The 57671-nt window shown below is 72.6% G+C and carries 43 protein-coding genes and 2 pseudogenes (2 of these 45 cut by a window edge); 16 read left to right on the top strand and 29 right to left on the bottom strand.

Going from position 1 to position 57671, the window contains the following annotated elements; all coding sequences use genetic code 11:
- Window positions 1-411, bottom strand: the start of a protein-coding gene (locus ACYF6T_RS12375; protein WP_461695905.1) for a helix-turn-helix domain-containing protein. The gene continues 1095 nt to the left of window position 1, outside the view; the window shows 411 of its 1506 coding nt (coding positions 1-411); its start codon is at window positions 409-411; the stop codon falls past the left edge of the window.
- A gap of 384 nt (window positions 412-795) precedes the next feature.
- Between ACYF6T_RS12375 and ACYF6T_RS12370 the strand changes: the two genes are divergently transcribed.
- Window positions 796-1287: an RICIN domain-containing protein gene (locus ACYF6T_RS12370; protein WP_461695903.1), complete on the top strand. Its 492-nt coding sequence runs from the start codon at window positions 796-798 to the stop codon at window positions 1285-1287.
- A gap of 3 nt (window positions 1288-1290) precedes the next feature.
- On the opposite strand, the gene ACYF6T_RS12365 is transcribed toward ACYF6T_RS12370, so the two are convergent.
- From ACYF6T_RS12365 to ACYF6T_RS12350, 4 genes are all read right to left on the bottom strand, one after another.
- Window positions 1291-2853, bottom strand: coding sequence for a LuxR C-terminal-related transcriptional regulator (locus ACYF6T_RS12365; protein WP_461695901.1), 1563 nt, complete (start codon window positions 2851-2853; stop codon window positions 1291-1293).
- Window positions 2854-3028: 175 nt separating this feature from the next.
- Complete coding sequence (locus tag ACYF6T_RS12360) at window positions 3029-4255, bottom strand: MFS transporter (protein WP_461695900.1); 1227 nt, start codon at window positions 4253-4255, stop codon at window positions 3029-3031.
- A gap of 22 nt (window positions 4256-4277) precedes the next feature.
- Window positions 4278-5612 carry a preATP grasp domain-containing protein gene (locus tag ACYF6T_RS12355; protein WP_461695898.1) on the bottom strand — a complete coding sequence of 445 codons (1335 nt, stop codon included), beginning with the start codon at window positions 5610-5612 and terminating at the stop codon, window positions 4278-4280.
- Between the two features lie 17 nt (window positions 5613-5629).
- Entirely contained in the window at window positions 5630-7591 is a 1962-nt protein-coding gene (locus ACYF6T_RS12350; protein WP_461695897.1) for an anthranilate synthase family protein, read from the bottom strand.
- A gap of 297 nt (window positions 7592-7888) precedes the next feature.
- Here ACYF6T_RS12350 and ACYF6T_RS12345 point away from each other — a divergent pair, with 297 nt between their 5' ends.
- From ACYF6T_RS12345 to ACYF6T_RS12335, 3 genes are read left to right on the top strand one after another with little or no spacing between them, the layout of a single operon-like run.
- Window positions 7889-9169 (top strand): NAD(P)-dependent malic enzyme, encoded by a 1281-nt coding sequence (locus ACYF6T_RS12345; protein WP_461695896.1) that lies wholly within the window; start codon window positions 7889-7891, stop codon window positions 9167-9169.
- The gene (locus tag ACYF6T_RS12340; RefSeq protein WP_461696024.1) at window positions 9169-10398 is read left to right on the top strand and encodes a 3-deoxy-7-phosphoheptulonate synthase; all 1230 of its coding nucleotides are present in this window, start codon (window positions 9169-9171) and stop codon (window positions 10396-10398) included. Before ACYF6T_RS12345 ends, ACYF6T_RS12340 begins: the two co-directional genes overlap by 1 nt.
- A 48-nt stretch (window positions 10399-10446) precedes the next feature.
- Complete coding sequence (locus ACYF6T_RS12335; RefSeq protein ID WP_461695895.1) at window positions 10447-11133, top strand: isochorismatase family protein; 687 nt, start codon at window positions 10447-10449, stop codon at window positions 11131-11133.
- Window positions 11134-11294: 161 nt separating this feature from the next.
- Here the strand turns inward: ACYF6T_RS12335 and ACYF6T_RS12330 are convergent, their stop codons facing one another.
- From ACYF6T_RS12330 to ACYF6T_RS12315, 4 genes and pseudogenes are all read right to left on the bottom strand, one after another.
- On the bottom strand, window positions 11295-11450 hold the full coding sequence (locus ACYF6T_RS12330) for a DUF6131 family protein (RefSeq protein ID WP_461695893.1): 156 nt from the start codon (window positions 11448-11450) through the stop codon (window positions 11295-11297).
- 152 nt (window positions 11451-11602) lie between these two features.
- A complete protein-coding gene (locus tag ACYF6T_RS12325) occupies window positions 11603-13036 on the bottom strand; it encodes a sensor histidine kinase (protein WP_461695892.1) in 1434 nt (477 codons plus the stop codon).
- Window positions 13033-13766: pseudogene (locus tag ACYF6T_RS12320) on the bottom strand (response regulator transcription factor). Before ACYF6T_RS12320 ends, ACYF6T_RS12325 begins: the two are co-directional and overlap by 4 nt.
- A 418-nt stretch (window positions 13767-14184) precedes the next feature.
- On the bottom strand, window positions 14185-14565 hold the full coding sequence (locus tag ACYF6T_RS12315) for a PepSY domain-containing protein (RefSeq protein WP_461695890.1): 381 nt from the start codon (window positions 14563-14565) through the stop codon (window positions 14185-14187).
- Between the two features lie 281 nt (window positions 14566-14846).
- Between ACYF6T_RS12315 and ACYF6T_RS12310 the strand changes: the two genes are divergently transcribed.
- From ACYF6T_RS12310 to ACYF6T_RS12295, 4 genes are all read left to right on the top strand, one after another.
- The gene (locus ACYF6T_RS12310; protein ID WP_461695888.1) at window positions 14847-15512 is read left to right on the top strand and encodes a DedA family protein; all 666 of its coding nucleotides are present in this window, start codon (window positions 14847-14849) and stop codon (window positions 15510-15512) included.
- A 74-nt stretch (window positions 15513-15586) separates the two neighbouring features.
- Window positions 15587-16318 (top strand): phosphatase PAP2 family protein, encoded by a 732-nt coding sequence (locus ACYF6T_RS12305; protein WP_461696023.1) that lies wholly within the window; start codon window positions 15587-15589, stop codon window positions 16316-16318.
- Entirely contained in the window at window positions 16272-16934 is a 663-nt protein-coding gene (locus ACYF6T_RS12300) for a response regulator transcription factor (protein ID WP_461695886.1), read from the top strand. The genes ACYF6T_RS12305 and ACYF6T_RS12300 overlap by 47 nt, the downstream gene beginning before the upstream one ends.
- A complete protein-coding gene (locus tag ACYF6T_RS12295; protein ID WP_461695885.1) occupies window positions 16931-18301 on the top strand; it encodes a sensor histidine kinase in 1371 nt (456 codons plus the stop codon). The genes ACYF6T_RS12300 and ACYF6T_RS12295 overlap by 4 nt, the downstream gene beginning before the upstream one ends.
- Window positions 18302-18310: 9 nt before the next feature.
- Here ACYF6T_RS12295 and ACYF6T_RS12290 read toward each other — a convergent pair whose 3' ends face one another.
- From ACYF6T_RS12290 to ACYF6T_RS12260, 7 genes are all read right to left on the bottom strand, one after another.
- Complete coding sequence (locus ACYF6T_RS12290; RefSeq protein WP_461695884.1) at window positions 18311-19201, bottom strand: COG4705 family protein; 891 nt, start codon at window positions 19199-19201, stop codon at window positions 18311-18313.
- A 161-nt stretch (window positions 19202-19362) separates the two neighbouring features.
- Window positions 19363-20313, bottom strand: coding sequence for a lysylphosphatidylglycerol synthase transmembrane domain-containing protein (locus ACYF6T_RS12285; protein ID WP_461695882.1), 951 nt, complete (start codon window positions 20311-20313; stop codon window positions 19363-19365).
- Complete coding sequence (locus tag ACYF6T_RS12280; RefSeq protein ID WP_461696021.1) at window positions 20307-21791, bottom strand: hypothetical protein; 1485 nt, start codon at window positions 21789-21791, stop codon at window positions 20307-20309. The genes ACYF6T_RS12285 and ACYF6T_RS12280 overlap by 7 nt, the downstream gene beginning before the upstream one ends.
- Before the next feature lie 206 nt (window positions 21792-21997).
- A complete protein-coding gene (locus ACYF6T_RS12275) occupies window positions 21998-22663 on the bottom strand; it encodes a response regulator (RefSeq protein WP_461695880.1) in 666 nt (221 codons plus the stop codon).
- Window positions 22660-23946, bottom strand: a complete 1287-nt coding sequence (locus ACYF6T_RS12270) for a sensor histidine kinase (protein ID WP_461696019.1) — start codon at window positions 23944-23946, stop codon at window positions 22660-22662. The genes ACYF6T_RS12275 and ACYF6T_RS12270 overlap by 4 nt, the downstream gene beginning before the upstream one ends.
- Window positions 23947-23980: 34 nt before the next feature.
- Window positions 23981-24826: an ABC transporter permease gene (locus ACYF6T_RS12265; protein ID WP_461695879.1), complete on the bottom strand. Its 846-nt coding sequence runs from the start codon at window positions 24824-24826 to the stop codon at window positions 23981-23983.
- On the bottom strand, window positions 24823-25767 hold the full coding sequence (locus tag ACYF6T_RS12260) for an ABC transporter ATP-binding protein (protein WP_461695877.1): 945 nt from the start codon (window positions 25765-25767) through the stop codon (window positions 24823-24825). Before ACYF6T_RS12260 ends, ACYF6T_RS12265 begins: the two co-directional genes overlap by 4 nt.
- Before the next feature lie 200 nt (window positions 25768-25967).
- Between ACYF6T_RS12260 and ACYF6T_RS12255 the strand changes: the two genes are divergently transcribed.
- Window positions 25968-26792, top strand: a complete 825-nt coding sequence (locus ACYF6T_RS12255) for a COG4705 family protein (RefSeq protein WP_461695876.1) — start codon at window positions 25968-25970, stop codon at window positions 26790-26792.
- A gap of 322 nt (window positions 26793-27114) precedes the next feature.
- Here ACYF6T_RS12255 and ACYF6T_RS12250 read toward each other — a convergent pair whose 3' ends face one another.
- The 4 genes from ACYF6T_RS12250 to ACYF6T_RS12235 form a co-directional block, all read right to left on the bottom strand.
- Window positions 27115-27921: a class I SAM-dependent methyltransferase gene (locus ACYF6T_RS12250; RefSeq protein ID WP_461695875.1), complete on the bottom strand. Its 807-nt coding sequence runs from the start codon at window positions 27919-27921 to the stop codon at window positions 27115-27117.
- A 44-nt stretch (window positions 27922-27965) separates the two neighbouring features.
- Window positions 27966-29222, bottom strand: a complete 1257-nt coding sequence (locus ACYF6T_RS12245; RefSeq protein ID WP_461695874.1) for a family 1 glycosylhydrolase — start codon at window positions 29220-29222, stop codon at window positions 27966-27968.
- Between the two features lie 45 nt (window positions 29223-29267).
- Window positions 29268-31559, bottom strand: a complete 2292-nt coding sequence (locus ACYF6T_RS12240; protein ID WP_461695872.1) for a family 78 glycoside hydrolase catalytic domain — start codon at window positions 31557-31559, stop codon at window positions 29268-29270.
- Between the two features lie 182 nt (window positions 31560-31741).
- Entirely contained in the window at window positions 31742-32365 is a 624-nt protein-coding gene (locus tag ACYF6T_RS12235) for a TetR/AcrR family transcriptional regulator (RefSeq protein WP_461695871.1), read from the bottom strand.
- Window positions 32366-32610: 245 nt separating this feature from the next.
- Between ACYF6T_RS12235 and ACYF6T_RS12230 the strand changes: the two genes are divergently transcribed.
- Window positions 32611-34080: an MFS transporter gene (locus tag ACYF6T_RS12230; protein WP_461695869.1), complete on the top strand. Its 1470-nt coding sequence runs from the start codon at window positions 32611-32613 to the stop codon at window positions 34078-34080.
- A gap of 661 nt (window positions 34081-34741) precedes the next feature.
- Here ACYF6T_RS12230 and ACYF6T_RS12225 read toward each other — a convergent pair.
- Both ACYF6T_RS12225 and ACYF6T_RS12220 read right to left on the bottom strand, forming a co-directional pair.
- Window positions 34742-35713, bottom strand: a complete 972-nt coding sequence (locus tag ACYF6T_RS12225; protein WP_461695867.1) for an L-threonylcarbamoyladenylate synthase — start codon at window positions 35711-35713, stop codon at window positions 34742-34744.
- A 131-nt stretch (window positions 35714-35844) separates the two neighbouring features.
- Window positions 35845-36270 (bottom strand): MarR family winged helix-turn-helix transcriptional regulator, encoded by a 426-nt coding sequence (locus tag ACYF6T_RS12220; protein WP_461695865.1) that lies wholly within the window; start codon window positions 36268-36270, stop codon window positions 35845-35847.
- Between the two features lie 94 nt (window positions 36271-36364).
- Between ACYF6T_RS12220 and ACYF6T_RS12215 the strand changes: the two genes are divergently transcribed.
- Together ACYF6T_RS12215 and ACYF6T_RS12210 are read left to right on the top strand one after the other, a co-directional pair.
- Window positions 36365-37009, top strand: coding sequence for an MBL fold metallo-hydrolase (locus ACYF6T_RS12215; protein WP_461695863.1), 645 nt, complete (start codon window positions 36365-36367; stop codon window positions 37007-37009).
- A gap of 23 nt (window positions 37010-37032) precedes the next feature.
- Window positions 37033-38010 carry a fumarylacetoacetate hydrolase family protein gene (locus ACYF6T_RS12210; RefSeq protein ID WP_461695861.1) on the top strand — a complete coding sequence of 326 codons (978 nt, stop codon included), beginning with the start codon at window positions 37033-37035 and terminating at the stop codon, window positions 38008-38010.
- Between the two features lie 30 nt (window positions 38011-38040).
- On the opposite strand, the gene ACYF6T_RS12205 is transcribed toward ACYF6T_RS12210, so the two are convergent.
- From ACYF6T_RS12205 to ACYF6T_RS12185, 5 genes and pseudogenes are all read right to left on the bottom strand, one after another.
- Window positions 38041-44985, bottom strand: a complete 6945-nt coding sequence (locus tag ACYF6T_RS12205) for a glycoside hydrolase domain-containing protein (protein ID WP_461695860.1) — start codon at window positions 44983-44985, stop codon at window positions 38041-38043.
- Between the two features lie 318 nt (window positions 44986-45303).
- Window positions 45304-47256: a LamG-like jellyroll fold domain-containing protein gene (locus tag ACYF6T_RS12200; RefSeq protein ID WP_461695859.1), complete on the bottom strand. Its 1953-nt coding sequence runs from the start codon at window positions 47254-47256 to the stop codon at window positions 45304-45306.
- 202 nt (window positions 47257-47458) lie between these two features.
- Window positions 47459-48474, bottom strand: a pseudogene (locus tag ACYF6T_RS12195) (NAD-dependent epimerase/dehydratase family protein).
- Window positions 48475-48484: 10 nt separating this feature from the next.
- Window positions 48485-49099, bottom strand: a complete 615-nt coding sequence (locus tag ACYF6T_RS12190; protein WP_461695857.1) for a DUF998 domain-containing protein — start codon at window positions 49097-49099, stop codon at window positions 48485-48487.
- A gap of 100 nt (window positions 49100-49199) precedes the next feature.
- A complete protein-coding gene (locus tag ACYF6T_RS12185) occupies window positions 49200-50249 on the bottom strand; it encodes an aldo/keto reductase (protein WP_461695856.1) in 1050 nt (349 codons plus the stop codon).
- Window positions 50250-50325: 76 nt separating this feature from the next.
- On the opposite strand from ACYF6T_RS12185, the gene ACYF6T_RS12180 reads away from it, so the two are divergent.
- Window positions 50326-50859 (top strand): TetR/AcrR family transcriptional regulator, encoded by a 534-nt coding sequence (locus tag ACYF6T_RS12180; protein WP_461695854.1) that lies wholly within the window; start codon window positions 50326-50328, stop codon window positions 50857-50859.
- 215 nt (window positions 50860-51074) lie between these two features.
- Here ACYF6T_RS12180 and ACYF6T_RS12175 read toward each other — a convergent pair whose 3' ends face one another.
- A complete protein-coding gene (locus tag ACYF6T_RS12175; protein WP_461695852.1) occupies window positions 51075-51884 on the bottom strand; it encodes an SAM-dependent methyltransferase in 810 nt (269 codons plus the stop codon).
- A 258-nt stretch (window positions 51885-52142) separates the two neighbouring features.
- Between ACYF6T_RS12175 and ACYF6T_RS12170 the strand changes: the two genes are divergently transcribed.
- Window positions 52143-53087, top strand: a complete 945-nt coding sequence (locus tag ACYF6T_RS12170; RefSeq protein ID WP_461695850.1) for a hypothetical protein — start codon at window positions 52143-52145, stop codon at window positions 53085-53087.
- A gap of 171 nt (window positions 53088-53258) precedes the next feature.
- Window positions 53259-56156, top strand: coding sequence for an AfsR/SARP family transcriptional regulator (locus ACYF6T_RS12165; RefSeq protein WP_461695849.1), 2898 nt, complete (start codon window positions 53259-53261; stop codon window positions 56154-56156).
- A 19-nt stretch (window positions 56157-56175) separates the two neighbouring features.
- Here the strand turns inward: ACYF6T_RS12165 and ACYF6T_RS12160 are convergent, their stop codons facing one another.
- A complete protein-coding gene (locus ACYF6T_RS12160; protein WP_461695847.1) occupies window positions 56176-57102 on the bottom strand; it encodes a LysR family transcriptional regulator in 927 nt (308 codons plus the stop codon).
- A gap of 210 nt (window positions 57103-57312) precedes the next feature.
- Between ACYF6T_RS12160 and ACYF6T_RS12155 the strand changes: the two genes are divergently transcribed.
- Window positions 57313-57671: the start of an SDR family oxidoreductase gene (locus tag ACYF6T_RS12155; protein WP_461695845.1), read on the top strand. 385 nt of this gene lie beyond the right edge of the window; the window shows 359 of its 744 coding nt (coding positions 1-359); it begins with the start codon at window positions 57313-57315; its stop codon lies off the right edge, out of view.

The raw sequence follows: 57671 nt of genomic DNA, 5'->3' as shown, positions 1-57671 counted from the left end.
GATGGGCCGTCTTCGCGTCTGCGGCTGGTCGGCCCGTTCGGGCGGGGTCGATGAGACCGGCGCTGTGGCCTCGGGGATGCCGGTCTTCGCGCCCCGCGGTGCGGCGGAGAGGTTCGCTGCCGTTCCGGTCCGGCTCTTGAGGGCCGCCAACTCCGCTGTGGTCGCGGCCCACTTGGCTGCCCACTCCTCGACGTCCCCACCGCAGGCGGCCACGAAGGCCAGCGTCACCTCACGCGTCGGCAGGGCCTTTCCGCTCGCGGCGGTGGACAGCGCGGAGGCCGAGTAGTGGGCGCGTGCGGCCAGTTGGCGGTATCCCGGCGCACCGGCGGCGGCCCGCAGCTGCCGCAACTCCCAGGCGAAGCGTTCCACCGGCCCGGCCGTCGGATCGATCGCGATCTCGCGTCGGCTCACCTTCGCTCCCTCCCGCGACCATGACCGGTCGACTCGGTGCCGGGGTCTATCTCATCGCCCATGGCATACGGATTGTCCAGACACCTTTACGCCGTCCGCACCGCCGGTCGGCTCGGACAGCCGCATGGGGGCGGGGCCGCGCGGCCGGCGCAGCGCACGGCTCGCCGCAGCCGAGACGTATCCGCAGGTGACAGGCGGGTGGGCGAGGGCCCGGCAGGGTGTTCGCATGTGCCGGTCGTTGGTCGGGAGTTGATTGATTGATGAGGTCCGCCCGTCCGGCATTGCCCCGTCTCCCGGCACCGCCACAGGCTGCTCGGCATCCGGCCGGCCCGCCGCACGCACCATGCCGCGGGCCGCTCACCTCAACGCGATGGGAAGCACCCGATGCAGCTGAAGTTCTGCAAGTCCCTGCTCGCCTGCCTGTCCTTGGCAGGAGCACTCTTCGCCGCCACCACCGCCCCGGCGTCCGCGGACATCCTCTCCCCCACCGGTGCCAACCTGCACAACTACAACTCGGGCCGGTGCATAGGGATCTCCGGCGGTTACGCCGGTGACTGGACCTGCACCGGCAACCCCGACCAGCTGTGGCACGTCGGTTCGGCCAACTCGGCCGGCTGGCACCAGGTGATCAACGGGAACGGCGAGTGCCTGGCCGTCAGCGGCGGAAGCACGTCCCAGGGCGCGCTGGTGCGCACCTGGGCGTGCAACGGCGGGGCCGACCAGTACTGGGCGTCATCCCAGTACAGCGGGGACTTGTACTACCTGGTCAACTACAAGTCGGGGCTCATCGTCGGCGTCCAGGGCGGCTCGACGGCCAACGGCGCCCGCCTGGTCCTGTGGGAGGCGCAGGCACACGCCGACCAGCTCTGGTACTGAACCTCACGGCACCGATTCCCACAGGTGGGCGTGGCGGGCCAGTTCCACCCGGGAGCCGATGCCGAGTTTCCGGAAGATGTTGCGCAGGTGGTAGTTGACGGTGTGCGGGGAGCGGCGCAGCCGCAGGGCGACCTGCTGGTTGGTCAGACCCTCGCCGACCAGACGGGCCACCGTGCGTTCCACCTCGCTCAGCGCGTCGGACTGCGCCTCGGCGGAGGCCGGCTCCGCCGAGGCGGGGGCCGGCAGCGGGCGGCGGGAACGGGCATCCAGCAGCGTGGTCAGGTCTTCGGCGGCGGTGGTCCTGGCCCAGTGGTGACCGTGTTCCGTCGCCGCCCGCACCAGACCGTCCGGATCGCCCTCCAGCAGACTCCTCGCGTGCAGCGCGGCGGTCGCGAGCGTGGGCACGCCGGGATTGCGTTCGGCCAGCCGTCGGGCGGTGTCGGCCGCGACCGCGGGCCAGTGCGCGTCGCCGGCCGCCAGCGCGGTCCGTACGAACCAGGCGGCGGCGCCCGGCTGGCGTATGAACAGCGCGGTGCGCCGGTCGGTGGCGGTGTAGTGGTAGTTCATCCGCTCCAGCGCGACCCGCGGTCCGGAGCGGGCGGCGGTGACCTGAAGGTCGACCCAGTCGTAGGCGGTCGAGGGGAAGCGTCCGCCCGTCTCGGCGAGGGCCTCCCGGCAGCCGCGGACGTAGTCGGCGGCACCGTCGACGTCGCCGAACCGCAGGGCGAGCTGGCCGAGCGCGGCCAGCAGCGGCGGGACATAGAGCCGGGCACCGCGGCCCACGGCGGCCGCCAGGGCCTGCTGGGCCTCGTCACGGGCCTCGGCCAGCCGGCCCTGGTAGCCGAGCAGCCGGGTGCGCAGCCGGGCGAAGACGATGTCCATGCCGCCGGTCGTCTCGCCGATGCCCGTCCGGGCGGCTCCGATCACGCGTTCGGCTTCCTCGCAGGCGCCCGCGTCGACGAGCCGCTCGGCGAGCACCAGGCGGAGGTAGGCCCGCCAGACCGGGGAGGGCATCGCGGAGGCCGAGGCCACGGCCTCCCGGGCCAGCCGCACTGCTTCCACCAGGCGTCCCTCGGACAGGACGGCGTCCGACATCACCGCCGACGCGGCCAGCACCTCGGCCTCGCCGACGACTCGTCCGCCGTGGGCGCGCAGGACGGTCTCGGCCTCCCGCCTGCCCTGGGCGGGGTCCTGGAAGTAGCGGGCGAACATGCGGCTGGCGGCCACGGCGTCGCGCACCGAGGCGGGTGTCTCGCCGCCGTCCCGGAGGATGCCGTCGGCCAGGGCGAGCGCGTCCGGCACCTCGCCGCCGGCCATCCGTAACTCGGCCAGCAGACACCGTAGTCGAGCGCTCAACTCCGCGGACAGCCCGAGGGTGAGAGCCGCCTCGACGAGTCCCACCGCCCGGTCGACGGAGCCGACCGAGGCCAGCGTCCGGGCCAACCCCAAGGGCTCGTTCACCATGGCACGCAGCAAGGCGGCGATCTGGTCGACGCTGCCTTGCGAGGCGAGCAGAGACGCGGAACTCAGGAGTGTCGAGTCCTCGTTCTTCACTGCAATGGACAATGGGTTCACACCGCTTTCTCGCGCTGGTTCACCATGTCGTCCGGAGCGGATTCGGGCCCCGGCCACGCCGGGATCTTAACCGGGTTCACCCATTGCATTGTGAACGAGGCATGAAACGGCGGCACTCGGCCTTTTCGGCCGAATGCCGTGGGTGCGATTTGCTTTCGGCGCCGGGTTATGCGATATGGGGCCTCCTGCGTTCGGCCAGTGCGCTGACGACGGTGAGCAGCAGCGTGAGTGCGGCGCCGCTGAGGACGGCCACCGCGGGTTCCGCGTGCGCGAGGACCACCGCGGCCAGGGAGGCGGTGAGGCTGTAACCGACGCCCTGGACGGCGTACATGAGGGAGTAGCCCGCCGCGAGCATGTCCGCCGGGACGCGTTCGCGCAGCGACAGGTTGCGGGTGACCATGACCCCAGACTTGAAGACGCCGGCGAGCAGCAGCGCCACGGCGATGCCCGCGAGTCCGGGCAGTACGGCGGTCAGCGCCACGAACGCCGCCATCAAAACCAGCAGGACCAGGCTCTGCGCCCGCGCCCCGCCCGGCCAGCTCCGCGCCCCGTACAGCAGCCCGCCCAGAACGCTGGCCAGGGAGAACACGGTCAGCAGCGGTCCCGACCACTCGACGGGCAGCGCGCGGTATTCCAGCAGCGCCGGCAGCACCAGTTCGGCCGTGGCCAGCAGGGCCATCGCCGCGGCGCTGGTGAGGTAGACCGGCCAGCCCGCGATCAGGGCCCGGGCGCGTGAGGGCTTGCGCCCCCCGGTGTCCACCGCTGCCGCGGCGGCGTTCGGCCCGGTCTGCGGCAGGGTGCGGACGCCGACCGCCGCCAGGGCCGCGCAGCAGCCGGCGAGGAACAGCGGGGCGCCGGGGGCCGCGCCCAGGGCGAGGAACGCCACGATGGCCGGGGCGGCGGCCCAAATGCCCTGGGTCAGCGTGGTCTCGACGCTCAGCGCCCGGGGCACGGTCTCCTCCGGCACGGCGTCGACCAGCAGGGCGCGCAGCCCGCCCGCGTGCGCGGCCGGCGCGGCACCGGCGAGGAAGGCCAGCGCGAGCGCCAGCGGACGCGGCGCGGTGTGGCAGAAGCCGAGCCCCGTGAAGGCGGCCGCGCCCGTCGCCAGCCCGAGGGCGAGTTCCCGGCGCAGCCGGGCGCCCGTCAGCCGGGCGCCCAGCAGCGGGGCGCCGACGACCTCGCCGACGACGTACGCCCCGCCGAGCACCGCTCCCAGCGTGTAGCCGCCCGGTGCCTGCCGCACCAGGAAGACCAGGGCCAACGGCGCCATCGCCACGGGCAGTTTCGCCGCGAGGGTGACCAGCAGCCAGGGCCGCACCCCCGGGCGGGCGAGCAGGGCCCGGTAGCTCAGCGCGGCCTGCGTCCGCTCCGGTTGCTTCGTGTGTTCGCTCACCGCCGCTCCCGCACACTCGTCGTCACTCACTGGCCCCTCCGAACAGGGCGTCCACTTCCTCTTCCCATGCCCGGGCCGCGGCCTCGTCTTCCGCGATGAGGCAGCTTCCGCCGAATCCGCCGGTACGGCCGTTGTCGTGGACGGTGACCACCACGCCGGTACGGCGTTCGGGGTCGTAGGCGAGGCCGGCGGCCGTGAGCTTGTCCAGGGTCGTGCGGAAGTCGGGGAAGGCGACCCGGCGCTTTTCGATCAGGACCCGCTCGGATGGGTAGTGCGCGCCCACGAGTTCCTCACCGATGCGGTGGATGTGCGCCGAGCCGACCACGCGTCCGTTGATCTCGTTGACGAGGACGCGCTCGTCGGGAGTGACGATCGCGTCGACGCTCAGGCTGCCCCGGTAGCCGATCCTGCGCAGCGTCTCCGACAGCCGCCGCGAGTCGTCGAGGAACCCGGCGAAGGCCGCCAGCCGCTGCGAAGGGGCGGGCACGATCAGCCCGTTGATCACCGGCTTCATCCGCATCTCGCCGTGGCCGACGAGCCGTACGCCGTCGTCCGTGACGAGCAACTCCGCGTAGATGGCCGGGGATTCGGGGGTGTAGTGCTCCAGCACCACCCGGCCCCGGTGCGGGCCGGTGTAGTGCGCCCAGCGCCGGTCGAGGTGGGCGGCGAGCGCGGAGCGTTCCGTGATCACCTCGGCGCCCGTGGCGCCGATCGGGCGGATGCCCGGCACCGGGGTGATGATCTCGTTGCCGATGCCTCCGACGTGGAAGTCCTGCTTGACGATGACCGGCTGTCCCTGACCGAGCGCCGCCCACAGGAACTCCTCGGCCTCCGACCGGTCGTCGGTCACCGTGCCGTACGGCACCGGTATGCCGTGGCCGACGGCGAACGCCCTGAAGACCGCCTTGCTGTTGAGCAGGGCGGTACCGCTCTGGGCGGCGAAGGGGAAGCCCGGCGTGTGCGCGTCGAGGCCGAGGGCGCGGGCCAGCCGGACGCTGACCCGGTCGAAGTGGAAGGGCAGGATGGTGGAGACGCCGTGCGCGCGTACGGCCGCGCGCAGCCGGGAGACGAACTCCGGGTGCTCCAGCCGGTCCCGGGAGAGCACGTCCTCGCCCAGGCGGCCCACCGGCGGGACGACGACGGTCCAGGAGTCGCGGTCGATGCCCTTGAGCGCGGCGACGTAGGCGAGGAACTCCTCGTCCAGTGCGACGGGGAGGACGAACACGTCACCGGGGCCGGCGAGCCAGATCATGCGCTGCGCCTGGCCGGCGACGTACCGCCGGTACTCGGGGGGCAGGGTGCCCAGGTCACCGATCATCTCGTCGGTGCGCTGGTTGCTGACGATGAGTTTCGGCATGGGAGCCTCCGGTCGGATCAGGCGCTGTGCGCGACGGCGGGCACGGTGAGCAGTGCGGTCACCGACTCGCGCAGGACGTCGAAGCCGTGGGTGCTGAGCACGGACTCGGGGTGGAACTGCAGGGAGTGGAAGTACGGGCCGCGCAGCGCGTGCACCTCGTGCGTGACGGCATCCCGGCTGACCTCGACGATCCCCGCCCCCGGTACCGGCGCGCCGAAGCGGTCCCGGCGGGCGAGGGCGGCGAAGCTGTTGTAGAAGCCGACGCGCCGGCGCCGGCCGAACACGTCGATCACGCGCTGGCGGCCCTGATGGGGCACGGGTTTGCGGATCAGTTCCAGGCCGAGCTCGGCGGCCAGGACCTGGTGGCCGAGGCAGACGGAGAGGAAGGGTCGGCCCGCGGCGAGGAGGTCGCGGGTGAGCGCGCGCAGGGCGGCGATCTTCGCGTCGGCCGCATCTCGCGGGTCGCCCGGACCTGGGCCGACGACCACGAGGTCGTGGCCGTCCGCCCGGTCGTCCCGCGTCAGCTGGTCCCAGCGGCGGATGCGCGGGGTCAGGCCGAGCGCGGTCAGCTGGTGGCCGAGCATCGCGGTGAACGTGTCCTCCGCGTCGACGAGCAGCACACGGCCGCGCACGGCCGGCGGCCGGTCGTCGCGCCGCCGCAGCCAGAACGGGGCGAGGGAGGTGTTGCGGTCCGCCAGCGCGGCACGCACCCCGCGGTCGGCGGTCCAGTCGGCGGCTGCGGGCGTCGCCGTGCCGTGCGCGCCCGGATCGCCGTCGCTGCCGTGCGGGTCCGCACCGCCCTGGATCGCGGCCATCAGACCGGCCACCTTGGCGTGGGTCTCGGCGACCTCGGCTTGCGGATCGGAGTGGCGTACGAGGGTGGCGCCGACGCCGATGCGCACCGCGCCCGACGCGTCGATACGCGCGGTGCGGATGAGGATCGCCGAGTCGAGCCGTCGCTCGCCCGCCGCGTCCCGCCCCACCAGGGCGAGGACGCCGCTGTAGTAGCCGCGGCCGGCCGGTTCGTAGCGGCTGATCACCTCGCAGGCGCTCTCCAGGGGGCTGCCGGTGACGGTTGGGGCGAAGAGGGTCTCGCGCAGGATGTCCGGCACCGGACGGGTGCTGCGCCCCTTGATCAGGTACTCGGTGTGGGCCAGCCGTGCCATCGGCTTCAGGTACGGGCCGACGACGCGTCCGCCCCGCTCGCAGATCCGGCCCATCATCTTCAGTTCCTCGTCCACCACCATGAGCAGTTCGTCGGCCTCCTTGCGGTCGGCGAGGAAGGACAGCAGTCCGGACACGGACGGCCCGCCGGGCGGATAGCGGTAGGTGCCGCTGATGGGGTTCATCACGACCTCCCCGCCCACCGCGCTGACGTGCCGTTCCGGAGAGGCGCCGACGAACGTGCTCTCCCCGGCCCGGACCAGGAACGTCCAGTACGTGCCGCGTTCCTGCAGCAGCAGCCGGCGGAAGACGGACAGCGCCGCCCGCGGCCCGTAGTCCTCGATGCGGGCCAGGAACGGGCGCTCGATGACGAAGTTGGCGCCGCGGCCCCGGCCGATCTCCTCGCTCAGCACGGTGCGCACCAGCTCGGCGTAGGCCGCGTCGTCCACGGCGAAGCCCGCCTCGGCGACGGTGAGCCGGTCGTCCGGCAGCAGCCGCAGCGCCTCGTCCAGCGGCACCGAGTCCTGGGCGCTCACGCGCAACGCCAGCAGCGGGGCGCCGTCGTCCGGTGCGGCGAACCCGCGCTCGGCGAGCTGGCGGAACGGCACGACCGTCAGCAGTTCGTGCCGGGCGGGACCGGGCCGGGCCGGACCCGGTTCGTCGTCGAGCGGCAGGTCGGCCAGGGATGCCGGCTCGGTCATCTCGCCCACGAGTACCTCGATGCGGTCGGGCGCTTCGCTTTCCGGCCGGTGCAACAGCGCGTAGGCGGGGGGTTCACCGCCTGGTGAGAGCAGCGTGCCGAGCAGGCCGGTCATGGCACCTCCTGGAAATGCGCGGGGAAATCCCCGGCGGCGGACGGAACGGGAAAAGCAAAGGGCGTGCCGACGGCACGCGAGCGGAAGAGGGGAAAGCGCCGGAAGGAAGACACCGACAAGCCTTCCGCGCGGCCCGTGCCCTCTACAACTACTCGATCGCGTGGGCCTGTCGCGTCGCCGCGGCAGGACGGTACGGAGAGATCGTCACAGGGGTCTGGACCCACTCGGTCGAGTAGTTCCGCGGGGCTTGCGACGGCGGCTAGCGTCGAACGCGATCACCCGCTCCCCGACGAAGGGATGCCCGTGTCGGTCGTACATCAGGCCCGCGCCGAACGGATCGGCGAGGCCGAGATATTCCAGGCCCATCTGGGCGGCAAACTGAGCACGCACGTCCCCCTGACGCCCCTGGACACCCGCACGCTGTCCGCCATCTCCACACCCGGGGTCGCGCGGGTCAGCCGCGCCATCGCCGAGGACGGCCGGCTGGCCGCCCGCTACACCTGGGCGCACCGGCTGGTGGCCGTCGTCAGCGACGGCACCGCCGTGCTGGGGCTGGGCGACGTCGGTCCGGCGGCCGCCCTGCCGGTGATGGAAGGAAAGGCCGCGCTGTTCAAGGCGCTGGGCGGTCTGGACTCCATTCCGCTGGTGCTGCGCACTCAGGACGTCGACGAGATCGTGGAGACCCTGACCCGGCTGCGCCCGTCCTTCGGCGCGGTCAATCTGGAGGACGTCTCCGCGCCCCGCTGCTTCACGCTGGAACAGCGGCTGGTGGAGGCGCTGGACTGCCCGGTGATGCACAACGACCAGCACGGCACCGCCGTCGTGGTGCTGGCGGCGCTGCGCAGCGCCGCCGACCTCCTGGGCAGGCGGCTGGAGTCGATGCGGATCGTGGTCTCCGGCGCCGGGGCGGCCGGCACCGCCTGCGCCCGCATGCTGGTGACCGCGGGAGCCGGCCAGGTGACGGTGCTGGACTCGCAGGGCGTCGTGCACCGGGACCGGCCGGGGCTGACCCCGGCGAAGGCACGGCTGGCGGAGCTGACCGACCGGGGCACGGCGCGCGGCGGACTGGCCGACGTACTGCCGGGCGCCGACGTGTTCATCGGGGTGTCGTCGGCGACCGTACCGGAGGAGCTGATCGCCTCGATGGCACCCGGCGCGGTGGTCTTCGCCCTGTCCAACCCCACCCCGGAGATCGATCCCGAACGAGCGGCCCGGCACGCGGCGGTCGTCGCCACCGGACGCAGCGACCACCCCAACCAGATCAGCAACCTGCTGGCCTGCCCCGGCATCTTCCGTGGCGCGCTGGACGCGGGCGCGTCCCGCATCACCGACACCATGATGCTGGCCGCCGCCGACGCCATCGCCGCCCTGGCCGCGGAGGAGCTGGCCCCGGACCGGGTCGTCCCGCACGTTCTCGACCCCCGGGTGGCCCCGGCGGTGGCGACCGCCGTGGCGGCGGCCGCCGCGCCGGACGCCGCCACTCCGGCGCCCGCATCCGGCAGCGCCGGCGGACAGCGCCCAGGCCCCGGCAGCGAACCCGGAATCGCCCCGCTCGCTCCCTCGGAGGTTCCGCAGTGATCAGCCCTACCGGTAGCCTCACCGCACCCGACCTGTTCCGCTCACCGCCCACCGAAGAGCAGGTGGCCCGCTACCGCAGTCTGAGCGCCGGGCAGCAGCCGGACTGGGGAGACCCCTGGCTCGTCGCGGAGGTACGCGCGGACCTGGCCGCCCTGCCCCCACTCGTCGCCTGGGAGGAGGTACGGCAGTTACACGCGCTGCTCGCCGAGGCGGCGGCCGGACGACTGCTGGTCGTTCAGGCCGGTGACTGCGCGGAGGACCCCGCCGACTGCACCCCCGAGGTCATCGACCGCAAGGTGGGCCTGCTGGACGCGCTCGCCGGAGCCCTGCGCCTGCGCACGGGGCTGCCGGTGCTGCGCGTGGGCCGGATCGCCGGCCAGTTCGCCAAGCCGCGCTCCCGCCCCACCGAACTGGTCGACGGCGTGGAACTGCCCGTCTTCCGCGGCCTGGTGGTCAACGGCGTCGAACCGGATCCGATGGCCCGCCGCCCCGACCCGCTGCGGCTGGTCACCGGCTACCGTGCCGCCGCGGCGGCGATGCAGCGCTTGCGCCGGCAGGCCGGAACCTGGACCCCGCTGCCCGATCCGGCGGTCTGGACGAGCCACGAGGCACTGCTGCTGGACTACGAACTGCCCCTGCTGCGCCGCTCGGACGACGACCGGCTGCTGCTGGCCTCGACCCACTGGCCCTGGATCGGCGAGCGCACCCGCGATCCGGCCGGCGCCCATGTGCGGCTGCTGGCGGACGTGGCCAACCCGGTCGCCTGCAAGGTCGGCCCCGACTGCACCCCCGCCCAGCTGCTCGAGCTGTGCGACACGCTCGACCCGGACCGCGAACCGGGCCGGCTCACCCTGATCGCCCGCTTCGGCGCGGGCCGGCCCACCGACCGACTGGCCGGCCTGGTGGCGGCCGTACGCGAGGCGGGGCATCCGGTGATCTGGCTGTGCGATCCCATGCACGGCAACACCGTGACCGCGCCCGACGGCCTCAAGACGCGGCTGGTGACGGCGATCACACAGGAGGTCGAGGAGTTCCTGACGGCGGTGCGCCGCGGCGGCGGAGTCGCCGGCGGTCTCCACCTGGAGGCCACGCACGAACCGGTCGCCGAATGCGTCGCCGACGCACACTCCCTGGCCGGCATCGGCCGCGGCCGCCCCTACACCAGCCTGTGCGACCCCCGGCTCGATCCGGGCCAGGCCCTGGCGGTCGCGATGGCCTGGCACTCCTGACGCCGCCCGCACCCCATCCCCCGCCCGCCCTCTGCCTGCGAGGTTCCCGTGAGCATCACCCCCATCTCCCCCTACCCCATGCCCACCGCACGCGACCTGCCGGAGAACCGGGTCACGTGGCTGCCGGACCCCGGCCGTGCCGTCCTGCTCGTCCACGACATGCAGGAGTACTTCCTACGACCCTTCGCGCCCGGCCACTCCCCGGCCACCGAACTCCTGCACAACTGCCGCCTGCTGCGCGCCCGTTGCGCCGACCTGGGCGTACCCGTCGTCTACACGGCCCAGCCGGGCGACATGAGCGACGCACAGCGCGGCCTGCTCAAGGACTTCTGGGGTCCGGGCATGCGCGCCGCGCCCGAGGACCGGCGCATCGTCGAGGCCCTGGCCCCGCGCGCCGACGACCGGGTCTTCACCAAGTGGCGCTACAGCGCCCTGTTCCGCTCCGGTCTGCTGGAGCTGCTGCGCGAGCGCGGCAGGGACCAGCTGATCCTGTGCGGGGTGTACGCCCACGTGGGCGTGCTGATGACGGCGGTGGACGCCTTCTCGCACGACGTGCAGCCGTTCCTGGTGGCCGACGCGGTCGCCGACTTCTCCCTCGACCAGCACCGTCTGGCCCTGACCTACGCCGCCCACAACTGCGCGGCCGTCACCACCACCCGCAGCGCCCTCCTCGCCCTCGGCGCGGCCGGCGAGCGCGGTGAGACGGCACGGCAGGCGTCCCTGTCCGCCCCCTGACCCTGTCGGACCGCCCGCGGTCGACTACGCGGTTCGGGCGAGGCCGGGGTCTCGTGGACCCGTGCGGCCGAGCAGGCGGCCGCACGGGTCTCCACGTTCAGGGGGTCCTTTCCTCGAAGGCCCCGCCGTGAGTCGCATGGTGCGACCGAGGACGGAGCGGTTTACCAGTAGTGGCGCCGGCCGGCGACCGCGTGACCGGTGGATCCCATGATCCACAGGACCGCACCGACCACCGTCAGGATGATCCCGAGGGTCCACAGGATCGACACGCCGGTGAGGAAACCGATCAGAAGCAGGATGATGCCGATGGCAAGCATGAAATGCCTCCTGGTGGAGTCTGACTGTTATCTCGCGGATGCCCCGCAACGGCGAGATCACCCCCGTCCGCTGAACCGGCCGACGAGGCAGGCATCGGCGCGATCCGGTACGCGCCCCCTGCGACCGCGGGTCCGTCGGACAGGTCGCCGGCTCAGCCCCGCCGCACGGGACGCGGAGATCCCGCACCACGCTCGGCTCCCCGCGCCCGAGCGGCCCCGCGTGGGCGCGCGGGTGCGGGCCGCAGGCGGACACGGGCATCGAGGCCGGTGCCGGGAGCGGGGTGGAGGGTGACGCTGCCGCCGGAGGCGTCGGTGAGGTGGCGGACGATGGGCAGGCCGAGGCCGGTGCCGTCGTGGTGGGCGTCGGAGGACCGCCAGAACCGGTCGAAGGCCCGCTCGCGGTCGGCGTCGCTCATGCCGGGGCCCTGGTCGACGATGTGGAGTTCGGTGCCGGGGACGCGGTGGAGGGTGATGGTGGTGCCGGGCGGGGAGACGCGCAGGGCGTTGGCGAGGAGGTTGTCGACGATCTGCTCCAGTGCGCCGGGAATGGCCCATACCCGGCCCACGGGCGGCCCGGTGATGTCGAGGGCGACGTACTGCTCGGCCGCCAGGGGCTCCCACATGGCGGCCCGGTCGGCCAGTACGGCGTCCAGGTCGACGGGTTCGGGGGTGGTCGCGGTGTTCTCCAGGCGGGCCAGGGCGAGCAGGCCCTGCACCATGCGGCCGAGGCGTTCGACCTCGCCGACCGCCTCGTCCAGGCTGCCGTGCGCACGCGGGTCGAGGTAGGGCTCGAAGTTCTCCAGTCGCAGCCGCAGCCCGGTCAGCGGGGTCTTGAGCTGGTGGGAGGCTTCGGAGGCGAACGCCTGCTGGGCCTGGAGCAGGTGCTGGAGCCGGGTGGCGGTGCGGGTGAACGACGTGGCCAGGCGCCGTAGTTCGGGCGGACCGGTGGTGGCGTCGGGCGGCTGGGTCAGGTGCCCGTCGGCGAGCTGGGCGGTGGCGGCTTCGAGGGTGCGCAGGGGACGGGTGATCCACCGGGCCAGGCTGAAGGCGACGAGGGCGACGAGGGCGAGGATGCCGGCCCCGGCCAGCGCGAGGGCGCCCCAGACGCGGTGCACGCGGGCGCCGACCCGGTCCAGGGGGTAGGTCAGGCGCAGGGTGCCCCGGATGGTGGTGCCCGAGGAGCCGGGGACGGTCGCGGACAGGACGTCGCGTCCGGCGCCGTCGGTCGTGGCGGTGACGGTGGGCCGGTTGTTCAGGGCGCGGGCGATGTCGGGCTGGGCGGCGAGGTTGACGCCGGTGCGGCCGGCGGGGTCGGAGTCGGCCAGGACGGTGCCGCGGGCGTCGGTGACGACGACGTGGCCGCCGGTGCGCCGGGCGTAGTCGCCGACCACGTCCGGCAGGGCGTCGAACTGGCCTTTCTCGATGTTCTCCTCGGTGACCTCGGCGAGCATGGAGGCGTCACGTTCCACGCTCTGGGAGATGCGGGAGGTCTCGCCGCGGGCATAGAGGTAGCCCAGCGGGATCTCCAGGCCGGCCAGTACCAGCAGGGCCAGCAGAAGGTAGCTGAGCAGCAGGCGCCTGGTCATCCGGCGTTCCCGGAGGCGGTGGGGTCGCCGGGGACGGTCAGGCGGAAGCCGACGCCGCGCGCGGTGGTGATCCAGCCCGGGTCTCCGAGCTTGCGGGCAGGGCGGCCACGTGGGCGTCGAGGGTCTTGGTGGGGCCGAAGAAGTGCGGGTCCCAGACCGTGTCCATGATCTGCTGCCGGGAGCACACCGATCCCGGGTCCTGCGCGAGGAAGGCGAGCAGGTCGAACTCCCTGGGCGTCAGGGCGATGTGGCGGCCGTCGAGGTGGACCTCGCGGGTGCGGCGGTTCACGGCCAGCGGCCCCATCAGCTGGGCGGCGGGGGCCGACCGGTGCGGTTCGGGTGTGTGCGCGGGGCCGGCCGGCGTGTAGGCGGGGGCTCCGGCGCGGCGGGTGACGGCACGGATGCGGGCGATCAGTTCGCGGACCCCGAACGGCTTGGCGAGGTAGTCGTCCGCGCCGAGTTCCAGGCCGACGATGCGGTCGGTCTCCTCTCCCCGCGCGGTGATCATGATGATGGGGACGGCGGAGCGGGCGCGCAGACTGCGGCACACGTCCAGGCCGTCCATGTCGGGCAGGCCGAGGTCCAGCAGGACCAGGTCCGGTGCGGCGGCGCCGTCGGCGAGTCCGGCGGCGCCGGTGCGGACGTGGTCCACGGTGAACCCGTAGCGTCCCAGGCCCTCGGTGAGGGGGCCGGCGATCCGGTCGTCGTCTTCGATGAGCAGCAGCCGCATGGCGCCAGGCTCGCACAGCCGTGCCGGGGGAGTCGGAAGGTTCACGGGAAGCCGCCAGGGATCACAGGGGACGTACGGGACGACAGACGTACGGGACGACAGTGGACAAGCGGGTGCCACCCGGCCGACGTGGGTGAGCGGACGGCGTCGGCCGGGGAGTCAGTCGCCGGCGTGGCCGGGCGACTCGGGGGTGATCCGTGCCTCCGGCGAAAGCGGCTGCGCGGTCGGCGACTTGGGCGCGGACACCTCGGAGCGGGGTCCGCTGAGACGGTGTCGCCGACCGCGCACAGAGCGATCCCGCATCCGGCGAGCACCACCGACGCGGCGGCGCGCGGGACAAGCGAAGGCGTCCTGGGCGAAGCGCTCCCCGCAGTCGCCCGGCGTGGACGTGCCGGACGCCGGCTGCCGGATCGCTGTCTCAGCCGGCGTCCTCGGTCTCCTCGGTGCCTTCCTTCTTGGTGTCCGTGACCTTGAAGGACTTGTCGAGGTACACCTCGATCGAGGTGCCGTCGGACTGCTTCACCTCCACCGCGTACATGCCCGGCTTCTCCGCGTCCTCCTCGGACTTCACCACCGTTCCCGGGTAGGCGGCGACCGCGGCGGCCTCGGCCTTCTGCTTGACGTCACCGGTCAGCGGCGGTTCGGTCTTGTCGTAGGCGTCACCGGCGTCCTGGGCCTGCTGGGTGTCCGCGCTCTTCGCGTTGTCGGAGCCGGAGTCGGATCCACCGCACGCGACCAGCGCGAACGCCAGCACGGCGACGGGAGCGGCCAGCAGGGCACGACGGGGCAGGGCACGCATCAGGGAGTCTCCAAACAGGGGTCGTGTCTTGGGAGTTCGAAGATCCGTGGGATCGGATCTCCGGGGGACGACGACGACCCTAGGAAGCGGCTGTATAGCGGCAGACCAGCAGACCGAGAGAGACAGGCCGGCACTTCACCAATCTTTCGCCGCCGGGGCCGGCGCACCGCGTGGTGTCGCTCGCAACGTCCACCACGTCTCGTCCCGTAGGATGTCTACAGGCCTGTAGTCGACAGTGGTCTGCGGGCATCCGACTGCCGGCCCGCCCGGAAGGACCCCCCATGAGCGCACCGAGCCACCTCGCCTCGCAGCTCGCCGTCAACGTACTGGACGCACACTCGCTGCTGGCGGCCTTCGGCGTGCTGGGCGTCGGGGTGGTGATGTTCGCCGAGACGGGGCTGCTCATCGGGTTCTTCCTGCCCGGTGACTCGCTGCTGTTCACGGCCGGTCTGCTGTGCACGGGCTCGGCCGAGGGAAGTGTGCCCCTGTCCCTGGGACCGCTGCTGGTCGCGGCGGCGGCCGGGGCGCTGGCCGGGGCACAGTGCGGATATCTGCTGGGCCGCAAAGCCGGCGGCGCACTGCTGGCCAGAAGCAGCTCACGGCGTCTGCACGAGGGTGCCGAGCGGGCTGAGGAACTGCTGCAGCGCTACGGCTACGCGAAGGCCGTCGTGCTGGCCCGCTTCGTTCCGGTGGTGCGCACGGTGCTCAACCCGATGGCGGGCGCCCTGGAGGTGCCGGTGCGGACGTTCACGCTGTGGCAGGTCGCCGGCGGTCTCGTCTGGAGCCTCGGTCTCACCCTCGCCGGTTACGCGCTGGGCTCGTCCATCCCGAACGTCGACCGTTACCTGCTGCCGCTGGTCGCGTTGATCGTCGTCGTGTCGCTGATCCCGCTGCTCGCCGAGATGTACCGGGCCCGCCGGGGCGCGAGGACCGAAGCGGGGCGCTAGATGATCACCTTGTGGTCGGCCGACGGGCGGGCACGGCTCGCTCGCCGCCGCCCGTGCCCGCCGCCGGCGGCCTCGTGAACCGGCGCGACGCCGCGGACCTGGCCGGCACCGTCGGCCTCGGCGCCTGGATGGCGTTCGGCGTCCTGACCTTGGTGGTGAAGGGCCACGGAGGTGCCCCGCTGTGGGCGGACGAGGGCCTTGCGACCTGGGCGACGGGCCACCGGCCGGCCGTCGCCGTGGCACTGGCCCGCGGCGTGACCGACACCGGCAGCGGCCCCCTGCCCTACGTCCTCGCCGCACTCGCCGGTGTGGTCGCCGCACGCACGGCGCGTCACCGGGTGTGGATGGCCGCGCTCGCCCTGGTCTGCCTGGGGCTCGGACAGATGACGCGCCACGGGGTGATGGAGGCCGTCCACCGCCGGCGCCCGGCGCACGCCGACTGGGCGGCCCAGGCGGGCGGTTGGGCGTTCCCCTCGGGACACACCACCACGGCGGCCGTCACCGCGGGGCTGCTCATTCTCGCGGTCTCCCTGCGCGCCCCGCGCGGCGGCGCCTCGCTGCGCGTCGTGATCGGATGCTGGGGACTCCTCGTGGGTCTGTCCCGGGTCTATCTCGGAGTGCACTGGCCGACCGACGTCATCGGCGGCTGGCTGTTCGCCACCGGGTGGCTCGGCGTGGGCGTGTGCGCGATGGCCCGCTGGCTGCCCGCCTCATTCGTCCCGGACACACGCCCTGCGCAGGAAGAGCCCACGGAGGACCATGCACCACAAGATCCTGGTCGTCGAGGACGATCACGCCCTGCGTGACGTGCTGCGCCGCGGCCTGCTGGACGAGGACTTCACGCCCGTACTCGCCGCCGACGGCGCCACCGCGCTGCGGCTGGCCGGGGAGGACGTCGCCGCGGCCGTCCTGGACATCGGGCTGCCCGACGCGGACGGCCGGGACGTCTGCCAGGCGATGCGCGCCAACGGATTCGCCGCCCCGATCATCTTCCTGACGGCCCGCCACCACCTCACCGACCGGCTGGCCGGATTCTCCGCGGGCGGCGACGACTACCTGACCAAGCCGTTCCATCTCGCCGAGCTCCTGGCCAGACTGCGCGCCGCACTCCGCCGCGCCGCGCCCCCGGCCCTGTCCACGGCCGGAGACCTGGTCCTGGACGCGACCCGGCACCGGGCGCGCGTCGGCGAGAGGCACATCGACCTCTCCCCCACCGAGTTCCGCCTGCTGGCCACCCTCGTCGCCGCGGCGGGCGCCCTGGTGCCCCGCCGCGACCTGGTCCGGGCCGCCTGGCCGGACGGCGCCCAGGTCAGCGACAACACCCTCGACCAGTATCTGAGCCGGCTGCGCCGCAAACTGCGCGACGCCGGCAGCGGCCTGTGCCTCACCACGACGCGCGGCGTGGGACACCGGCTGTCGTGAACCGTCTCCTGCGCCGCCTGACACCCCCGACCCTGCGCGGCCGGCTCTCCCTCGTGGCGCTCACCACTGCCGCGCTGCTGATGACCGTCCTGACCGTGGCGTTCACCACCGCCATGGACCGGCACCTGCAGCACCAGGCGGACGACGAACTGCGCGACCGCGCCGCCGCCGTCGCCACCACCGTCGACACCAGCGGCCCCCGGGTACGGGTCCTGGAAACCGTCAACGACCGTCTCCTCGACGCGAACGTGTGGATCTACGCCGGGCGGCATCTGCTGGAGAAGCCGCCGTCCACGCCGGCCGGCAGCCCCCTGACCCGGGCCGCCGGCCGGCTCGCCACCGACGGCGCACGGCTCTGCACCACCGTACGCGGCGAAGACCCGCACTTCATACGCCTGTGCGCCCGGCCCGTGTCCGGCCGGCGCGCCACCGTCGTCACGGCCCTGGACCTCGCCCCCTACCGCAACTCCGCGGACACCCTGCTGCTGGGCTCGCTCATCCTGGATGCCGTCATGCTCGCGTGCACCTACGCGCTGACGCGGCTGGCCGTCGGACGGGCGCTGCGTCCCGTGCGCACCATGACCGACCAGGCCACGCAGTGGAGCGCCGTCGGCTCCGACGAACGCTTCGGCGCCGCCGGCCACCCCGCCGAACTCGCCCGCCTGGGCGCCTCCCTGGACGCGCTGCTGGACCGCATCCGCACCGTGCTGCGCCACGAACGGCAGCTGACCGGCGAGCTCTCCCACGAACTGCGCACCCCGCTCACCCGGATCGTCGTCGAACTCGACTGGTGGCGCGCCCGCCCCCGCACGGCCGCCGAGACCCGGGCCGCCCACGAGGTGATGGCGCAGGCCGCGCAATCCATGCGCACCATCTGCGACACGCTGCTGGACGACGCCCGCGAAAGCAGCCACGGCAGCGGTACGGCCGTCGGTGCCACCGCCGTCGCGCCCGTACTGCGCCGGCTGGCCGGGCAACTGGCCGCACCGGGGCGGGCGAAGACCGTCGTCGACGTCCCCGACCCGCTACTCCAGGCGGGCGTCGCACCCGCTGTGCTCGAACGGATCGTCAGCCCGCTGCTGAGCAACGCGCTGCGCTACGCCCGCGCCACGGTGACCGTGTCCGCGCGGCGGCGGCCCGGCGGTGTCCGCATCGACGTGACCGACGACGGCCCCGGCGTGCCGGAGACGTTCCTCGGCGACCTCTTCCAGCCCGGCCGCCGCGCCGACGCCGGTGACGGACACGACGGCGCGGGCCTCGGACTGCCGCTCGCGCGGCGGCTGGCCCGCGCCGTCGACGGCGAGGTCTCCCACGACCCCGCCCACGCGCCGGGAGCGCGGTTCGTGGTCGATCTGCCCGCCGGGTGACGACCGGACTCAGCCGGCCTGCCGGGTCACCGGCTCCCGCTCCACGGGCCGCGCGGCGGCGGTCCTGCGTTCCTGGACCTGCGCGTGGGCCATCAGGCCGACCAGCGCGGCCAGCAGCACGGCCGAGGAACCCGCCGTGCCGAGAGCCAGGCCGCCCTTGACGACCGGCTTGGTCAGGAAGTCACCCGCGGTGGCGCCCAGCGGGCGGGTGAGGACGAAGGCGATCCAGAACAGCAGCACGTTCGGCACCACGGGCACCTTCATCAGGGCCACGAGGACGGCGAGGGCACCCGTCACGAGCAGCGCGCCGCCCGCGTAGCCGAGCCCCGAGCTGTCGGAGAGGAAGTCGCCCATGGAGGTGCCCAGCGTGTTGGAGACCAGGATCGCCGACCAGAACAGGGCCTCCGCGCGGAAGGTGACGATGTCACGGATGACGAACGTCGTCCCGGTCAGCTTCCAGACGGCGAAGACGACGACCAGGACCGAGATCAGGATCGCGGCGCCCACCGGGTAGCCGAGGCCCAGGCCCTGCGGTCCCCAGCCGAGCGAAGTGGCGCCGCCCGAGAGGTACTTGGCGCTGGCGTCGCGGTTCATGAAGTCCGACATCGTGGTGCCGGCCATGCTGGTCGACAGGATCACCGTCCAGTAGGAGAACGGATGGTGGCGGCGGAAGGCGAGCTGGAGGACCAGCGTCAGCACGAAGACCGCGAACAGCGCGATCGTGGTGAGGAAGTAGCCGAGCCCGAGCGTCTGCGCGAAGAGGTCTCCGGCCGTCTCGCCGAGGGTCGTGGCGGCGATCTTCATGATCCAGAACGCCAGTGTGACTTCCGGGAGCTTCTTCGTCACCGGCCCGGTCGTGCGCGCGAGGGCGCGGTCGGTGAGGAGTTCCGCTTGTTCCAAGGTGGGGGGCTCCTTGTACGGTCGTACGGCAGGGCGCCCGCCCCGCGTCGGGGACGAGCGCCCGGTGCCAAGAGGTGGCCGGGAGGGCGGCCATCCGAACCGACCTTGCCGGCATCCGCCTGAAAACATCCTGAACGCCTACAAGGCGGCCACCGTGTGCCTCACAACGCCGAGCGGCGTGCCAGCACGGCCAGCACCAGCAGGCCGGGAGCCATCGGCAGCCAGCCGGTCAGCAGGCGGTAGCCGAGAACCGCCGAGACCGCCTCCGGTCCCGGCGCGCCGGCGGCGGTGAGCGCGAGGACGAGCGCCGCGTCCAGCGATCCCAGACCGCCCGGCGTCGGCAGCAGCGCCGCGGCACCGCTGGCGACCAGATAGGCCATCACCACCTGGATCGTGGGCAGTTGCAGGCCGAGGGCATGCACCAGAGCGACGACCACCCCCGCGTGCAGCAGGGCGAAGGCGAGCGAGCCGCCCCACAGCGCACCGGCCCGCGCCGGGTCCCGGTGCACCTCCCGCACGTCGGCCAAGGCCCTGGTGACCGTCCCTCTGAGGCGGCCGCTGGCCACGACCGCCAGGACGGCGGCCGCGACCGCCACCGGCAGCAGGAGCAGTACATGAGGCAGGTGCGCCGAAAGGCCGAGCGCACCGGGCGAGGCGACCAGCAAAGCCACGCCCAGCACACACCGCACGATCCCGCCCACGGCCGCCTTGACCGCCAGCGCGGTCGCCGAGCGCCTGACGGACAGTCCACACCGCGTCAGAAAGCGCAGGTTGACCATGGTCGCTCCGGCCCCGGCCGGGAGGATGTGGTTGGCGGCGCAGGCCGCGAACTGGGCCGCCACCAGCCGTCCCCTGGGCAGCCGCGCCGCCACCGCCCCCTGCTGTGCCACGGCCGCGCACACCCAGGTGGCCATGGCGGCGAGGCAGGCCAGCAGCAGCCACTCGCCGTCGGCCGTGGCCAGCCGGTCGGTGCCGCTGTCCAGCGTGGCCCGGTGCGCGAGCAGCATCCCGCCGGCGGCGGCCAGCACCACCAGGGAGACGCCCACCTGCCCGTAGGGACGCCGGCCCGCGGCGACCGGCAGCGACTCGGTCGCGCCCACGCCGCTCACCATCCCCGTCCGGTGTCGGGCGCCACATACGCCCACAGCGCGCCGACCCGTTCCTCGGCCCAGGCGCGCGCGTACGCCGGCGGACGGCCGCCCGGTGCGGTGAGCACGGCCACGGCCCTGCGGTGAACGGCCCGCGTCAGCTCGGCCGTGGTGGTGCTCGCGTCGTGGCCTGCGGTCTGGGCCGAACCGCAGCCGGCGTAGAAGGCGACCGGGACGGCCTGGTCCCCGCTGAGCAGGCACGGCGGCCGAACGCCGAGCGCGCGCAGGTCGGACGCGGTGCGGGCCCAGCCCTCGCGGCTGACGGCCGAACGGTGCACGGTGTGGTCCAGGACGACGTACTGCACGGCCAGATGGGCCGCGAGGCAGACCGCCACCAGCCCGGCGGCGAGGGTGCGGGCGGTGGCGCGGGGGACGGTGACCAGGTGGACCAGGCCGTGGGCGACCGCGAGCGCGAGCAGGGCGTAGGCGGGCAGCAGGAAGCGGGGGGCCGCATAACCGATGAGGAACAGGTAGGGGACGGCCGCCGTGACCGCGCAGGCCGACGGGAGCAGGACGGGCAGCGCGCGCCGGGCGCGTACGGCGACCACCGCGCCGAAGGCGGCCAGCAGCGGCAGCGCCAGCCACCACAAGACGACCACCGGGTGGGAGACGGCCCCGGTGCAGGGCCGGCACAGCGTGCGCCCGCCCAGGCTGCGCAGCTGGTCGACGACGGCCAGGTGCCAGCCGAGGCCGCCCTGGATGCGGGAGGCGTCGGAGATGCGGTGCCCGAGGCCGCCGTAGCGCACGTAGGCCTCGATCACCCACTCGCCGGAGCCCGCCAGCAGCCCGGCGACCGACACCAGCAGCAGCCGCGGGCGGCGCACCGACAGGGCGAGCAGGGGCAGCATGACGTACACGGCGTCCATCGGGCGCATCCACGCCATCAGCGCCGCACCCGCGCCCACACCCCACCACGCCGCCCGGTCCCCGGTGTCGGCCCATACGCGCACGAAGCAGCCGACGCAGGCCAGGGCGCCGACGGCGACCCAGTAGTTGGGCATGGCCTGCGGGCCGTAGAACAGCGTCACCCACAACGAGGCGAACAGGGCGCCCGCCAGCGCCAGGACGCCCGGCCTGACGTGGCCTCGCCAGACGCGCAGCGCGAAGTAGAGGGCCAGGCCGGACAGGACGGCCAGGTAGACCCGCAGCAGGGCGGTCGAGTGCGACCACGTCGCGACGGGAGCGGTGAGCAGGGAGATGCCGCGGGCGCGGGGGGCGCTGAAGAAGGCGGCCGGCGCCTGGCCGCTGACCTGGCTGACGTAGACGGTCTCGTCCCATCCCAGGCCGAGTGTGGGCCGTACGAGCAGGAGCTGGGCGAGTGTGAAGGCGGCTGCGACGGCCGCGAGCCAGGGCTCGTGCGCCGCCCTCGCAGGCGGCACGACGGGCGTGGCGGCGCCGGTGCGAGAAGTGCCGCTCTTCGTGGCATGGGAGCCGTCGGCCATCTCGCCCCTCTCGCGGTCGTGCACGGTCGAACCCTGTCCTCCTACAGCATGTAGGAGGACATCCCACACTACGGTTCACAGGGTGAGAGGCGAGTGAGAAAACGTCCTGCCTCCTGTGTGCACGGTGACCCGCACAGCGGGTGCCCGCCAGAGCAGCGGGCCCGAACGGCGTATTCCGGCGCCCTCGTCGTCCGCAAACGGGCGCTTCAGCCGCCGGGGCGGGCGAGGCCCAGGTCGTAGGCGAAGATCACGGCCTGGATGCGGTCACGGGCACCGATCTTGGCCAGGACACGGCCGACGTGCGTCTTCACGGTGGACTCGGACACGACGAAGCGGGCGGCGATCTCGCCGTTGGTCCAGCCCTTGCCGATGGCGACGAGGATCTCGCGCTCACGGTCGGTGAGGGACGCCAGCCGCGGGTCCTCGCCCGCGCCGGCCCGGTCGGCGGGCACGTGCCGGGCGTACTCGTCCAGGATGCGGCGGGTGAGCGCCGGCGCGATCACGGCGTCGCCCGCGGCGACCGCGCGGATGCCGGCGAGGAGTTCCTCGGGCCGGGCGTCCTTCAGCAGGAAGCCGCTGGCTCCGGCCCGCAGCGCGGCGTGCACGTATTCGTCGAGGTCGAAGGTGGTCAGCACGAGGACACGGGAACGGCCGCCAGCCGCGGTGATCCGCCGGGTGGCCTCGATGCCGTCCATGCCCGGCATCCGTACATCCATCAGGACCACGTCGGGGCGCAGTTCGGCGCTCTTGCGCACGGCCTCGGCGCCGTGCGCTGCCTCCCCCACCACCTCCGTCTCGGGCATGGAGTCGAGCAGCACGCGGAAGCCGTAGCGCTGCAGCGGCTGGTCGTCCACGACGAGCACGGTGGTCATCGCGCGCCCGCCCGGGGTGTGCGGCCGAGGGTGGCCTCGACGCTCCAGCCGCCGCCTCGCGCCGGTCCGGCGCTGACGTCGCCTCCGAAGAGCGCCGCTCGTTCACGCATGCCCACCAGTCCGTGCCCTTCCTCGTGCCCCGGCCCGCGCCCTCCGGCCGGGCCGTTGTCCCGGACCCGGATGACCAGGCGGGTGTCCTCGACGATGAGCGACAGTGTCGCCCGGGTGCCGGCGCCCGCGTGCTTCAGGGTGTTGGTCAGGGCCTCCTGGACGATGCGGTAGACCGCCAGCTGCATCCCGCCGTCCAGGGCGTCGACATCGCCGACGGTCCGGTAGACGACCTCCAGACCGGCGGTGCGCACCCCGTCGCACAGCGCCTCGATGTCCGCGACGCCGGGCTGCGGGCTGAGTTCCAGCCCGGTTGCGGGGGCGTCGGACGCCTCGCGCAGCACGCCGAGGACGCGCCGCAGCTCGCTCAGGGCCGTCCGGCCGGTGTCGCCGATGAGCCGCAGGGCCTCCTTGCCGCGTTCGGGGGCGGTGTCGGTGGCGTACAGGCCGGCGTCGGCGAGGGTGATCATGACGGACAGGTTGTGGCCGACGATGTCGTGCATCTCGCGGGCCACCCGGGCGCGTTCGGTCGCGGCGGCGAGCCGGCTGCGCTGGTCGCGCTCGATCTCCAGGCGGGCGGCCCGCTCCCGCAGACCGGCCAGCTGGGCCCGCCGGATGCGCACCATCATGCCCAGCGCCAGGGCCGCGGTCGCCGTGCTGAGCAGGAAGAACAGCGCGTCCCAGACGGACACGGCCGCCGAGACCCGCACCGCGACCAGGACCACCGCGCCCACCATGACGGCGCAGGCCCACGGCAGCCGGCGCAGCCGGCCGTGGAGGGTGAGGCTGTACAGGGCGATGAACAGGGCCACGTCCGCACGCAACGCGGCGCCCAGCGACCACTGCACCACGAACACGGCCGCGATGACGGCGAAGGCCGCCATGGGCCTGCGCCGCCGCCACAGCAGCGGCAGCACCAGTCCGGTCTGCACGAGCAGCTTGGCGGCCGTCGGCAGCGTGGTGAAGGCGACCCGCACCCGGCGCGGACCGTCCCCGTCCCCGGCACCGTGGTGCACCAGGTCCGGCAGGCAGAACAGCAGGAAGACCAGCACCACCACCGCGGTGTCCAGCACCCAGGGGCGCGCCCGGTCCGCCTGCCGCAGCCGCTGGCCGCCCCGGGCGATCCGGGCGACCAGCGGCCCCATCCCGCCGAACTCGCCGGCGGAGGTGGTCATCGTCAACGTCGTCACCCACCCATCGTGCAGGCGCTCAGACGTCGCTGCGCACCAGCCGGTACGCCGCGCCCGCCAGCGCGAGCGCCGTCCAGCCGAGGAAGACCAGCAGCCCGGCCGCGGGCGACAGGGTGGTGCTGTCGTGGGTCAGGGCGAACATCGACTCGCCGGCGTTGCTGGGCAGGTAGGGGCTGATGTCGTCCTGCCACGAGCTGGGCAGCAAGGAGATCAGTCCCGGGATCAGCATCAGTACGGCGACCAGCACCGAGATGCCCCCGGCCACCGACCGCAGCAGAGCGCCCAGCGCGGTGCCGATCACGCCGACCAGGCCGAGGTAGAGTCCGGCACCCAGCAGGCTGCGGACCACTCCCGCGTGCGTCAGGCTCATCGCGGCCGGAGTGCCGGAAACGATGCCGCTGCCGAACGCGAAGGCGACGAACGCGCCCAGCGTGGCGATCACCAGCGCGACCAGCCCGAACACGGCCGCCTTGGACCACAGCACCGGCAGCCGGCGCGGTACGGCCGCCAGGGTCGAGCGGATCATGCCGGTGGAGTACTCCCCCGCCGTGACCAGCACGCCGAGCACACCGAGGGCGAGCTGCGCGAAGTTGGTGCCGAACAGTGACAGGCTCACGGCCGTCGACTGGGCGAAGTCGCCGTCCATACGGCCCGAGCCGTAGCCGGACTTGTAGCGGCTCGCGGCGATCAGCCCGAAGGCGACGAGGAAGAGCAGGCCGAGGCCCAGAGTGATCCACGTCGACCGCAGCGACCACAGCTTGGCCCACTCCGAGGCCACGACGCGCCGTCCCGTCACCCGGTAGGCGGGACGGTCGGGGACGGCGGCCGGCGCCCCCACGGTCCCGGTCTCGACGACGGTGCTCATGCCGCGCTCCCGTCCGCCGCGAGGGCCTCGACGCCGGTCGTGCCGTGGTACTCCACGGCATCCCTGGTCAGGTTCATGAACGCTTCCTCCAACGACACCGACCGCGAGGTCAGTTCGAACAGTGCGATTCCGTGCTCGGCCGCCTTCAGGCCGATCTCGCGGGCGCTCAGGCCGGTCACCTGAAGCTCCTCCGAACCGGCGCGGCCCGTGATGTCGACGCCGGGTCCGGTCAGCACCTCGCGCAGCCGTGCCGGGTCCTGCGTGGCCACCTGCACGGTGTCGCCGCCCGCCTCGCGGACCAGTTCCGCCACGGTGGTGTCCGCCAGCAGCCGCCCCTGGCCGACGATGATCAGGTGGTCGGCGACCAGGGCCATCTCGCTCATGAGGTGGGAGGACACGAACACGGTCCGTCCCTCGTCGGCCAGGGCCTTGAGCAGGTTGCGGATCCACAGCACGCCCTCGGGGTCGAGCCCGTTGACCGGCTCGTCCAGCATCACCGTCTGCGGGTCGCCCAGCAGGGCCGCCGCGATGCCCAGGCGCTGTCCCATGCCGAGGGAGAACGCGCCGGCCCGCTTCTTCGCCACACTGCCCAGACCCGCGAGGTCGATGACCTCGTCGACCCGGCGCCGCGGGATGCCGTGGGTGAGCGCGAGCGCGTTGAGGTGGTGGTAGGCGGAGCGTCCGGGGTGGATCGACTTCGCCTCCAGCAGGGCGCCGACCTCCTGCAGCGGGGCCCGGTGCTCGGCGTAGTGGCGGCCGTTGACCCGCACCGAGCCGCCGGTCGGGGCGTCGAGCCCGACGATCATGCGCATGGTGGTGGACTTGCCCGCCCCGTTGGGGCCCAGGAAGCCGGTCACGGTGCCCGGTTCGACGGTGAAGTCCAGCCCGTCGACGGCCGTCTTCTCTCCGTACCTCTTGGTCAGCTGCTGTGCGTCGATCATTGATGTGTCTTCCTGTCGGACTCCGGCGCCTGTCCACGACCCCTGACGCCTCACCGCCCACGCTAAGAGCCGCGACCCCGCGATGCGGTGGTACCGCGGGCTGATCCGCACCGGCCGCGTCGTACCGCGGTACTACGCGCCGCCGCTGCCCGGCCCGGCGTTCAGGTCGCGTTCAGGTCCGCGATGCCAGGGTGCCGATCATGACCGCAGAGCACGTCCTCGACGACCGTCCCCGTGTCCCCGTACGCCAGTCGGCGAACAAGGTCCCGGAGGTGAGCGTCTCCTTCTGGATCGTCAAGGTGCTGACGACCGGCATGGGCGAGACGGCGTCGGACCTGCTGGCCAAGACCCTCGGGCCGATTCCCGCGGTGGCGCTCGGCGGTCTCGCCCTGGTGGCCTCCCTGGCCGTCCAGTTCTTCCTGCGCCGCTACGTCGCCTGGGTGTACTGGACGGCCGTGGTCATGGTCAGCGTGTTCGGCACGATGGCCGCCGACGTCCTGCACGTCGGCCTCGGCGTGCCGTACGCCGTGTCGACGCCGGCCTTTCTCACCGTCCTGACCGCGGTCTTCGTCCTCTGGTACGCCGGCGAGGGCACCCTCTCCATCCACAGCGTCCGCACCCGCCGCCGTGAGGCGTTCTACTGGGCGGCGGTCCTGGCGACCTTCGCCCTCGGCACCGCCACGGGCGACCTCACCGCCACCGCCGGCCTCGGCTACCTGGGCTCGGTCGCCCTCTTCGCCGCCGGCATCTGCCTGCCCGCGCTCGCCCACCGCTTCGGCGTCCTGGGCGCGGTGACCGCCTTCTGGACCGCGTACGTCATCACCCGCCCCCTCGGCGCCTCCCTCGCCGACTGGATGGCGCTGGGCCACAGCCGCGGCGGCCTCGGGCTCGGGCTCTCGCCGGTGACCCTCGCGTGGACGGCGGCGATCGTCGGCTGCGTCGGCTACCTGGCCGCGTCCCAGCGCGAGGGGCGGCCGGTCACAGCTTTCCGGTCGGGCTCGTCGGCGACCGGGTCTCCTCGCTGAGGCGGAGGGCGGCGCGCGCGTGGGGGACGCCGACGGCCACCGGCCGGTGGAGGCCGCGGGCAGTGATCACGAGCGTGCCGTGCGCGGACTGACCTCTGGGAAGGCGACTCGTCCGTGAGGGCGCGACCCGGACCCCGGTCCACCGCCTGCGCCCTGTCGGCCACCATGAACGGCCTCCTCGCGCTGACCTGGCGAGCCGACCGGCGCCGCGTCGCCCCGCAGGACATGGGCCCCGTGATCGACGCCATCGTCACCGTGCTCACGCGCGGCCTGGACGCCGGAGCCTGGGGCACGAAAGCGCGCTGGGCCCGCCGAACAGAGGTCAGGCCGGATGGCGTGCCGTGTAGACGGTCGCGGTCATCGGCGCCGAGACGGAGCCCGTGCCGAGGCGGTCGGTCATTCCCTGGATCACGGCGGCCCGCAGGGCCGGTGCGTCCGCGTGGGTCTCAAGGGCGGCGCTCACCGGCGTACCGGTGAGGAGTCCGGTGGCGACGGAGGCGGCCGACGGGGCGACGCCCTCCAGGGTGAGTTCCTGCGCGGAGGCCAGGGCCAGTCCGGCGGCCGCCAGGTCCGCGGCGACCACCGCGGAATCGGTGTAGCCGTGCGGCACGTCCCTCAGGAACGACGGCGCCCGGCCGGGCATGCACTCTTCCAGGGCCGCCTGGAAAGCGGCCCCGAAGCCGTGCGCGGCCAGCGGGCCCCAGCTGCTGAACAGGAACCGCCCCCGCGGAGTCAGAACCCTGCGCACTTCGGCGTACGCGGCGGCCCGGTCCGGGAAGAACATCACCCCGAACTGGCACACCACGACATCGAAACCGCCGTCTTCGAAAGGCAGTTCCTGCGCGTCCGCCTGCCGCCACCGGGCGCGCGGCTCCCGCGCCGATCCGGCGGTGACCATCGCCTCGTTGAGGTCGGTCGCCACCACCGAGGCCGCGGGGAGCGCGGTGAGCAGGGCCGAGGTCAACGCGCCCGTGCCGGCGGCGAGTTCCAGGACCCTGCGGGGCCGCATCGCCGCCGCCCTGGCGGCCAGGTCGGTGGCGAAGGGGCGGAAGAAGACCGGCACCAGGTGGCGTTCGTAGGCCTCGGGCATGGACCGTGTCCAGCGCCGGTTCGCATCGCTCGCGCTCATCCGGCCGACCCTAGCCCGGTTGCGGCACTCTGGGGGGCGTCCGCTCAGTTCGGCGCGGCGAGCACGCCTCGGTGGCTGCGCACCACGTCGGCGTAGACCTGTGCGCTCGGCTTCGGGCGGCGCTGGAACGTCGCGCGGTCCACCTCGTACAGGCCCAGCTGGGCGTCGTAGCCGAAGATCCACTCGAAGTTGTCCAGGAGCGTCCAGTGGCAGTAGCCGAGGACCGGTGTGCCCGCGGCGGCCTCGGCGACCAGTTCCCGGACGGCGGCGGGGACGAAGGCGGCGCGTTGTGCGTCGTTGGAGGTCTGGATGCCGTGTTCGGTGACCAGCACCGGCACGCCCGACACCTCGTGGGCGTAGCGCACGGATCCGGCGAGGGAGCCGGGGGCAATCGCCGTTCCCATGCCGTTGAGCTCGCCGTCGACGGCGACCTCCCCGTCGGGGCCGTGGACGATGCGCTCGTAGTTCTGTACGCCGATGAAGTCGTCGTGGCGTGCCTCGCGCAGCCAGTGCTCGTAGACGGCGGCGCGCTTGGCGTCGCGGCGTTCCTCGCCGCCGGGGATCGCCACCTCGTCGGCGACGGCGATGGAGACCCCCACGGGGACATCGCCGCGGCGTGCCTTGATCGCCGCGCGGGCGGCGCGGTGGGCCTGGGTGAACGCCGCCTGGAACTCGTCCTGGCGGTGCGCGGGGATGACGTTGGCGCTGGCGTAGGTCCGGCATCCGGCGGCCTGCGCGGCGGCGGCGAGCATCCGGTTCTTCACGGCCTCCGCCTGGGGCGGCAACTTCCCGCCGGCCTGCAGGAGTTGTTCGAGGTTGGGTTCGTTGAGGGTGACGGCGTAGGCGATGCGGTCGCCGAAGCGGGCCATGACCCGGTCGCACTGTGCGGCGAAGCGGTCCGGGGCGTCGGCGGCGGTCCAGGAGCCGGCCGCGGCGAACCAGTGCGGCGCGGTGAAGTGGCTGAACGTCACCACGGGAGCGAGGCCGCGCTCCAGGCAGCCGTCGACGAGGCGTTCGTAGTGGTCCAGGGCCTCGGTGCGGACGGCACCGGGTTCGGGCTCGACGCGCGCCCACTCGACGGAGAAGCGGAAGGCGTTGAGGCCGAGGCCGGCGGCGAGGTCGAGGTCGGTCTCCCACAGGTCGTAGGACCGGCAGGCCGGTCCGCTGGGCTCCCGGAAGAGTGAGGGGGAGGTGTGTTCCAGGAACCAGGTGTCGCCGGCGTCGTTGTCGCCCTCGGTCTGGTGGCCCGAGGTGGCGACGCCCCACAGGAAGGTGTCGGGCAGGCTGGAGTGGTGGCTCATGGGAGATCCTCGCAACGGTGGATGGGGGGATGGGGGCGCGGCCCGTCACGCCGTGGGCAGGGGGCCTCGGAAGGAGTGCCGGCCGGGGCCGACCTCCGTGGGCGGGGTGTCCGGAAGGTCGACCAGTGCGGTGACGCCGGGCGGCACGAGGAGGTCGACGGCGAGTGAGGTCCCCTCCACGCGCCATCCGGTCTCGACCCGGCCGTACGGTGTGTCGTGCGCGGCCCTGGCCCAGGTGAGGCCGCCTCCGGGGCGGGGCCGGATCAGCAGCCGCCGGTAGCCGGGTGCGGCCGGCGCGAGACCGGCGATGGTGCGGTGCATCCAGTCGGCGACCGCGCCGAGGGCGTAGTGGTTGAAGGAGGTCATCTCGCCGGGATGGACGCTGCCGTCGGGGAGCATGCTGTCCCAGCGTTCCCAGACGGTGGTCGCGCCCATGTCGACCTGGTAGAGCCAGGAGGGGCAGGTGCGCTGCGTCAGCAGGCGGTAGGCGGTGTCGACGTGCCCGGTGTCGGTCAGCGCGTCGCACACCAGGGGCGTGCCGAGGAAGCCGGTGCCGATGCGGTGGCCGGCGCCGGCCACCAGGTCGGCCAGTCGGCGCCCGGCCTCGTGGCGTTCGGCGCCGTCCGTCAGCAGGCGGAAGCACAGGGCGAGGGCGTAGGCGGTCTGCGTCTCCTCGGCCAGACGTCCGCCGCCGAGGTGGAAGCGGGCCAGGAAGGCGTCGCGGACCGCGTCGGCCAGATCGTCGTAGTGCGCGGCGTCCTCCTTCTCGTCCAGCACCTGCGCCGCTCGTGCCAGCAGGCGTGCGGAGTGCGCGAAGTACGCCGTGGCGACCAGGGCGCCGGAGGTCATGGCGCGGCCGGGGTCGTCGGCCGGGGCGGCCGGGTCGAGCCAGTCGCCGAACTGGAAGCCCTCCCCCCACACGCGCTCCGGCCCGGCGATCCGGTCGACGGCGTCGACCCAGTCCCGCATCGAGGCGTACTGGGCGCGCAGTACCTCGGTGTCGCCGTAGCGCTCGTGGAGGACCCAGGGGACGATGACGGCCGCGTCGCACCAGCCGGCCATGGGCGGGTTGCCGGCCGGCAGCGCAACCGGCGTGATGACCGGGATGTCCGGGCTGAACACCGGCGGGACGCGCCGTTCGTCGTCCGCCTGGTCGGCGGCGAGGTCGCGCAGCCAGGAGCGCAGGAAGTCACGGACGTCGTAGAGGTAGGCGGCGGTGGGCGCGAAGACCTGGACGTCGCCGGTCCAGCCGAGGCGTTCGTCGCGCTGGGGGCAGTCGGTGGGGACGTCGAGGAAGTTGCCGCGCATGCCCCACACCACGTTCTCGTGGAGGCGTTCGAGGGAGGCGTCGGAACAGGAGAACCAGCCCGTGCGGCGCAGATCGCTGTGCAGGACCACGGCGGTGACGTCGGCCGGGTCCAGGTCGCCGGGCCAGCCCTCGATGTCGGCGTAGCGGAAGCCGTGGAAGGTGAAGCGGGGTTCCCACTCCTCGCCGGCCGGGTCGCCGCGCAGGACGTAGCGGTCGGTCGCGGTGGCGTGCCGCAGCGGCCGGGTGCACAGGTCGCCGTTCTGGAGGACCTCGGCATGGCGGAGGGTGATCGTGCGTCCGGCCTCGCCGCGCACGCGGATGCGCAGCCGTCCGACGAGGTTCTGGCCGAAGTCCACGAGAGTGCGGCCCGTGGGCGAGGTGTGAACGGCGGCGGGCGCGAGGTGTTCGGTACGGCGGACGGGAGGGCTGTCGGCCGGGAAGAGGACGCCGGTGTCGAAGTCGAGCGTGTCGGCGTGCCGCCATGCCGTGTCGTCGAAGCCGGGCCTGCTGAAGCCGGCCTGCTCGCGGCGGGCGTCGTACTCCTCGCCTTCGTACAGGCCAGCGGCGAGGATCGGGCCCGGGCTCCAGCGCCAGCCGTCCCCGGTCGCCACGGTCTCGGTGGTGCCGTCGGCGTACTCCAGCCGGAGTTCCGCCAGCAGTCCGGTGCGGGGGCCGTAGATGTCCCGGGTGCCGCCGTTGAATCCGAGCAGGCCCCGGTACCAGCCGTCGGCCAGGTGGGCGCCCCAGGCGTTGCGCCCCTCGGTGACGAGGGCGGTGACGTCGAAGGACTGGTAGCGATGGCGGTGGTGGTAACTCGTCCACCCCGGAGCCAGCACGTGGTCTCCCACCACGGTGCCGTTGATCTCCATCTCGTACACGCCCAGAGCCGTGACCCGGAGCCGGGCAGACCGCACGGCGGTGTGCGCGGTGAACTCGGAGCGCAGCAGGACGGCCGGGCGGGCCCCCTGCGCGGTGGGGAGGGTGCCGGGGGGAGGACTGACCACACGTGCGGCCCAGTTGTGGTGCATGACGGCCTTTCTCAGCGCCGGAGGTGAGCAGGCTTGATCATGCGACCAATACCTAGTGATTACTAGGTGTTCGAGTGGGTGACATGAGACACACACCCGGACATCGCATGGGCGCGGACTGCCGCATACATGACAACAGCACCGCACGACTCCCCCGCCCGGCCGGGGCGCGGAAACCGCCTCTACAGGCCCTGTCCGTCGGTCGAGATGGACCGCATCAGGCGGTCGAGGTGGCCGCGCATGACGGCCACGAGGTCGAAGGTGCGCCCCGCGGCCAGCCACTGCTGCTGGAGTCCGGCGTCCATGGCCACACACTCCCGGGCGATGCCGTCGCAGTCCAGGCCGGGCCGCAGTTCACCGCCGCGGATGCCCGCCCGCAGCCGGTCGGCCAGCTCCCGGACGCCCTTCTCCTGCCAGCCGGTGAAGTGGCCGTGAGCCGGGTGGTCGGCGGCGGTGGCCTCCGCGCCGAGGACGACGGCCAGTTCCACCATGCCGGGCATGGCGAGGGTCTCGGCCGTGTCCTCCAGGTGACAGCGGAAGGCGTCCCGCACCGAGTCCGAGACCCGCTCCCACCGCACGTCCATGCGCTCGTGCCAGTACTCCACGACCGCGAGCAGCAACTGCTGCTTGTCGCGGAAGTGGTGCAGCAGACCGGCGTCGGTGATCTCGGCGTCGCGGGCGACGCGAGCGAGGGAGGTCTTGCGGTAGCCGTCCTGCCCGAAGCGCAGCAGCGCCGCGTCCAGGATCTGGGTGCGCCGCGCCCGGCCGGCCGTGTAGTGCCCCCGCGGGCCCCTGGGTGTCGCCATGCAAGAACAGTACTGAGCAGGTGTACGGCCCCGGCGACCCACCCGGCACCGCGAAAGCGAGTGAGGTGGGTCACACCTTCAACACCTAGCGAACACTAGGTATTGGGTTCATCATCGACGTCACGCCGACGGATTGCCGTGCTGTCACGTCCCTGTGAACGACGTGTTGAGCCGGGCCCCCGCGTCCCACCACCCCCCCGCGCCTCCTACCCTCCCCTTGGCACCTCCGTGAAAGGAGGGCTGGCATGACGCCGATGTCATCAAGCCCCTCGCTCGACCAGGAAGCACCCACCGATCAGGACGGACGGTGGAATCCCCGACTCGTCCTGCTGCTGGTCGCGCTCGCGTGGCCGACCCAGCTGCTGGCCGCGGGCGGCATCCTCGGCGCCAACGCCACCGCCGGAGTCGCGCAGGCCTTCCACACCACGCAGGTGGTGTGGTTCGGACTGACGCTGACGCTGGTGTCCACCCTGCTCACGCCCTTCGTGATCAAGCTGGGAGACCTGTACGGCAAGCGGCGCGTCATGCTCGCCATGACCGCCCTGGGCGCCGCCGGAGAGATGCTGGCGGCCCTCGCCGGGGCGTTCTGGCTGGTCCTGGCGGGCCGGGCGATCGCCGGGTTCTACGGTCCCTTCGGCGCCCTGTCCTTCGCCGCCGTGCGGGACACCTTCCCGCCCCGGCTCGTCAAGCAGGCCAGCGGCATCATGGGCAGCAGCGTCGGCCTGGTGGCGCTCGTCTCCCCCTTCCTGGCGGGCTGGCTGGTCGACCACTGGGGCTACCGCGGGGCCCTGTGGTTCCTGGCCGCCGCCACCGCCTTCGCCTTCGCGCTGATCGCGGCACTGGTGCCGGAGACGCCGCGGCACGCCTTCGACTCCGGCTTCGACTGGCTGGGCGGCCTCGTGCTCGGCGGCGGTCTGACGGCCGTGGTCTACGCCGTGGGGCAGGGGCAGAGCTGGGGCTGGTCCGACGCGCGCACCCTGGGCTGGCTGGCGGCGGGCTGCGTCGCCCTCGCCGTCTTCCTGCTCGTCGAGCGCCGCAGCCCGCACCCCATCCTGGACCTGAAGGTGCTCAGCCGCCGCCCGGTCGCCCTCGCGCTCACCGCCGGCGGTCTCGCCCAGACGGTCGCCTTCACCATGCCGGGCCTCGCCATCCTGCTCGCCCTCTACCCGCACATCCCCGGCGTCTCGGCGGGCCTGGGGTGGACGGCCCACCACAACGCCGTCGTCAGCGTGAGCTGGAACCTGGTGATGTTCGGCACCGGGCTGCTCGTCAGCCGCTGCCTGCGGCGCTTCGACGCCCGCCGGATCTGGTGCGCCGGTCTGGTGGTGATGGCCGCCGGCTACGCCCTCGTCGGCCTCTACCACGGCAACGAGCTGCAGCTCATCCTGACCTCCTGCGTCGCCAACGTCGGCGCAGGCGTGGTGGTGGCGGGCGCGCCGACCCTCGTGGTCGGCGTGGTCTCCCGCGACGAGCAGGGCCTGGGCAGCGGCATGCTCAACATGCTCGTCAGCCTGTTCGGCGCGATCGTCACCGCCGGTGCCTACGCCGTCCTGGCCGCGGACAGCACGGTCGTCGACGGCACCGCCTTCTACCTGGACACCGGCTACACGTGGATCTTCTGGCTCGGCGCCCTGGTCACGCTCGTCGCCCTGGCCTGCTCGCTGTTCCTGCCGCCGCTGCACGACCCGGCCGACGAGGAGCGGCAACCCGCCTGACCCGGCACGGCACCCGTGTCCCGGCCCCGGCCCCGTCGACGCTACGGCGACGGGGCCGGGGCACACGCGCATCTCCCCGTCGGCTTGTCGAGGCCGGTGGAGGTGTCGGGAGTGCACGTGCGGCAGGACGTCGGCGAGGTCGGTCATGGGGACGGCCAGGGGTTCGAGAAGCGCCGGGCGCTCCTGCCCTCGAAGCCCTCGTGACCGCGGTCGACCGGCCGGTCTGGAACAGGGCGGTATCGATGAAGAGCTCGAAGCGGTCGCCGCCGGTGCGCTCGATGAAGTCGCGGCGGCCGTGCGACCGGGTGCTCGATGAAGGTGGGGCTGTGAATCCCGGGGCGGGAGACGATGTCGAGATCGTCGGACTGGGCCGGTTCGACGCCAGGACACCACCCCACACGACCGCGTCCAGTCCATCAAGTCCGGCGACACCGCGACCACGCGGGCGAGCAGGCCAAGAAGGCCGTCGCCGAAGCGGGAGCCGCGCTGGGCATCCCCCTGGGCGACTCCCCCGTCCTGCTCCCCGCGGGCAGCTCACCGCACTACCAGGGCACCACGCCCTTGGGACCGGCCGACGACGGCACCGGCGTCTGCGACACCCACAGCCGCGTCTGGACCATCGCGGCGGCTTCCGGGGCGGTGTCCGAGGGGAGGGACCCCGCTACGACGACCGGGGGCCCGCCGCGCGGCGGAGGCGGTTGGCGATGGCGAGGCCCAGGCCCTCCTCCTCCGGCAGGGAGGCGACGATCCGGTCACAGCCCCGCTGGTCGAGCTCGCGCAGGAACCCGTACAGCTCGCGCGCATAGGCGGCCCCGGACTCGGGAACCGTCACCACCGCGTGCGCCCTGACCGGAGCGCCGGCGTAGGCGGACGGAAGCAGGACACCCACCCGGTGGCCCACTTCCTGCGCGAGTTCCGCCTCGTGGACGACCTTCTCCGGTTCGACCAGGACGACCTGCGCGCGCGGTGCGTAGTGGGAGGGGTGCTGGCCAGGCACCCGTACATGGCTGGTGGCGGGCACTCCGACCGGGTGCCCCAGGACCGCTTCGAGATCCTCGCGGGTCACACCGCCGGGCCGCAGGATGCTCGGAGTCTCGCCGGTGACGTCGACGATGGTCGACTCCACGCCGACCTGGCAGGGACCGCCGTCCAGGACGAAGTCGACGGCGTCGCCGAGCTCCGCGCGCACGTGGTCGGCCGTCGTCGGGCTGACCGAGCCGAAGCGGTTGGCGGACGGGGCCGTCACGCCGCCGCCGAAGGCGGACAGCAGGGCGAGCGCGAGGGGGTGATCGGGCACCCGCACGGCCACCGTCTCCAGGCCACCGGTGGCTTCGAGGGGCACGCGCCGGCCACGGCGCAGGACCAGGGTCAGCGGCCCCGGCCAGAAGTGCTCGGCCAACAGGCGCGCGGTCGCGGGCACTTCCTCGACCCAGTCGTCCAGCTGGTCCGCGGCGCCGATGTGGACGATCAGCGGGTGGGTGGGCGGACGGCCCTTGACCTGGAAGATGCGTGCGACGGCGGCGGGGTCTTCGGCGTTCGCGCCCAGACCGTAGACGGTCTCGGTCGGGAGGGCCACCAAGCCTCCGGCGCGCAGCACCTGGGCCGCTTTCTCGATGTCACTGGTTGTTGCCATCACCTCGCCATCCTCTCATTGCCCCGCACCTGCTCCGGCCTTGTCGCCTGACCACCGGGCACCCTGAGGTCCAACCGCCCCGAGCCCCACCCAGCCGCCACGGCGGCGCCGCACGCGGCCGACTGATCACCTCACCTGGCCCTGAGATGTTCCGTCAGCCGTGACAGCAAGGGCAGCGCCGCCGCCAGCGTCTGCCGCTCCTCGGCACTGAGTACGTCGTTGATCGCGCCGCCGAGCCAGTCCGCACGCCTGCGGCGCTCCTCGTCCAGGCGCCCGCGCCCCGCCGGTGTGAGGTGGAGCAGGAGTTTGCGTCCGTCGCCGGGGTGCGGCTCGGCCGTCACCAGCTCCTGCGTGAGGAGTTCTTTGACCGCCTTGGCGATCGACTGGTGGCTCACGCCCCGCCGCTGCGCGATGTCGGCGGTGGTGAGCGGGCCGACACGGTCCAGATAGCCCAGGACCGCGGCCTCGGCCGGGGGCATCGTGTCGGCGGTGCGCACGGTGCGCACCAGGTGTCCGACGGTCTGGCGGAGTTCTTCGGCGAGCCGGTGGTCGTCCATGGGGACCAGCCTAGCCGCGGCCTGCAACCGAGTTCCACACCTTAGGTATACAGTTTGGTTGTAGAAATGATCCGTCACCGGAGAGGATGCCCCCGTGCAGCTCACCAAGCACGCCCACGCCTGCGTCACCCTGGAGAAGGACGGCACCCGGCTGGTCATCGACCCCGGCACCTTCACGCCCGACGCGGCAGAGGCCGTCTCTCGCGCCCACGCCGTTCTGATCACGCACGAACACTTCGACCACTTCGACGACAAGCTCGTCACCGCCGCGCTCGACGCCCAGCCGGACCTGCACGTCTACGGCACCTCCGCCGTGGCGGACGCCCTCGGCGGCCACGAGGGCCGCGTCCACACGGTGGCCGCGGGCGACGCCTTCACCGTGGGCTCCCTGAGCGTCTCCGTCCACGGTCACCGGCACGCGCCGATCCACGCCGACATCCCGTGCCCCGACAACGTCGGCTACCTCGTCGACGAGGGCACCCTCTACCACCCCGGCGACGCCTACTTCGCGCCCGGCACTCCCGTGCGCACCCTGCTGCTGCCGACCAGCGGGCCCTGGACCAAGCTCGGCGAAGCCGCCGACTACGTCCGTGCCGTCAAGCCCGAGCGGGTCATCCAGATCCACGAACTGATGCTCAGCGACCTCGGCCAGCAGTCCACCGCCCGCCTCCTCGGCGAGCAGGGCCTGACCGGCACCGCCATCGACCGTCTCGACGCCGGCACCACCGTCCAGCTGTAGCACACCGACCCCGGGGAGCGGGCATGCGTTTCGCCACCATCCGTACCGGCAACACCCTCAGCGCGGCCCGCATCGAGGGCGACCGCGCCGTCCTGGTCGACGCCGCCGACGCCGTCGACGCCTGGCTCCACCGCGACCGCCTGAGGGACGTCGGCGAAGTGGATGCCCGCACCGCCCACTACGCCCGCGTCTCACCGGCCCCCGCACACATTCTGTGCGTCGGCCTGAACTACCGGAGCCACATCGAGGAGCTGGGGCGCCCCACGCCCACGTATCCCACGCTCTTCGCCAAGTTCCCCTCCACCCTGACCGGACCTCGCGACACGATCACGCTGCCCCGCATCAGCGACCACGTCGACGGTGAGGTGGAACTGGCCGTCATCGTCGGACGGCGCCTGCGCCGGGCCGGCGTGCGGGAGGCGCAGCACGCCATCGCCGGGTACTGCGTGGCCAACGACCTGTCCCTGCGTGACTGGCAGCACCGCACCACCGAAGCCCTCCAGGGCAAGGTCTTCGACCGCTCGACCCCGCTCGGGCCGCTGCTGGTCACCCCGGACGAGGTCGACGACGCCCGCGATCTGACCGTCACCTTCACCGTCGACGGCGTCGAGTGGCAACGCGGCTCCACCCGTGACCTGCTCTTCACACCCGCCGAACTTCTCTCCTACTGCAGCACCTTCCTGACCCTCGCACCCGGTGACGTCATCCTCACCGGCACACCCGGAAAGACCGCGCTCGCCGGTCCGGCCCTCACTCCGGGGCACCACCTGGTCACCGCCGTCGAAGGGCTCGGCGCCGCGGTCAACCCGACCGCGGCGGACACCCTGCCGGACACACGTGCCGACTGGCGCCACCCCGTCTCCTCTTCCAAGGCACCCTCGGCTCCGGCCACCTCACCGACACCGGTACGAGCGTGGCCGTGCCCTCCCCCGACTGCATCGCCTTCCGCGTCCGCAGCCGTGCATCAGGCTCCCCGCGCCGGTAACCGGACCTGCGGGTGAACGTCCGCCGCTCACCCGCAGGTTGGGCGGTCACGGCGTGCGCCGGGCCGTCGGCGCCTCCCGGGTCCGCGCCCACTCCGTGGCCCACGACCACAGCCCGGTGCCGCCCGCGGTGCCCGTGCCGCCGACGCCGCCGACGCCGCCGACCCAGGTTCCGGACGCACCGGCGGCCACCGGCCGGTGATCGCGGTCCGTGCGGTGGAAGCCGACCGTGTAGGTCCGGGTGACCGCGCCGTTGGCCGAGGTCACCGTGATGGTGCGGGTGGTGAACCGGGAGGTGGTGGACGAGACGGTGGAGCTGCCGTTGGTGACCTTCACCCGCGCCCCGGAGGCGGCCGGGACGGCGGAGACGGCCGGAATCCCGGCGTTCTTCGGCCAGTCGACGACGTAGGTGGACACCTGCGGATCGAATCCGTCGATCGCCACGCCGCCCACGGTGATCCGGCTCGCGTCGGCGACGCTGGCCCGGGTGGCGTCCGAGAAGTTCGTCACCGTGACCGACCCGTCGGCGTTCACGACCACGTGTGCCGCCATCGCCGCCGCCAGGTTGATGCGCTGCCAGCTCGCTTCGCCGTCCGCGGTGAGGTCGAGGGGGTATCCGGAGTCCGTCGCGGTCTGCTCCAGGATCTCGGCGCGCTGTTCGGTGGTGAGGTCGGGGAAGGCCGTGATCAGCAGCGCCGCCGCGTCGGTCGGCACCGTGAGGGCCTGCCCGGCCTTGCCGGTCCGGGAGAACCCGTAGGTCAGGCGCCGCGTGTACAGGTCGACGTCCTGCGCCGTGCTCAGCCCGTCGTAGGCGTCGCCCTCGCAGGCCGTGAGCGTGTCGCCGTACCCCTCCTCCCGGCACTGGGCGAGCAGGACGTTCTCGATCTCGGTGTGGGCCTGGGTGAGCAGCGCGGCGAAGTCGGGGTCGGCCCACCGGTGGGCGACGGTGGCCTGCCCGGTGATGCGGCCGCCCATGACGTCGAGCGGGTAGTGGAAGCCGAGGACGATGCGGTTGTCGCCGTACTCCGAGGTGCGCGCGAGGATCGACGGTGCCAGCTCCGGCAGCAGGGTGGCGAGGATCGTCCCGGCCTCGTAGCCGCCGTAGGTGTGGCCGCTCGGGTAGGAGCCGCTGGTGGCCAGGCTGCTGTACGAGCCGTCCTGCGACTCGTACACGTAGCCGCCGTCGCCGACGAAGCCCAGCCGCACGTACGGCCGCAGGTAGCCGTAGTGGTTCTTCGCCGCGTCGTGGGTGTCGATGCCTTGCGTGACGCGGGAGAACAGCGCGCTCGTCTTGGGCAGTTGGCCGCTGTTCAGGGCGTCGAGGTAGAGCTGCCCGAGCCGGGAGCCGAGGCCGTCCGCCATCGTCACGGTGGCGCTGTTGCCGGCGTCGACCTCGGCCCGGTCGACCTGCTGCTGGGTCGCCGCGTTGTTGATACGCACGGCGATCTCGTCGTTCTGCGCGGTGAGCGGGCTGCCCTCCGTCAGCTTGGTGTTGGCGCCGAGGACGTCGTGGCCGAGGTCGTCGATGCCGCTGAGGAGGTCGTTGAAGTAGTCGCTTCCGTCGTCGGTGGCCGGCCACTCGTCCGACGCGTACGACGCCTTCAGCGTGTCGTCCGGGAAGGGGGTCGGCGTGTACGTCGACGGGTCGGACGCCTCGGTCGAGGTGGTGGTGTCCGTGGCGTCGTCCGAGGTGCCGGCCAGGGTGACGGCGGTGACCGTGGCCGTGTGCGCCTTGGCCGCCCTCGCGGTCGTGAGCAGCGTCGTGCGCGCGGTGGCGGGCACGTGCACGGTCGTCCCGCCGTCCAGCGTCACGGCGTAACCGACGACCGGGAAGCCTCCGTCGGCCGCGGGGCGCCAGGTCACCCGGACCTGCTTGCCGTCGGTGAGCACACCGGTCACGGTCGGCGCCTGCGGCGTGCCGTCGCCGGTGACCGCGGGTGCCGTGGCGGCGCTGGAGTCCGAGGCGCCGACGGAGTTCAGCGCGCGCACGCGTGCCGTGTAGGACGTGCCGGCCGGCAACCAGGTGAAGGTCGTGCTCCGGCTGCCCGGATCGTCGATCTCCACCTGGTGGCCGCCGTCGAGGGTGATCTCGTAGCCGGTGACCGGGGAGCCGCCATCGTCCTCGGGTGCGGACCAGGCGACGGTCACGCTCGTGCCGGAGGCGGTCGCCGACACCGCGTCGGGCGCCGCCGGCACCGTCCTGGGCTTCGTGGTGAGGCCGGACAGGGCCTTGGCGAGGGCGTCATGGCGTGCGGTGAGGGTGTCGTCCGTCGCGGCGTCGTCCGCGACCGCGGTCTTCGCCGCGGCGAGCGCGTCGGTGAACGCCGACCAGGAGGCGTCGGTGTAGCGCGCCTTGTCGAGCGCGGACGCGGTCGCGACCAGGTCCTCCAGCCGCAGTCTGGGCAGCGGGACGAGCTGCTTGGCGGCGAGGGTCAGGCTGCGGGTCTGCGCGTCCACGTCGAGCTGGGTCGCGTCGCCGGCCTCCACCAGGGCCCGGGCGGCGGCCAGTTCGCGCTGGAAGACACCGAAGTCGACGGTGTCGTAGCGCTGCGCGTCGCCGGCCAGCGGCGCGTACTGGTCGATCGCCTTGCGCAGGGCGGAGGTGTCCGTGGTGGTGGGCGTGTCGGTGTGGCTGAAGGTGATCCGGCCCAGATTGGCGACGTACGGGTGGGAGGAGTCCGCGGTCGTCGTCAGGCGCAGGTGGACGGTGTGCGTGCCGGTGAGCGCCGTCGGCAGGGTCAGGCTGGTCGTCCCCCCGGACGACCACGAGGCTCCCGTCACGGGCAGCGGGACGGTCGCGTACGGCGCGCCCGGGTTGGCCGCGTCGAAGGAGTCCAGGTAGATCTGCACGGCCGAACCGGTGCCGCAACGGGCGGAGTTGTTGGCGTAGGTGAGGGTGACGGTGTTCTTCGGGGAGTCGCCGAAGTCGATGTCCCCGTAGCTCATCCAGGCGCCGTCGTAGGTGCCGCCCAGGTCGGTGGCCGACCCCGCGCCGCTCCAGGTGGCCGTCTCGCTCTTGAGGCCGCCGCCACTGCTGGAGTCGAACGACGTGGCGTCGAAGGCCACCGGGGCGTCGGCCTGCCGGGTCAGGGTCAGTGAGTAGACGTTGGCCACGTAGGGCTGGGTGTCGGACTGCGTGCTGGAGACGAAGTCGGCGTACACGTCCTGGACGCCGGTGAAGACGCTCGGGTCGAGGGGCACGGTGGTGGTGGCGACGGTGCCCCAACCCGATCCGGTGTAGCCGAGCGGGATGTCGACGCTGGTCGCGCCGTCCTTCGAGCCGAGGTGCAGTGCGATGTGCGAGTCCGACGCCGCGCGCGACTGGGGCTTGTCGTAGCTGACGGTGACGGTGTCCGCGCCGTCGCCCAGGTCGGTGCCCCGCCACGCGGCCCAGGCGCCGTTGGTCACGTTCTCGAAGATGCCGTTGGAGAGCTTCAGCGGGAGCGAACCGGCGCCGGTCGTGGTGGTGTTCGCGGCCGTCAGCGTGGCGAGCGTGGTCGTGGCGGACGACGTGACCGGGTACGGCGAGAACTGGTACCAGTCGAAGTTCGACACCCACTGCTGCCCGGAGGGGGCGTGGAAGACGAACGTCGCGCTCGACGACTGCAGCAGCGCTTCCGGGTCGGTGACGGTGGCCTGGACCGTGGTGTAGTACTGCCAGCCGCCGGTGCCGGGGAGCGAGACGGTGGCGACCACGGGGCCGTCGGCGGCACCGGCGTGGATGTCGACGCTGCTCGGTTTCGCCGTGGTCGCCTGCGAGTTGGCGTAGCGGACCGAGATGCTGCGCGGGGCGACGCCGCCGAAGTCGAGCTTGGTGAACCGCTCCCAGGAGCCCTCGGTGACGCCGCCGAGGTCGCCGTCGGAGTAGTACGCCTCGCTGACCAGGCTGGGGCCGTCCTTCTGGTCGGGGCTCTCGGCCTGGAGGACGGCGTAGCCGCCCTCGTCGAGGGTGAGCGCGTCGATGGCGGACTCCAGCGCGTCGTGCGCGGCCATGAGGGTGCCGGTCGCGGCGGACGTGTCCGCGAGGACGGTGCGGGCGTGTTCGAGGGCTGAGCGGAACAGGCTGAAGGAGCCGTCGGAGTAGTTGCCGCTGCGCACCAGGGACGCCTGGTCGACGAGGTCGACGAGGGCCGCGCGCTGCACCGCGGCGGCCGAGATGACCAGCGGGTCGGTCGGGGACACCCCGGTGCCGGTCACCGTCGAGGCCGACGCTCCGTGGGCGAAGGCCGCGTCCTGGAAGGTGATGCCGAACCGCGCGTCGGTCTCGGTGCTGCCGGTGAGGGTCAGTGTCACGTTGCGCGAGCCGGTGACGCGGAGGTCGGCGGTGACGCCGTCGGGGAGCCCGGTGAGCGTGGCCGCCCCCGTCCTGGTGAGGCTCGTGCCCTTGCGGGCGGCGAACGTCGCCCGGCCGGACAGGGTGAGCTTCACACGCTCGTCCACGGTGCCGTCGGCGGCGGTGTCGACCGTGTCCGGCGCGGCGGAGACGGTGGTGCCGCCCGTCGTGGCCGTGCCGGTGTCACCGGAGTCGGTGTCTAGCGAGTACGCGGCCTTGGTGGCGGAGCCCCAGGAGGAGGGCTTGGCGCCCATGGTGAACTTCAGGGTGCCGCCGGAGACGATCTGCGAGTAGTCCAGCCACGTGTTGGCGAACCGCTTGCCGTTCAACGTGGCGCCCTGGACGTAGTAGTCGCTCGCCGACACGCCGTCGGCCCGCACCGTGAACCGGCTGCCGTTGGCGTAGGTGATCGTCGTGGAGTCGAAGAACGGGCTGCCGATCTGGAACTGGCTGGAGCCGGCCGTCACCGGGAACAGGCCCAGGGCGGCGGCGACGAACATGGTCGACATGGTGCCGGCGTCGTTGTCCATGGTCGGCAGGAAGCCGTGCGGGGAGAGCTTGTACACCTGCGTCTTGACCGGCGGGGTGAACTCGCCGCCGGAGGAGGGGGCTTCGTTGGTGGAGCCGGTCGCGATGTAGCGGTTCCAGGTCTCGCCCGTGTAGATGGCGCGCACCCACTTCTGCGTCAGGCTCGGCTCGCCGACGTAGTTGAAGAGGTAGGGGGCCTGGAGGTCGATCTCGTTGGCGTTGGAGTGTAGCATGGTCGAGCCGTCGTCGGCGTCGGAGTCCTCGCCGAACATGTGCTCGATCGCGGCCCGGCCGGCCTTCTCGCCGCCCATGGCCTTGATGAGGCCGCCCATGTCGTAGGCGTCGTACCAGTGGTACTGCCACAGGGTGCCCTGGTAGAGGCTCGCCGCCTCGAACTTCTCGTAGTCGGCGCTCTGCCAGTCGCCGCCCGCGGCGCGCGGGGTGAGCAGACCGACCTCGGTGCCGTCGGCGGCGGTCCAGGCACCGGACCTGACCAGGTGGTCGATCGCCATGGTCGACTGGGTGCGCAGTTTCTTCGCGTCCGCGTCCTTGCCCAGCGCGGAGGCGATGACCGACAGCGCCCACTGGTCGTAGCCGCGCTGCACGGTCGTACCGGGGTCACCGGCGATGTAGCCCTGCCGCAGCTGCGTGCCCGTGTAGTAGCCGGTGTACGACCTCAGCGCCGGGTACGCCTCGTCGAGCCGGTCGAAGTCGTGGTAGCCCTTCGACAGCGCGTCGGCGATCACCACGGCCGACCGCTCCCAGCGCACCGTCGGCACCGAGTGGGTGAGGCTGCCGAGGCTCTTGCCCGCGGTGTGCGCGTCGGCGAACAGCTCGATGAGCGACTGCACGAGGTCCCGGTAGGTGACCGGGTCGATGTAGGCCTCGACGGAGTACTTGCGGAAGTCGTCCCAGGTGGACCAGCCGTCGTAGTAGGTGAAGCCGTTCGTCTTGTGCACCGCTCCGTCGACGCCTCGGTACGTGCCGCTGGTGCTGGTGGCGTTCACCGGCAGCGCGTACATGCGGTACAGGTGCGTGTAGAACTCCTTGGTGAGCGTCGCGCCGGGGTCGGACTTCGCGGACGCCTGCACGGCCACGGCGCCGAGCGTGCTGTTCCAGTCCGCCTTCGTCCGCGCGCGTGCCTGGTCGAAGGTGAGGTCGCCGACCTCGTTGCGCTGGTCGGTCGCGGCCTGCTCGGCGCTGATCGGCGACACCGTGACGCGCAGCTCGATGTCCTTGCCGGCGGACTCGTCGAACCCGAGGACGGCTCCGGTGTCGGTGCCGTCCTGCGTGGTGGCGTCGCCGAGCTTGCCGTCGCTGCCCCAGCTCTTCAGCGAGGTCACCGGGACGTTGGTGGTGGCGTAGTAGTACAGCCGGTAGGAGGCGCCGTTGAACGACCCCGCGACCAGGCCGCTGATGGCGGTGGTGCCGTCCGCGAGCGTGGTGGCGTCCAGGGTGGCACGGCTGCGGCTGGTGTAGTTGTTGGCGAGGTCCAGGACGAGTTCGGGGTGCGCCCCGGAGGGGAAGCTGTAGCGCTCCAGTGCCGTGCGCGTCGTCGCGGTCATCTCGGCGCCGATGGTCCCGGAGTCCTGCGTCACCGAGGTCCCGGTCCCGGAAACGGCCCCCAGCCGCACCTGGTAGGAGCCGGGCGTCGCGCTCTCGTCGTCGTGGCTGTAGGAGTGCGCGTAGGTGCCCGTGGCCGGGCGGGCGGAGTACTGCACGGACGTCGGCACGACCAGCAGGTCGCCGCCGCCGCCCGAACCGCCGACGCCGTCGAGGTTGGTGGCGGTGAACCCGGCGATGTGGTCCTCGTCGTAGTCGTACCCGGAGTGGTTGCGGCCCGGCGTGGTCATCGGGTTGACCTTGGCCAGGCTGTGCGGCGCCTCGGCTCCCGGCAGGTCGTTGCCGTCGTCGCCGGCGGTGGACACGAACGGGTCGACCAGCGCGGTGTAGTCCGTGCCGCCGGAACCTCCCGTGGAGGACGCGGACTGCGCCGACGCGGACGCGGCGGGCAGTGCCGCGGCGGTGCCGCCGCCCGCCAGTGCGGCGAGACCGAGCGCTCCGGCGAGCACGGCGGCGAGCGTCGCGCGCAGGGGCCTGCGGCGCCGGCCGCCGGTTCTCGCAGGGGTCACGCGGGGGGTCGGGGCGTGAGGTCTACGGGGCACGGAACCTCTCCAGCATCGCGGTGGACGGGCACGGTCGGTCCGGTCGAGACAACGTTGTCAGCCTGATCGCCCGCAGCACGCACGCACTTGGGGCGGGACGGCAGTGAACACCGCGGACTCACACCCGCCGTGTTCACGACCGTCACTCATCTCACACGGGAAAGTCATACAGGAGGCGAACAAGATCCGTACAGATGCTTGCGTGCGGCCTCCTGCGACGAGCCGGGCGCAGGGCTGACGAGGCGTCAGCGAGCGAACGACTCACCTGGCTTGACCAGGACCGCACTACTGGGCGGTCAGGAACTCGTTCGTGGACAAGGGGCGGTTCACGATGCGGATGTCGCCGATGTTGCCGTGGAAGACGATGTCGATCTCGCCCGCGTACTCGTGGCCGCCCACCAGCCAGGGCAGGCCCAGCGACGTCAGGCCGCGCGACTCGCGGTCGGGGTTGTCGACCACCGGGGCGCCCTCGACGTACAGCCGCGTGCGACGGCCGTCGTTGACCACCGCGAGATGCCACCACTTGAGCTCCACCAGACCGTGGCCCCAGTTGGTGGTCGGGTAGCTGTTGTTCAGCGGGTAGTGGTTGAACTGCGGCTCACGGCCGTTGTTGGAGATGGAGAGTTGGAGCACGGGCTCGCCCGGGTCGGTGTTCCTGCCGTGCTTGCCGGCGTCTCCTGCCGAGCCCCGCCGGCTGAGTACGGCCGCCCAGCCGTTGGCGCCGGCGTCCCACTCCAGCGGCATCATCACGAACGTCTCGATGGTGTACCCGGACGTGAACGTCTCCGCGTTCAGCGGAGCGTCGGCCGCGGTGGTGAGATACGTGCCGTGCAGGGGGTTCCTGCCGCCGGCGAACTTCAGGCTGGCGTGGCCGGGTTGGTCGGGGTGGTGGTCGGCGGACCAGGTCAGCGCGTCGGTGGCCGTGCCCGGCACGGCGGCCACCGTCAGGTGGTTGCCCCTGCCGGACAGGTCGCGGACCCTCTGGCCCGCGGTGAGTGAGGTGCCGGGGGCGCCCTGCCCGTCGAAACGCCAGTAGGCGAGCGTGCCCTTGACGAGTTCCCGGGCGGCCGGACGGGCGGGCCTGACCGGGACGGGAGCGAAACCGGAGAAGCGCTTGCCGAAGTCGATCGGGATCGAGAAGGTGTCGACCGGGCCGGTGATCCTGGCGTGCTCGGCCGCCAGTCGGGTGCGCTCTTCCGGGGCCTGGGCCAGAATCCACGGGTTGATCGTCTCGACGTCGATCGTGTCGCGGGCCAGGTCGAAGTGGTAGAGCCGGATCATGCCGCCCCCGCCGAAGTAGCGGTTCTGGTAGTTCGTGATGTGCATGTGCACGTCGTTGCCGGCGGCGTTCTTCCTGGTCGTACGTCCTGACGGCCAGTAGTGGCCGTTGAGGGTGAGGAAGATCTGGTCGTTGTCGTTGACCAGCTTGTCCCAGATCGCCTGTCCGTGGTCGGAGAGCGCGGCGTTGTCCTCGGGATCTCCGGACTCGTAGGGGAAAACGTTGTCATCGTAGGTGGAGTAGACGATGTCGTGGGCGGTGAGGATGACCGGCAGCTTGGGGTGTGCCTTGATGACGTCGTTGGCCCAGGCGAAGCCCTGGTCGGTGGTCCGCCAGTCCAGGGCGAGCACCAGCCAGGAGCGGCCGGCGGCCTGGAAGACGTGCGCGGTGTTGTAGCCGGTGGGGTCGGCCCCGGCGAACGTCTTCGAGCGCCTGAACCGCTGCGGGCCCAGGGTGCGCAGGTACGGCGTGTCGCCGCGGCTGTCGTCGCCGGAGACGTCGTGGTTGCCGGCCACGACGCTGTAGGCGGCGCCGTGCGCGTCCAGCAGGGCGAACGCCTTGTCGACCTGCTGGAACGACGAGGTGTCGGCGTCCTGGGTCAGGTCGCCGAGGTGTGCCATGAAGACGATGTTGTCGTTGGCGTCACCGCTGTTGTTGATGATGTAGCGGAACGACTCCTCCTGCGGTGTCCGGTTGACGCTGTCCTGACTGCCCCAGTACAGGAACTGCGTGTCCGGCATGACCGCAAGGGTGAACCGCGGTGCGGTCGGATCCGGTCTCCACGGGCCGGTCCTCCCCCGCGTGCCGGCGTCCGCGGCGACGGCGGACGCCGGGGCGAGCGCGGACGTACCGATGCCCAGGGCCGCCGCTCCGGCGCCGGCCAGTGCGGCATCGCGCAGAAAGCCGCGCCGGCTCCAGCCGGTCGATTCCTCTGACGGAGTGTCAGCACACGTGCACACAAGGCCCTCCCGAGCTGATGGGGGTTCGTCGTGGGACGGCGACGACGCTACTCAGGAGTCGCACAGGCCGGGCGGACGGCAGATGACGAACGGAGATCGGCGGTTTCCCGGAACGGAACGCCCGGTTCAGACAGCGGACAGCGGCTGATCCCACGATGAACTCGAAGTGAGCGGAAACCGCCGCGCCCGGGCGGTACGAGCCTCAGTTCCCGATGCCATGGGCGAGGAGGCTTTCGGCGGTTTCGGCGATGGTGTCCTCGATGGAACGCGCCTTCCAGCCCAGGAGCCGCTCCGCCTTCGCGCTGGTGGCGTCCAGGTCGCGGCCCAACTGGTGCCGGAGCAGACGCAGTTCGGGGCTGGCGAGGCTCAACGCGCGGGCCAGCCAGACCGGCAGCTCACGGGTCGGGACCTTTCCGGCGCGCTCCCCCAGGCTCTCGCGCAGAACGCGCGCGAGCTCGACGACCCGCAGGCTCCGCCCTGCGATGGCGAGGAAGCGCTCACCGGCCGCGGCCGGATCGGTCATCGCGCGCAGGTGCAGGTCCGCGACGTCGCGCACGTCCACGAAGCCCATCCCGAGGGGAGGGCACGCGGGCACGCGTCCCTCCAGCATTCTGCGCACCAGACGCAGCGAGGGCGGATCGTCGGGGCCGAGCAGCGGTCCGAGGACGCCGACGGGATGAACCGCCGCCAGTTCCAGACCACCGCCTTCCTCCTCGACGAACTGCCAGGCGGCGCGCTCGGCGAGGGTCTTGGACCGCTGGTAGGGCGGGATGCCGGCGTGGACATCGGTCCAGTCCCGCTCGGTGAACGGGGTCGAGCGCGGTGGGTGTCCCACCCCGATGGCGCCAAAGGCGCTCGTCAGGACGACCCGTCGGCCCCCCGCGTCGCGCGCAGCACCCGCACGACGCCCTCCCGCGCCGGAACGACCAGGTCGTCGTCGTTGGCCGGGGTACGGCGCAGGGTCGGGGAGGCGACGTGCAGGGCGAAGTCGCAGTCGGCGGCGGCGTCGTCCCAGCCGTCGGCGTGTTCGAGGTCGGCGGCTACGACCGTCAGACGGTCGTCGCCGAACGGCGCGGCCGCTTGGAGCCAGGAGCGCAGCGCGGGCTCGCGTCGCGGGTCGCGGACGGTGGTGCGAACGGTGTGCCCGGCGTCGAGCAGGGTCCGGACGCACCAGCTGCCGATGAATCCGGACCCTCCGGTGACCAGTACGTGTGCCATCGGTCTCTCCTCAGCTCGCGGGGTGCGCGTCGAGCGGCACCGGCGGGCGCGTCGCACGACGTGGTCGGGTGGCGGCCACGCTGCTTCCGAGGAGGGCGTGGCCGATCATGATCGGGTAGATGACGGCGCGTTCGAACATGCCGACGTTCCACATCCAGCCGGTGAACACGTCCGTCAGGAGAAGGGGGAACGCGACGAGTCCGGCGGTGCCGAGGGCGATGCTCGCGGTCGAGCGGGCCCTGGAGAGGCCAATACGGCTTCCGGCGGCTCCGACGGCGATCGCCATGAGGTTGCCGGCGAGCATCACGCCCTGGGCGCCGAAGGTGTGGAACACGATCAGGCCGTTGTCCGTGTTGGCGACGGACCCCTGGACGATGCCGACCAGCGAGACCCCGACGCCGGCGAGGACGGCGAGGCCCGTGATGACGGCCGGCCGGGCGCCTTTGCGCGGGTCGAACAGGAGCGACGCGCCGGCGATCAGGAGGATGCCGTAGCTCACCCAGCCGGTGTCCATGACGGCGCCGAGGGGGGAGTTCGCGGCCTGACCGAACGCTGTCTGCGGCGGGCCGGTCAGACCGAGGTGGCTGACCCAGTTGTACAGGGGGAGTACGGCGGGTCCTGCCACGCTGCGGCGGTGACGAACTCGGCGAGCCAGGAGATGAGCGGGCCGAGGAGGATCAGGAGTGCGCCGGCGCGGGCCGCAGCGCCGGCGCGGACAATGGGGTTCACGAGAGGGCCATTCCGGGCACGCGTTGCCGGATGGCTTCCATCTCGGCCTCGTCGGAGACGCCCTGCCAGTCGTATCGAGGGGTGTACGGGGCCTCCAGGGCACGCACCTCCTCGTCGGTGAGGTCGATGGCGAGGGAGGCCACGGCCTCGTCGATCTGGCGGATCGAGCCGGCGCCCACCAGCGGTGCGGTGACGACCGGCTGCCGGCGCAGCCAGGCGAGCGCGACCTGCGCACGGCTGACGCCGCGGGCGTGGGCGACCTGTCCGACCGCGTCGATGATCGCGCGGTTGGACGCCTCCTGTGCGGGCGAGTAGAGCAGGTCCGCGTAGGCTCCGTCCGTCTCGGAGCGCGCCGTCGCGCGGGCGTCGTCCCAGCCCCGGGCGAGCCGGCCGCGGGCCAGCGGCGACCAGATGACCGTGCCGACACCCTCGTCCAGACACAGCGGGATCATCTCCCGCTCCTCCTCGCGGGCGAGCAGGTTGTAGTGGTTCTGCAGGGAGACGAACCGCGCCCAGCCGTGCTGTTTCTGCAGGTGCAGCGCCTTCGCGAACTCCCAGGCGTGCATGGACGAGGCACCCAGGTAGCGGACCTTGCCGGCCTTCACCAGATCGCTGAGCGCCTCCAGCGTCTCCTCCCAGGGGGTGGCGTGGTCGTTGCGGTGGATCTGGTACAGGTCGATGTAGTCGGTCTGGAGGCGGCGCAGGGAGTGGTCGACCTCGGTCATGATCGCCTTGCGGGACAGTCCCCGTCCGTTCGGCCCCAGCCGCATCGGATGGCGCAGCTTCGTGGCGATCACCACGGCGTCGCGGTCGGCGAAGTCCCTGAGCGCGCGGCCGAGGATCTCCTCGCTGGAGCCGTTGGAGTACATGTTCGCGGTGTCGAAGAAGTTGATCCCCGCCTCAAGGGCGTGCTTGATGAGCGGGCGCGCGTCCTCCTCGCCCTTCGACCACACGGGGTGCCCGCGGTCGGGCTCGCCGTAGGTCATCGCGCCGATGGCGATCGGTGACACGTCCAGGCCGGTGGTGCCGAGCTTGATGTACTGCATGATGCCCCTCTAAAGTAGGTGGAGAGCTCTCCGATTATCGTAGTGGAGAGTTCTCCACTTAGCAAGAGGAGATCTTTTGGTCCGCTCAGACGCTCGCGAGAACCGGGCTCGCATCCTCGCGGCCGCCCGGAAGGCGCTCACCGAGGACGGCAGTACATCGATGAACCAGATCGCGCAACGCGCCGGCGTCGGCGCGGGCACGCTGTACCGGAACTTCCCCACCCGCGAGGCACTGGTGCTGGCCGTCTACCAGGACGAGGTCGACCGCATCTCCGGCGCCGTGTCCGACCTGCTGGCCCGGATGGCTCCGCTGGAGGCGCTGCGTCACTGGACCACCGACCTCGTCGAGGCCATGCGCCGGAAGCACGGCCTCGGGGACGCCCTCAGCCCGAGCGCCCACCAGGCGATCAGCAAGCAGAGCTACGCTCCGGTCATCACCGCGATCACCGAGATCCTCGACGCGGGCAAGAAGGACGGAAGCATCCGCACGGACGCCGATCCCGGCGACTTCCTCCAGCTCACCGGCGCACTCTGGCGCGCCGCGGCCGCCCCCGAGGACCGGGCTCCCCGCATGCTGGCACTCATCCTCGACGGACTGCGTACGCACTGACAGGCGCCGCGCACCGGTCAGGACGTACGCAGGGGGAAGCTTGAACCAAGGTCACGGCCTCCGGGCGACGACCGCCAGAAGGCCGCGAGCGTGGATCGGCGTGGTCGTGAGGCCGTACGGCCGCTGCACGACCGCGTGAGGCGGGGCACTTGTCCAGCGGCACGACACCCTGCCGCGTGGGCGTCGAGACGGCCGCCGTCACGTCCCTCGGCGTCTCAGGGCTTGCGGGCGACGCCGGCGTAGAACAAGTCCGTGGGACCTGTGGTGGTCGGGGTCGCAGCGGGGTCGGGCCGCCACTGGACGCCGGGGACCAGGCCCGGTTCGATCATTTCCAGCCCGGTGAAGAACCGGCTGATCTCGGCGTGGCTGCGGACGGTGAGGAAGACCCCGTGGTCGCGGTAGACCTGGAGCGCGCGGGCCGTGCTGTCCGGGTCGAAGTCGGCGGTGGTGTGGGACAGGACGAGGTGGCTGCCGGGTGCGAGGGCCCGAAGGAGCCCGCTGACGCTGTCGTAGGCATCGTCGTCGGGCAGGAAGTGCAGCAGGGCGATCAGGGACAGCCCGACGGGCCGGGACAGGTCCAGGGTGCGGGCGGCCGCCTCGACGATGGCGTCAGGGTCGCGGGCGTCGGCCTGGACGTAGTCGGTGCAACCCTCGGGGGTGCTGCGCAGCAGGGCCTGGGCATGGGTGAGGACGATGGGGTCGTTGTCGACGTAGACCACCCGAGCCGCGGGGTCGGTGCTCTGCGCGACCTCGTGCAGGTTCGGGCTGGTGGGGATGCCCGTGCCGACGTCGAGGAACTGCCGCACTCCGGCCTCCTGGGCCAGGAAGCGGACGGCGCGGTGCATGAACGCCCGGTTGGCGAGGGCGGGGCCGCGGCCGTGCGGGAGGCCCTTCAGGACGAGTTCGGCGGCCTCCGCGTCGACCGGGTAGTTGTCCTTGCCGCCCAGGTAGTAGTCGTACATCCGGGCCGGGTGCGGCTTGGACGTGTCGATCTCGAATGCCGGCCCGTGGGTGTCGTGAGTCATGACGGCCTCGTCGCTCCAGAACGTGGGTAGCGGGGAGAGCGAATGTATCTCTCCTTGTCGGCACGGCAGTTGGCACGCCGTCGGCGGCACGAAGAGGCAGAGCCGGTCGCCCCGAAGGTGCGCTTCTGGGCCCTGCCGTCTGCCCGAAGGGCTCTTGAGGAGTCCTTCTTCCGCCGCTTAGCGTCAGATCTTCATGCTCCGGCCAACTGCCGTACGCCCGGGCATGGTCACGTCGTCGGCACGAGAGGAACGGTCGCTGTGCAGGTGCGCGAGGGGCGGGAACAGGCCGAGGCAGCCGGACACCTGGTCAGGCCGGCTCCGCACAGCGAACCGGAGCGCCGCTTCACACCGGGCAACGGCCCGATGACCCCGTCCCAGGCACTCGCCCTCCAGCGCACCGCGGGCAACGCGGCGGTGAGCCGGATCCTCGGGCAGGGCACCTCGGCAGGGCCCAAGGTCCCCTGGGCCGCGCCGAGTACCGGCACCAAACGCACCCAGGAAGAGTCCGGCGTCGAGCGGGGCGACAGTCCGCCGCGGGGCCAGCAGCGTGTCGAGGCGGGCAAGCAGGCGACCAGGACCACCCGCAGCGGAAGAGCCGGGACGTCGGTCAAGGGCAAGGAGGCGCAGGAGCCGGAGGAGATCGGCAATCCCACCCTCCAGTTCACCTCCCGCTACGTCGGTCCCCGCAACCAGTCGCTCGCCGGCAACCAGGAGATCGGCTTCGACCAGGTCGCGACGCTGCGGCGCGCGGACGGAATGACGACGCGGGCGGAGGACGCCTACGACTTCTGGCAGGAAGTCACCGACGAGAACCGGCAGATCGCGCCCGACGCCGCGAACTACCGCCCCAAGAGGTCCAAGCGGCCGTGGGCGGTGGACGGCCCCTTCCGCCCGCCCTACAACACCGAGGACGGCACCATCACCAACGAGGCCGAGCGGATCTCCTTCCACGACAGCCCCGGATTCTCGGGCAACATGCGGATGACCAACGGCTACTGGCTCTGCTCCTACGAGGTCAAGTTCCGCTGGAAGGTCCGCCGCAAGCTGGGCGGCCGGTTCACCAAGAACGAACCCTTCTGGACGAGCGACGAAATGGTCCACCGGATGGAGTCGGTGTTCGACCCCGACAACCCGGAGGCACCGGCCCCCATCACCGCCACCGCGGCGGGCAACCGCACCTGGAACGTCGAACTGCCCAACTGACAACCGCGCCCGGTGCGCCGCCGTGCGCGCGTACTCCTCGCCCCGGGAGACTGAAGTCCGCCGTCTCACACCCGAGTTCGAGTGTGGCCGGGAACGTTGTCGATAGGTTGTCGCACAACGCGAGAATGTGGACTTCCAGTGAAGAGAATCCGCGCGGGGAGTGTGGGCATCATGGTGGAACTGCGCCTTCTCGGTCCCGTGGAGCTCTTCGTGCGCGGCCGCGCCGCCGAGGTGGGACCGCCCCAGCGCCGGACGGTGCTGGCCGCTCTCGCGGTGGACTCCGACCGCCCCGTCCCGGCCGACGTACTGATCAGACGGGTCTGGGGCACCGACCCGCCCGACGGGGCACGGCGCGCTCTGCACGCCCACATCGCCCGGCTCCGCCGGCTCTGCGAGCAGACCGAGAACTCGGGGCATTCCCGGCTACACCTGGCGCGCCGCTCGGGCGGATACCTGCTGGAGGCCCGGCCCGACCAGGTCGACATCCATCTCTTCCGGCAGTCGGTCGGCCAGGCCCGCGAGCCGGGACGCACGGACGAAGCGCGGGCGGCCCTGCTGCGCGAGGCGCTCGGGCTGTGGCGCGGGGAGCCGCTGGCCGGACTCGGCGGGCAGTGGGTGGCACAGGTACGCGAGGCGTGGCGGCGCCAGCACGTGGAGGCAGCCGTCGCCTGGTCCCATGTCGAGTCGCGCGTCAGCGACCCCGGCGCCGTCATCGGCCCGCTGACCGAACTGCTGGACGCCTACCCGCTGGTGGAACCGCTGACCGAGGCGCTGATGCGAGCGCTGAACGCCGCCGGGCGCAGCGCGGAGGCCCTGGACTGCTACGCCGCGCTGCGCAAGCGGCTGGCCGAGGAGTTGGGCGCCGATCCCGGTCCGCAGTTGCAGAAGGCGCACGAGGCGGTCCTCCGCGGCGGGCTGCCCCGGCCCGCCTCCCCGCCCTCGGCTCCGGCCCCGACGACTCGCCCGCCTCGCCCGGTGGCCGCGGCGAACCCGTGGCCGGACCCGGCACCCGTGCAACTCCCCATGGGCGTACGGGGGTTCACCGGCCGCCACGGCGAACTCGCCCGCCTAGACGAGATCCTCGCCTCCGCCGCCGACCCACCGTCGGCCGCGGTGATCGCGGCCGTGTCGGGCACCGCCGGAGTGGGCAAGACCGCACTCGCCGTGCACTGGGCACGACGAGCCCAACACGCTTTCCCCGACGGCCAGTTGTACGTGAACCTGCGCGGGTTCGCGCCGGGCGGGCCGGTGTTGAGCCCCGCGGAGGCGGTGCGAGGCTTCCTGGACGCGCTGGGAGTGCCACCGGCCCGCATCCCGGTCGGCCTGGAGGCACAGGTCGGGCTCTACCGCACTCTCCTGGCCGGGCGCCGGGTCCTGGTGGTGCTGGACAACGCCCGCGACGCCGACCAGGTCCGACCGCTGCTGCCCGGGGCACCCGGCTGCCTGGCCCTCGTCACCAGCCGGGAGTCGCTGACCGGCCTGGCCGCGACCGAGGGGGCACAGCTGCTGACGGTCGGTCTGCTCACCACGAGTGAGGCACGGCAGTTGCTGAGCGGCAGGCTCGGTGCGGCGCGGGTCGCGGCGGAACCCGATGCCGTACAGGACATCACCGGCCGGTGCGCCGGCCTTCCGCTCGCCCTGGCGATCGTCGCCGCCAGGGCCGCAGCCCAGCCCGACCTGCCGCTGGCGGCGCTGGCGGGGGAACTGCGCGAGGCCGGCGGACGCCTCGACGCCTTGGACAGCGGCGAGGCCAGCAGCGAGATGCGGGCCGTGTTCTCCTGGTCGTACCGGACCCTCACCCCGCAGGCCGCCCGCCTCTTCCGGTTACTGGGCCTGCACCCCGGCCCCGACACCGCGCTCCCCGCCGTCGCCGCCCTGGCCGGCCTCACCACCGCCCGCACCCGCGCGCTGCTCGCCGACCTGGTGCGCGGACACCTGCTCAGCGAACATCCCACCGGCCGGTACGCCTTCCACGACCTGCTCCGCGCCTACGCCGCCGAAATGGTCGTTCGGTACGACAGCACCGGCGACCGGCAGGCCGCGACGCACCGCCTCTTCGACCACTACCTGCACACCGCCCACCAGGCGGACGCCCTCCTCACACCCCGGCCCAGCCCGGCGCCGCTGCCACCCGCCCAGCCCGGTGCGCTGCCCGAGGAACTGCCCGATCACCGGCAGGCACGCGCCTGGTTCACCGCCGAGCGTCCGGTCCTGATCGCCGTCGTGGAACGCGCGCCGACCGCCGGCCTGCACAGCCATTCCTGGCGGCTCGCCTCGGCGCTGACCACGTACCTCGACCGCCACGGCTACTGGAGAGCACTGATCGCCGTGCACACCACGGCGCTGGACGCCGCCCGGCGGGCAGCGGACGCCGCCGGACAGGCCGAGGCGCACCGGGGTCTCGGGCTCGCCGAGGACCGGTTCAACCGGCCCGACGCGGCACGCGCCCACTACCTGCGCGCGCTGGACCTGTTCGGCGAGGTCGGCAGCCACGCCGGGCAGGCCCGCATCCATCAGCACCTGTCTCGTATGTGCGAGGCCCAGGGACGCCACGAGCAGGCACTGCGACACGCCCATGACAGCCTCACCCACCACCGGGCCGCCCACGATAGGGCCGGACAGTCCGCCGCCCTGAACCACATCGGCTGGATCCTCGCCCAACTCGGCGACCACCAGCAGGCCCTGACGCACTGCCGGCAGGCCCTCGCCCTGGCCGAGGAGACCGGAGACCTCAACGGCCAGGCCCACATCCAGGACAGCCTCGGCTATATCCACCACCAGTTCGGCGAGGACTCCCAGGCGGCCGGCCACTACCGGCAGGCCGTCGACCTGTTCCAGCAGACCGGCGACCGCCACAGCGAAGCCGCCGGTCTCGCCCGCCTGGGCGACCTCCTCGACACCACCGGCCGGCGGGATCCGGCCCGCACCGCGTGGGCCCGGGCGCTGGCCGTCACCGACGAACTCGCCCTGCCGGACACCGATCCCCTGCGCGCCCGGCTCCTCGAACACCTCGGCCCCGGACCGACCGGGACCTCCCCCGGACCCCGGCCGCGCCCGGCACCGACCTGATCCGAGCGGCAGCGGGACGTCAGGCTTCGCGGACGAGGAGACTGCGGGCGCTTTCCCGGAAGTGGGCGAGGAGCGGATTGGCGTCGCCGGTGCGGGTGGCGACCACCACCTGGCAGGGCTCGACCCCCTCGACCGGGACGGTGGCGAGGTCGTCGCGCAGTGTGCAGCGCCGGTCGTCGGCCGGCACGAGGGCGACGGCGCGGCCGTCGGCGACCACTTCGAGCTTGTCCTCGAAGGTGTCGACGAACAGGGGTCCGAGCGGAGCCACGCTGCCGTCCGGGCGGGGATCGAGCCGCCAGAACCCAGTCCACGCCGCGGCCATCCCGGCACAGGCGACGAGGGGTTCGTCGGCGAAGTCGTCGGGGGTGACGGACGCCTTGCCCGCGAGACGGTGGGAGGCGGGCACGAGGAGCGAGCGGGGTTCGTCGTACAGGACCGTCACGTCCAGGCCGTCGCCCGGGATCGGCAGGGGCGTACGGACCACGAGCGCGTCGACCCGGCCCTCGGGCAGGGCGCGGGCCTCGTCCCAGTCCAGGTGACGGGTGCGCACGTGGGCTGCCGGGTGACGGCGGCGCAGGTCCCTTACCGCGGAGGTGACGGTGAGGTCCTCGACGTATCCGACGGTGATGGTGCGCGGCGGGGCGGCGGCACGTGCGCTGAGCACCGCCTGGTCCGCCGTGTGCAGAAGCGTCTGCGCCTGCGGGAGGAAGGCCGCGCCGGCCGGGGTCAGGCGGCTGCCCTGGCTGGTGCGCTCCAGCAGGCGCACCCCGAGGGCGTCCTCCAGCCGCTGGATCTGACGGCTGAGGGAGGGCTGGGCGACGTGCAGGGCCGCGGCCGCCCGGGCGAAGTTCAGATGCTCCGCTACGACCGTGAAGTACCGCACCAGTCGCAGATCGAGGTCGGGGCCGGTGCGGAGCGCCGTGGCGGGCGGGGCTTCGTCGGGCATACCCGCACCCTATCGTGATGCGGTTCGTGCATGACGACGTGCAGAACTGGTCTTGGACGCCCGGGTCGGGGCGGCTGTTGACTCGGTGGTGTCCGGCCGAAGCGGCAAGGCGACGAATCGGTGCGGCATTCAGCCGATGAAGCGACGAAGCGCGGACGCGACGAGTCGGACGACATCCCCAGCCGTTTGCACAGATGGAGTGTGTCCGCAATGGGCCAGTACGAGGGCAAGCACGCGGTGATCACCGGAGGCAGCAGCGGATTCGGCCTGGCCACCGCTCAATTGCTCGTGGACGAAGGCGCGCGCGTGCTGATCACCGGGCGCAACCAGGACACCCTGGACGCCGCCCGCGACCGACTCGGTGAGAACGCGATCGCGGTACGCAGTGACGCCGCCTCGCTGCCCGACATCGAGGCGCTGGCCGACCGGGTGAAGGCAGAGTTCGGCACGGTCGACGCCCTCTTCGCCAACGCGGGCGTCAACGGTTTCGCGCCCTTCGAGGCGACGACCGAAGCGCTCTTCGACCAGTTGCTGGCCATCAACGCCAAGGGCCCCTACTTCACGGTGCA

This window comes from Streptomyces sp. 7R007, from assembly GCF_054850255.1.
This window is presented reverse-complemented; position numbering and strand designations above follow the sequence as displayed.

What these genes read in the sequence shown, in the direction of transcription:
- ACYF6T_RS12370 (WP_461695903.1), top strand. Translation starts at nt 796, where the DNA reads ATGCAGCTGAAGTTCTGCAAGTCCCTGCTCGCCTGCCTGTCCTTGGCA.
- ACYF6T_RS12355 (WP_461695898.1), bottom strand. Translation starts at nt 5,612, where the DNA reads ATGCCGAAACTCATCGTCAGCAACCAGCGCACCGACGAGATGATCGGT.
- ACYF6T_RS12350 (WP_461695897.1), bottom strand. Translation starts at nt 7,591, where the DNA reads ATGACCGGCCTGCTCGGCACGCTGCTCTCACCAGGCGGTGAACCCCCC.
- ACYF6T_RS12345 (WP_461695896.1), top strand. Translation starts at nt 7,889, where the DNA reads ATGCCCGTGTCGGTCGTACATCAGGCCCGCGCCGAACGGATCGGCGAG.
- ACYF6T_RS12330 (WP_461695893.1), bottom strand. Translation starts at nt 11,450, where the DNA reads ATGCTTGCCATCGGCATCATCCTGCTTCTGATCGGTTTCCTCACCGGC.
- ACYF6T_RS12325 (WP_461695892.1), bottom strand. Translation starts at nt 13,036, where the DNA reads ATGACCAGGCGCCTGCTGCTCAGCTACCTTCTGCTGGCCCTGCTGGTA.
- ACYF6T_RS12315 (WP_461695890.1), bottom strand. Translation starts at nt 14,565, where the DNA reads ATGCGTGCCCTGCCCCGTCGTGCCCTGCTGGCCGCTCCCGTCGCCGTG.
- ACYF6T_RS12310 (WP_461695888.1), top strand. Translation starts at nt 14,847, where the DNA reads ATGAGCGCACCGAGCCACCTCGCCTCGCAGCTCGCCGTCAACGTACTG.
- ACYF6T_RS12300 (WP_461695886.1), top strand. Translation starts at nt 16,272, where the DNA reads ATGCACCACAAGATCCTGGTCGTCGAGGACGATCACGCCCTGCGTGAC.
- ACYF6T_RS12285 (WP_461695882.1), bottom strand. Translation starts at nt 20,313, where the DNA reads ATGGTGAGCGGCGTGGGCGCGACCGAGTCGCTGCCGGTCGCCGCGGGC.
- ACYF6T_RS12280 (WP_461696021.1), bottom strand. Translation starts at nt 21,791, where the DNA reads ATGGCCGACGGCTCCCATGCCACGAAGAGCGGCACTTCTCGCACCGGC.
- ACYF6T_RS12275 (WP_461695880.1), bottom strand. Translation starts at nt 22,663, where the DNA reads ATGACCACCGTGCTCGTCGTGGACGACCAGCCGCTGCAGCGCTACGGC.
- ACYF6T_RS12270 (WP_461696019.1), bottom strand. Translation starts at nt 23,946, where the DNA reads ATGACCACCTCCGCCGGCGAGTTCGGCGGGATGGGGCCGCTGGTCGCC.
- ACYF6T_RS12265 (WP_461695879.1), bottom strand. Translation starts at nt 24,826, where the DNA reads ATGAGCACCGTCGTCGAGACCGGGACCGTGGGGGCGCCGGCCGCCGTC.
- ACYF6T_RS12260 (WP_461695877.1), bottom strand. Translation starts at nt 25,767, where the DNA reads ATGATCGACGCACAGCAGCTGACCAAGAGGTACGGAGAGAAGACGGCC.
- ACYF6T_RS12255 (WP_461695876.1), top strand. Translation starts at nt 25,968, where the DNA reads ATGACCGCAGAGCACGTCCTCGACGACCGTCCCCGTGTCCCCGTACGC.
- ACYF6T_RS12250 (WP_461695875.1), bottom strand. Translation starts at nt 27,921, where the DNA reads ATGAGCGCGAGCGATGCGAACCGGCGCTGGACACGGTCCATGCCCGAG.
- ACYF6T_RS12245 (WP_461695874.1), bottom strand. Translation starts at nt 29,222, where the DNA reads ATGAGCCACCACTCCAGCCTGCCCGACACCTTCCTGTGGGGCGTCGCC.
- ACYF6T_RS12240 (WP_461695872.1), bottom strand. Translation starts at nt 31,559, where the DNA reads ATGCACCACAACTGGGCCGCACGTGTGGTCAGTCCTCCCCCCGGCACC.
- ACYF6T_RS12235 (WP_461695871.1), bottom strand. Translation starts at nt 32,365, where the DNA reads ATGGCGACACCCAGGGGCCCGCGGGGGCACTACACGGCCGGCCGGGCG.
- ACYF6T_RS12230 (WP_461695869.1), top strand. Translation starts at nt 32,611, where the DNA reads ATGACGCCGATGTCATCAAGCCCCTCGCTCGACCAGGAAGCACCCACC.
- ACYF6T_RS12225 (WP_461695867.1), bottom strand. Translation starts at nt 35,713, where the DNA reads ATGGCAACAACCAGTGACATCGAGAAAGCGGCCCAGGTGCTGCGCGCC.
- ACYF6T_RS12220 (WP_461695865.1), bottom strand. Translation starts at nt 36,270, where the DNA reads ATGGACGACCACCGGCTCGCCGAAGAACTCCGCCAGACCGTCGGACAC.
- ACYF6T_RS12210 (WP_461695861.1), top strand. Translation starts at nt 37,033, where the DNA reads ATGCGTTTCGCCACCATCCGTACCGGCAACACCCTCAGCGCGGCCCGC.
- ACYF6T_RS12185 (WP_461695856.1), bottom strand. Translation starts at nt 50,249, where the DNA reads ATGCAGTACATCAAGCTCGGCACCACCGGCCTGGACGTGTCACCGATC.
- ACYF6T_RS12175 (WP_461695852.1), bottom strand. Translation starts at nt 51,884, where the DNA reads ATGACTCACGACACCCACGGGCCGGCATTCGAGATCGACACGTCCAAG.
- ACYF6T_RS12165 (WP_461695849.1), top strand. Translation starts at nt 53,259, where the DNA reads ATGGTGGAACTGCGCCTTCTCGGTCCCGTGGAGCTCTTCGTGCGCGGC.
- ACYF6T_RS12160 (WP_461695847.1), bottom strand. Translation starts at nt 57,102, where the DNA reads ATGCCCGACGAAGCCCCGCCCGCCACGGCGCTCCGCACCGGCCCCGAC.